Here is a 56,181-nt window from a genome sequence, read left to right as displayed (position 1 = left end):
AATTTCACCAAGCAGCGCGAAAATCACTTCACCGGATTGAGTGGCTTCAACAGCTGCGAGTTTTTGCGGATTGTCTCTTACCATATCAGTGGCCCAGAAAAATAAAACCGTCGCAATGATGCCTGAGCTGACGGCAACGATAAAGGATTGAACGGTTTGACTTGCTGTTGGAAGGCCATCTGACCACCAGCCGTAAGCTGCTAATATAAGCCAGAATGGAAGGCTTGCCAATGTCATTCCAAGCACGCGCTGAAATGTATCAAGCCGGCCTCCGTATTCTTCGAGCATTCTCCTGTTTCCTAACGGATAGGCAAAAGCCGCAATGACAACCGGCAGCACACTGAAAAGCAGCATCCTCCCAGAAAGCGATTCTGCATGCTGAAGCTGAATCAGAGCCGCTCCAATCAGGATGATCACGGAAGTGCCAAGTGAAACCAGGGGAATCTTTTGGCGAACGAGCTGCGGACCGCCCGGCATATCTTGTTTGACATAAAACAAAGGAGATAAGAGCACCCCGGCTACAATTGTAATTTGCCAGGTTCCGGCTATGAGCCACCCCGGACCGTATGCAGCCGCAAATGTAATCGGCGCGTAAAAAAGCACGAAACCGACGAAGCTCCATTTGATCCAATAAAACGGCTTTTTCCTCATCTCTAGTAAGAGAGGCGTGAATGTCCCTCTCATGATGACAATCAAACATAAAAATGGCACCATAAAAATAAAGCGCAGCGAAGAGCTCCAAAGCCAGCTGCCTCCTGATAACTCCATCGCTCTGTTTAATATAAAGGTAACGGCGAAAAAGAGTGAAGCCAATATTCCGATAACGATAGCTTTCATGATATCCCTCATTCTGGCATTATTTTTTTATACTATACTATTCGGTATCATGCAGATCAATGGAATCATGAGAAAAACATCATGTTTGGCGAACTGCTATGTGTGGAAGACAAAAAAGGGAGGTGAAATTGATGGAAAAAGAGACACAGACATACTTCTTTCCGGATGACGGCAGGATTCCGAATCACCCTGATTTTCCGCTCGTGGTGTATCAAAACGCGCTTAAGGACACCGGACTGGCAGAGCGGATCGTCATCCGGCATGGCTGGTCAAACAGCTGGTCAGGGAGTGTTTTTCCATACCATCATTATCACAGCAATACGCATGAAGTCCTGATTGCCCTTAGGGGAGAGGCTGTGATTCAGTTTGGGGGAGAAAAAGGGGCTGCCATCCCTTTCAAATCAGGCGACGCAGTCGTGATTCCAGCCGGAGTCGGACATAAAAAGCTCAGCTCAAGCCCCGATTTTACTGTCCTTGGCGCCTATCCCGGAGGCGTTCAGTATGATATGAAGACGGGGAAGCCCAATGAGCGAGAGGAAGCGGTCAAACAGATTAAGCAGGCGGCGTTGCCGGCGAATGATCCGATCACAGGAAAAAGAGAGCCTCTATTGGAAATATGGGTAAAGTGAAGGGGAGAAATTGCTGGATTGTCAATAACTAGTGCCGCAGAAACGATATGACATGTGCTCCATATAAATTAATTTCATAATCGAAGCAATTCACGTTCAAATTTTGTTCAAAAAGTGTTATCATATAGAAGGTAATCGAATTGGAGTTTTTTGTGTTTGCTATTTTCAGAGAGAGTAAAGGATTTTGACTTATTCAATTGTTTATTTTTAGATAAAAATAATACTGAATATGGCAAGATGAAAAACTGGGTAGTAAACATTTATTTTTGTAAATGATTGTGCACGAATTCACAATCCTTATTCTTATGCCTTAAAAGCGTGAGACAGGGAGAGGCACTACCCTTTCCAAAAAAATCAGCAAACTGCTTATAGTAAAGGAGAATTGGATATGCCAGAAACAATCGATCAAACAAATGCGTCTGTCAGCCAAAGCCAGCAAGATCTTATTGATCAGCTATTAAAGCCAGAAGTTCAAGAATCATTGACTGTTTTAGTTGACCAGCTTCCGAAGCTGACTGAGTTAGTCAATATTTTAACGAAGTCTTATGATTTCGCTCAGTCTGTAGCGACTGACGAAGTGTTAAAAAACGACACAGTCGGTGCGATCACTGAAATTCTTGAGCCTGTAAAAGAAACAGCGAAAGAAGTAGCTGCGACTGCGATCGAAGCAAAAGACCGCGCGGAAGCAAGCAACGAAACAATTGGTCTTTTCGGCCTGCTGCGTATGCTGAAAGATCCTCAAGCTCAAAAGTTGTTCCGTTTTGCTAACAGCTACCTTGAAGTCATGAACGAACGCGAAAACCAAAAATAATCTCAGATTCAAATTGATATAAAGGACGGAGGATATACGATGTCAAAACATATTGTCATTCTAGGCGCTGGTTATGGCGGAGTTCTTTCTGCTCTAACAGTTCGCAAACATTACACAAAAGAACAAGCACGCGTGACAGTGGTAAACAAATACCCAACTCACCAAATCATTACGGAATTACACCGCCTTGCTGCAGGCAACGTGTCTGAAAAAGCGGTTGCAATGCCATTAGAAAAACTTTTCAAAGGCAAAGACATTGATCTTAAAATTGCGGAAGTAAGCTCTTTCTCTGTTGATAAAAAAGAAGTTGCGCTTGCTGACGGTTCTACATTAACTTACGATGCGCTTGTTGTAGGTCTTGGTTCTGTAACGGCTTACTTCGGCATCCCAGGTCTTGAAGAAAACAGCATGGTATTGAAATCTGCTGCCGATGCGAACAAAGTCTTTCAACATGTTGAAGATCGTGTGCGCGAGTACTCTAAAACGAAAAACGAAGCAGATGCAACAATCCTTATCGGCGGCGGCGGCTTAACAGGTGTTGAGCTTGTTGGTGAGCTTGCTGACATCATGCCGAACCTTGCGAAAAAATACGGCGTAGACCATAAAGAAATCAAATTAAAACTTGTTGAAGCAGGTCCGAAGATCCTTCCTGTTCTTCCGGATGATCTTATCGAGCGTGCGACTGCAAGCCTTGAAAAACGCGGCGTTGAGTTCTTAACAGGTCTTCCTGTTACAAATGTAGAAGGAAACGTAATCGATCTGAAAGACGGATCTAAAGTTGTTGCCAACACATTTGTTTGGACTGGCGGCGTACAGGGTAACCCATTAGTCGGTGAATCAGGTCTAGAAGTGAACCGCGGACGCGCGACTGTAAATGACTTCCTGCAATCTACATCTCATGAAGATGTATTCGTTGCTGGAGACAGCGCAGTTTACTTCGGTCCAGACGGCCGTCCATACCCGCCAACTGCACAAATCGCATGGCAAATGGGTGAGCTGATCGGTTACAACCTATTCGCTTACCTGGAAGGCAAAACGCTTGAAACATTCAAGCCAGTAAACTCTGGTACACTTGCAAGCCTTGGACGCAAAGACGCAGTTGCCATCATTGGTGCTAATTCTACACCGCTTAAAGGTCTTCCTGCTTCCTTGATGAAAGAAGCAAGTAACGTACGTTACTTAACACACATTAAAGGACTTTTCAGCCTGGCTTACTAATCCTTTTAATGAATCTGACATTGCCAAAAGCGTTCCTTACCGAGTGCTTTCTGGCAATGTCTTTTTTATGTTTATGACAGCGTTAACATTTCATTTTCAAAAAAGAGATTGATCCCAGAGGAATATAAAGGTAAAATAAAAACAAATCAAAATGTTAACGTTAACATTTTGAAATAGAATGAAAGACGGTGAGGACATGGAACCCTTCATGGGCGAAAACTTTTTATTGAAAAATGAAACCGCTGTCAGCCTCTATCATAATTTTGCGAAAGACATGCCAATTATTGATTACCACTGCCACTTAAGTCCGAAAGAAATCTATGAAAATAAGACATTTCAAAACATCACGGAAGCCTGGCTGTATGGTGACCATTATAAATGGCGCATCATGAGAGCCAATGGAATTGAGGAGACATACATCACCGGAGATGCGCCTGATGAGGAGAAATTTATGGCTTGGGCGAAAACCGTGCCGATGGCGATCGGCAATCCGCTCTATAACTGGACTCACTTAGAATTGCAGCGTTTTTTTGGCATTTATGAGATTTTAAACGAGAAGTCTGGGCCGGCTATATGGAAACGGACAAATGAACTGCTCAAAGGGGAAGGCTTCGGGGCAAGGGATTTAATCGTGAAATCAAATGTAAAGGTCGTGTGCACCACAGATGACCCTGTTGATTCTCTTGAATACCATCTATTATTAAGAGAAGACAAAGACTTTCCTGTCAGCGTGCTGCCTGGATTTCGGCCGGATAAAGGACTTGAGATCAATCGTGAAGGCTTTCCTGAGTGGGTGCAGGCGCTTGAAGATGCCGCCGCCATATCGATTACAACCTATGATGAGTTTTTAAATGCGTTGGAAAAACGAGTGCGATTCTTCCACTCAGCCGGCGGCAGAGTTTCTGATCACGCGATAGATTCAATGGTATTTGCCGAAACAACAAAAGAAGAAGCTGGACGGATTTTTTCTGACAGATTACAAGGAACAGAGGTTTCTTATGAAGATGAGAAGAAATTTAAGACACATACGCTTCAGTTTCTTTGCGGTTTGTATGCGGAGCTCGATTGGGCGATGCAGTTTCATATCAACGCTTTAAGAAACACGAATACAAAAATGATGAAAAGGCTCGGACCTGATACAGGCTATGATTCAATGAACGATGAAGAAATTGCTAAGCCTTTATACAAGCTGCTGAACTCAGTTGAGATGAAGAACCAGCTGCCGAAAACGATTTTATATTCACTGAATCCAAATGATAACTATGTCATCGCCAGCATGATCAACAGTTTTCAGGACGGTATTACCCCAGGAAAAATACAATTCGGCACAGCCTGGTGGTTTAACGATACTAAAGACGGGATGCTCGACCAAATGAAAGCGTTATCAAATGTTGGCCTTTTCAGCCGTTTTATCGGCATGCTCACCGATTCCAGAAGCTTTCTTTCGTATACGCGCCACGAATATTTCAGGCGGATCGTCTGCAATTTGATTGGAGAATGGGTGGAAAACGGCGAAGTGCCGCGCGATATGGAGCTTCTGGGAAGCATCGTTCAGGGGATTTGCTATGAAAATGCGAAACACTACTTTCAATTTCAAGAAGAGAAAGCAAACGTGTAACAAAGTATCCGCTCAGTATCGCTGAGCGGATCACTATCCGAAAATTCTTAAGACACAGAGGTGGAACATGCGAACTGAACTGGCAAATAAGGTTGTGTCGGTCGAAACGGAAAAAAGGCTCTCATTGAAAGAGAAAATGTCCTATGGTTTTGGTGATTTTGGCAACGGTTTTATGTTTGATCTCGGCCAGATTTATTTATTGAAGTATTTCACTGATGTAGCGGGAATCCCCGCTGCGATGGCCGGCGGCATTTTTTTAGTCAGTAAGCTGTTTGCGGCGATAACAGATCCAATTGTCGGCTCATCAATCGATTATCGCAAAAATATCGGCAAACGGGGGAAATTCAGGCCTTATCTATTAATCGGCAGCATCGTGCTTGCGGTGCTTACTGTTCTTATTTTTCTGTCTCCCAATGTATCAACGACCGGAAAACTGATTTATGCATATGCATCCTATATGATTTGGGGCATCGGCTATTCGTTTGTGAATATTCCGTACGGCTCATTAGGGGCAGCGATGACTCAAAATTCTGAGGACCGGACCTCCATTTCGACGTTCCGCCAAATCGGATCACTTGGCGCCTTGTTTATCACAAGTGTTGCCGTGATGCCGCTGCTCATCAAGTTTGATAATCCGAAGGTCGGCTACCCGGTGGTCATGGGCTTGTTCGCCGCACTCGGTGTGCTTTGGTTTTATATTTGCTACCGCAACTGCAAAGAACGCATTGTCATATCGGAAGCACCCAAAGAAAAATTAACACTCTCATCTGTCGTCAAAACATTTATTACAAATAAACCGCTGTTAACCCTTGTCCTGATGACGATTTTTTCAATTTCCGCATACAACATTAAATCCGCCATGCTAGTCTATTTCGCACAATATAACTTGGGCAATGTTGAATTAATGGCTTATATGAACTTCATCATTATCGGTTCTTCCTTTTTGGGCGTCGTATTCCTTCCAAAGCTCGTCAAGATGTTTGGAAAGAAACGAACGGCAATGATCGGCTTCGGCATCAGTGTGGCCGCGGATCTGATCAACTTTATGCTTCCATCTAACGTTTATGTGTTTACAATTCTCGCCAGTATCGCCTTTATCGGAATCAGTATCCCAAATGGCATCACGTGGGCTCTTGTCTCCGATATTATCGACTATGGTGAATGGAAATCCGGTGAACGGAAGGAAGCAACGACATATTCACTTTTCAATTTCTCAAGAAAGCTTGCTCAATCTTTGTCTGGCTTTCTCTCGGGGATCGGTTTGGGGATTATCGGCTATGTGCCGAATGCAGTCCAGACAGCACAGGCGCTGATTGGCATCAAAGCGCTGCTTCTTCTGTATCCGGCCATTGCGTTGGCATTAGCGATGATCATTATCGGCTTTCTTTATAAACTCACAGACCAGCAGCATGCTCAGATCGTTCAGGATCTTCATCAAAAGAACTGACAATATAATATAAAGAATATTTAAAATAATTTGTAAATAAAATGTGTTTGTAGGGGTTTCACTAGGGGAGTGCCCAAAAAACTGAAAAGGAAGGAGGCACTTGTTTGAAAACGATAACAATTGCAGCTGAAGAAGCAAAGGGACTCGTTCGGCAAAAGCTGGCCGGTGCCGGTTTGAATGAACGAGATGCTGAAAAAGTAGCAGATGTTCTCGTGCACGCTGATTTGCGCAATGTACATTCGCATGGCGTGCTGCGCACAGAACACTATGTGAACAGGCTTTTAGCGGGAGGGATCAATCCTGGGGCACAGCCTGTTTTTAAAGAAACGGGGCCTGTGACCGGGGTGCTTGACGGAGACGATGGTTTCGGTCATGTGAATTGCGACATGGCGATGGACCATGCAATTGACATGGCGAAGAAAAAAGGAGTCGGCATGGTCACGGCCGTAAACAGCAGCCATTGCGGAGCGCTAAGCTATTTTGTGCAAAAAGCGGCTGACGAAAAGCTGATCGGAATGGCAATGACGCATACAGACAGTATCGTTGTCCCGTTTGGGGGGAGGACTCCTTTTTTAGGGACAAATCCGATTGCTTACGGTGTTCCGGCTAAGCATAAAAAACCGTTTATCCTAGATATGGCGACATCCAAAGTGGCTTTTGGGAAGATTCTGCAGGCCCGTGAAGAGGGCAATGAAATTCCTGAAGGATGGGGAGTCGATGAAAACGGAGAAGCAGTAACTGATCCTGACAAGGTCGTCTCACTTTCAACATTCGGCGGCCCGAAAGGCTATGGACTATCGATTGTAGTGGATGTGTTTTCCGGATTGCTGGCGGGCGCGGCTTTTGGCCCTCATATTGCCAAAATGTACAGCGGCCTTGATCAAAAAAGAAAGCTGGGGCATTACGTTTGCGCGATCAATCCAGCCTTTTTTACTGACTGGGATACGTTTTTAGAGCAGATGGATGACATGATTGATGAACTGCAGCAATCACCGCCGGCTGTTGGATTCGAAAGAGTGTATGTGCCCGGCGAGATCGAGCAGCTGCATGAAGAAAGAAATAAGGAAAAAGGAATTTCTATCGCCCGGAGCGTGTATGAATTCTTAAAAAGCAGGTGAGAAAAATGAAAGCGGTTCAAGTGCGAAAAGCGTATGATCTGGTGACAGCGGTGGTGAAGAAGCCAGTTCTTTCAAAGGATGATGAAGTGCTCGTGAAAGTCAAGCGAGTCGGCATTTGCGGTTCAGACATGCACATTTATCATGGAACGAATCCGCTCGCTACCCTCCCGAGAGTCATCGGACACGAGGTAACGGGACAAGTGGAGGCAGTTGGCGCGAATGTACAGAGCCTAAAACCCGGTGATCATGTGGTGATTGAGCCGATTTCTTATTGCGGATCGTGCTATGCCTGCCGCAAAGGGCGGCCGAATGTTTGCGCCAAGCTTTCTGTATTTGGCGTACATGAGGACGGGGGCATGCGGGAATATATTGTGCTTCCGGAAAGGCAGCTTCACGCGGTCTCAAAGGACTTGCCTTGGGAGGAAGCAGTCATGGCCGAGCCTTATACGATAGGCGCCCAGGCAGTGTGGAGAGGCCAGGTGGAAAAAGGTGATACCGTTCTGATCCAGGGAGCGGGGCCCATCGGGATCTGTGTGTTGAAAATGGCAAAGCTGGCGGGCGCTGCTGTCATGATGACTGACTTGAACGACGAGCGGCTGGCATTTGCGAAAGAAAACGGCGCCGATGCTGTTGTAAATGTCCAAGCAGAACATGTTGCCGAGCAGGTCCTTGAATGGACTGGGAATGAAGGAGCAAACGTGGTCATTGATGCTGTTTGCCTGCCGGAGACTTTTGCACTTTCAATTGAGGCTGTGTCACCGGCGGGACATGTGGTTGTGCTTGGATTTGATGAAAGAGCGGCTCAGATTTCTCAGCTGCCAATTACAAAAAAAGAAGTCACGATAACCGGATCGCGATTGCAGACCAATCAGTTTCCAAAAGTGGTAGAGCTTTTGAATGGAGGCCGGTTAGTGCATAACGGGCTGGTGACCCATACATTTTCAGTTGATGACGTTCATCATGCATTTCAGTTTATTAAGGAGCATCCAGATCAGGTGCGAAAAGCCGTCATCACGTTTGATTAAATGACTGAATCCGGAGGTGCGAGCATGAATATGACATTCCGATGGTATGGAAGAGGCAACGATACAGTCACACTTGAACACGTGAAGCAAATTCCCGGTGTCAAAGGCATCGTTTGGGCTCTCCATCAAAAGCCTGTCGGCGACGTGTGGGAAAAAGAAGAAATCAGAGCCGAGACCGAATATATTCAATCCTATGGTTTTCATGCTGAAGTTGTAGAAAGCGTGAATGTTCACGAAGCGATTAAACTTGGGAACGAAGAACGCGGCCGGTATATTGAAAACTACAAGCAAACGATCCGCAACCTTGCCGGATTTGGCGTGAAAGTGATCTGCTATAATTTTATGCCGGTTTTTGATTGGACACGCACGGACATGTTCCGGCCGCTAGAAGATGGATCGACCGCTCTGTTTTTTGAAAAGGCCAAGGTGGAAAGCCTTGATCCTCAAGAGCTGATTCGGACGGTGGAGGATGCATCTGACATGACACTGCCGGGGTGGGAGCCCGAAAAATTAGCTCGGATCAAAGAGCTTTTTGCTGCCTACAGAACGGTCGATGAAGAAAAGCTATGGGACAATTTATCATTCTTTTTGCAGGAAATTCTTCCTGTTGCTGAGCCCTATGGTGTTCAAATGGCCATTCATCCGGATGACCCGCCGTGGCCGATTTTCGGACTGCCGCGCATTATCACAGGAGAGGCAAGCTATAAGAAACTGCGGGCGATATCAGATTCACCGTCTAATTGTATCACCCTTTGTACAGGTTCAATGGGAGCCAATCCCGCTAACGACATGGTGGAGATCGCTAAAACGTATGCCGGCATCGCTCCATTTTCACATATTCGCAATGTGAAAATTTATGAGAATGGCGATTTTATTGAAACATCTCATTTAACAAAGGATGGTTCGATCAACATTCAAGGCGTGATGGAAGAACTGCATAAGCAGGATTACGAAGGATATGTCAGACCGGATCATGGGCGCCATCTTTGGGGCGAGCAATGCCGCCCGGGATATGGCTTATACGATCGGGCACTTGGCATCATGTATTTGAACGGGCTGTGGGACGCCTATGAAGCAATGGCAAAAAAAGAGGTGGGCATATGATCCCGCTGCATGAGAACCTGGCTGGTAAAACGGCTGTCATCACTGGCGGCAGCGGCGTGCTTTGCTCTGCGATGGCCCGGGAGCTAGCCCGTCATGGCATGAAGGTGGCGATTTTGAATCGGACGGCTGAAAAAGGCCAAGCGGTCGAGAAGGAGATAACGGCGGCTGGCGGCACAGCGTGCGCTGTTGCTGCGGATGTGCTGGACAGGATGTCACTGGAACGGGCAAAGGAAGACATCCTTGGCCAATTTGGCGCTGTTGATCTGTTAATTAACGGGGCTGGCGGCAATCATCCTGACGCGATAACCGATGTGGAGACATATGAAGAAGCGGGAGAAGGCCAATCCTTTTTTGATATGGATGAGAGGGGCTTTCTAACTGTATTCTCCACCAATTTCACCGGTGCGTTTCTGGCCTCGCAAGTGTTTGGAAAAGAGCTGCTGAAAGCCGATTCACCGGCGATCATCAACCTTTCTTCCATGAGTGCTTATTCACCTATGACGAGGGTTCCGGCATACAGTGCCGCGAAAGCATCCATCAATAATTTTACGATGTGGATGGCTGTTCATTTTGCCGAAACCGGGCTGCGGGTCAATGCGATTGCCCCAGGCTTCTTTCTGACAAAACAAAATCATGATCTGCTGATCAACCAAGACGGAACGTTCACCAGCCGATCTCACAAAATTATTGCGGGAACACCGATGAAGCGCTTCGGAAAACCCGAGGATTTGCTCGGTACGCTTCTTTGGCTGGCGGATGAATCCTATTCCGGTTTTGTCACTGGGATCACCGTTCCTGTCGATGGAGGATTTATGGCTTATTCAGGTGTGTAACGAAAGCGGTGCAACAGAAACTGAACCAACATAGGGGTGAGGTTGAGATGTTTTCAAAAGATAAGCTTCCCGTTATCCTTTTTTTGTTCCTGGCAGGGGTGATTAATTACCTGGATCGCTCGGCGCTTTCCATTGCAGCTCCTTTTATTCAGGATGATCTCACATTGTCTGCCACGCAAATGGGCTTGATTTTCAGCAGTTTTTCGATTGGTTATGCGATTTTTAACTTTCTTGGGGGCGTGGCATCCGACCGCTATGGGGCAAAGCTGACCTTGTTTGTCGCGATGGTTGTTTGGTCGCTGTTTAGCGGAGCAGTCGCCCTCGCTTTTGGCTTTGTCAGCCTGCTGATTATACGCATTCTCTTCGGAATGGGAGAAGGCCCGCTTTCGGCGACCATCAACAAGATGGTGAACAACTGGTTCCCGCCGACCCAGCGGGCGTCTGTTATCGGTGTAACCAACAGCGGCACGCCGCTCGGGGGAGCCATTTCCGGCCCGATAGTCGGCATGATCGCAGTGGCGTTCAGCTGGAAGGTATCCTTCGTTCTCATTATGATTATTGGATTGATATGGGCAGTGCTCTGGTTCAAGTTTGTCAAAGAAAAGCCGCAAGAGACGATCAAGGAAGCACCGGCAATAAAAGCAGAAACGTCTCCCGGAGAAAAAATTCCGCTCACCTTTTACCTGAAGCAAAAAACGGTCCTGTTCACGGCGTTCGCTTTTTTCGCTTACAACTACATCCTCTTCTTCTTTTTGACGTGGTTTCCGAGCTATCTTGTCGACGAGCGGGGATTAAGTGTTGAATCGATGAGTGTCATCACGGTCATACCGTGGATTTTAGGATTTATCGGGCTGGCTGCGGGGGGATTTGTTTCTGACTATGTGTACAAAAAAACGGCCCGAAAAGGTGTGCTGTTTTCGCGCAAGGTTGTGCTTGTCACGTGTTTGTTTTCATCAGCTGTCCTGATTGGTTTTGCCGGGCTTGTGGCAACGACTGCGGGGGCTGTCACACTGGTCGCTTTGTCAGTATTTTTTCTATATTTAACAGGTGCTATCTATTGGGCTGTCATTCAAGATGTGGTTGATCAAAACAAAGTCGGTTCTGTTGGAGGCTTCATGCATTTCCTCGCCAACACGGCAGGAATTATCGGCCCGGCTTTAACCGGATTTATTGTTGACCAAACAGGCACGTTTTCTGGAGCATTTTTGCTTGCCGGAGGGCTGGCTGTCTTCGCTTCACTTGCTGTGATTCGTTTTGTCCGTCCAATCATCGGCAAGTCAGCGGGAACAGAAGCTGAGAATCCTGTGTCTTATTAATCTGGAAATATAGTGGGAGAGGCGGTATGTTTGATGATACAATATACAGTAAATAATCGCAGCCGGTATGAGAAGGAAGGGAATTAGATGGTAACCATAAAAGATATCGCAAAACTCGCAAACGTATCCCACACTACTGTTTCCAGAGCACTCAACAACAGCCCTTACATCAAAGAACATACGAAGAAAAAAATATTAGAGCTAGCAGAGCAGCTCAACTATACACCAAATGTAAATGCGAAAAGTCTGGCGATGCAAAAGTCGCATACGATCGGGCTTTTCTTTACAAGCATTACAAACGGAACCTCACACAGCTTCTTTGCAGACACAATTAAAGGCGTCAATCAAGCCATAAGTGAGGATTACAATCTGTATGTGCGCGGCATTGATGATCTGAAAAACTATGACTCCGTTACACCGATGAGATATGACGGCATCATTTTAATGAGCCAAAGTGACATTGATAATTCTTTTATTTACCATATTCGCGAAAAAAACATTCCGCTTGTCGTGCTGAATCGTGATATTGATGATCGCACCATCACGAATATTTTGTCCAATGACAAGGAAGGCTCTCAAGAAGCTGTAGAATACTTCATTCAGTCCGGACATCAAGACATCGCCATCATCGAGGGGATCGAAGGCTTTAAATCCTCCCAGCAGCGAAAGGAAGGCTACTTATCTGCACTGATTCAACATCATATTCCGATCAAGCATGAATACAGTGTCAAAGGACAGTACGATATGGAAAGCGGCTTTCAAGCGATGGAGCGGCTGCTGGCACTGCCGAATCCTCCAACCGCTGTTTTTTGTTCGAATGATGACATGGCAATCGGAGCGATGAATGCGATATTCGCAAAGGGCCTGCGCGTTCCTGATGATATTTCGGTGATCGGGTTTGATGATATTGGGTTTTCACAGTACATCACGCCAAGGCTTTCAACAGTAAAGCGCCCAGTGGAGAAAATCAGCGTGCTCGGTGCGCAAAAACTCTTGTCGCTGATCAGCGAGCCCGAAACAAAAGCAGAAAAAATCTTGGAAAACACAGAATTCATGGTGCGTGATTCAGTCAGACGATTGACGACGTGATGCCCCGTTTTTCAGCGGGCATTCTTTTATAAAGAAAAATGTTAACGTGTGCATAAAAAGAGGGAGGCAATAAGGATGCAGAAACTGAATAAAAATGTGTACGATCACTATACTCAGTATCCAGAAAAAATTCTCCAATTCGGAGAAGGAAACTTTCTTCGGGGATTTATCGATTGGCAGATTGATCAATTGAATCAACACACTGATTTTAATGGGAGCGTGGCAGTTGTCCAGCCAAGAGGCTCAGAAAAAATCAAACGATTAAATGAGCAAGATGGATTATATACACTTTTTTTACAAGGAATGAAAGACGGAGAAGCGGTAAACGAGCATATGATTATCAACTCAATCAGCCGGGGGATTGACCTGTTTTCTGATTATGAAGCATACAAAGAATTGGCATCAAGCGAAGGGCTTCGGTTTATCATCTCCAACACCACTGAGGCTGGGATTGTATGTGAGGAAAAAGATCGTTTAGAGGATAGACCGCAAAAAACATTCCCTGGGAAATTAACTGCATTTCTCTACTTCCGCTATCAGGCTTTTAAAGGAGATCAGACAAAAGGGTGTGTCCTAATCCCATGTGAACTGATTGAGAACAACGGCGAAAAGCTGAAGGAAACGGTTCTTCATTATGCAGGTCTGTGGAAGCTGGAGGAAGGATTTACACAGTGGATTCATGAGGCTAATACATTTTGTAATAGTTTAGTAGACCGGATTGTTCCGGGTTTTCCCGTCGACAGCATTGATGAGATCACGGCGGATCTTGGCTATCAGGATGATTTGATAGTTGTGGGAGAGCAATATTATTTATGGGTTATCGAGGGGCCTGATTGGATTGGAAAAGAACTTCCCTTTGCGGCTGCAGGGCTGCATACAAAGATTGTCAGCGACCTCACCCCATACCGGACTAAAAAAGTAAGAATTTTAAATGGCGCTCATACAGCAATGACGCCAGTGGCTTTATTATACGGCTTGAAGACTGTTAGGGATGCTGTCGAGCATCCGGAAGTGGGGCGATTTATAAGAGAGCTGATTGATGACGAAATTCTTCCTGTTTTAAAAATGGAAGGTCTTTCTCAGTATGCTGACGATGTGCTGAACCGTTTTAAAAACCCGTATATTAAGCATTACCTGGAAAGCATTGCATTGAACTCCGTTTCCAAATTCAAAACGAGAAACCTGCCGACTCTTAAGGAATATGCTGAACAAAAGGGACAGCTTCCTGAACGCTTGGTGTTTTCTTTCAGCGCTCTTCTGTATTTTTATCATGATAACGAGACATTGCAGGATGATCCGGCAGTTCTTCAATTTTTCAAAGAGGTTTGGTGTCAGGAGGATGGCGACATGCTTCGGATTGCATCAAGAGTGTTAGGCGAACAGCGGCTGTGGGGGGCAGATCTCAATGAGATACCGAAGCTGACTGATAGAGTCGCTGTTTACTTGAATCTTATTCATGAGCTGGGCATGCAGCGGGCTCTTGAACAATACTGCATACAAGGGGGAGAGGTACGTTGAAGTCGTTTATAAAGATTCATAAGCAAGATAATGTCCTTCTTGCTCTGCGGGATATCCAAAAGGGAGAGAGGCTGCATGCGGACGGCGTGTCGATTGAAGTAAAGGATGATATAAAAAGAGGCCATAAGATTGCATTGCAGCCTATTAAAGAAAACGACAGCATCATTAAATACGGGTTTCCAATTGGGCATGCATCACAAGATATCTCGATCGGAGAGCATATTCATGTCCATAATACGGAAACAAACCTGTCTGATATCCAATCATACAGCTATACACCGAGATTTGATGAAAATCCGTATTCTAATGAGAACCGGACGTTTAAAGGTTTTAGAAGAGAAAACGGAGATGCGGGTGTACGGAATGAATTGTGGATTGTCCCAACTGTCGGCTGTGTCAATGGAATAGCAGAAAAAATGCTGCAGCGTTTTGTCAGAGAAACAGGGGATATCGCTCCATTTGATAACGTACTGGTGTTAAAGCATCAATACGGATGCTCGCAGCTTGGCGACGATCATGAAAATACGAAGCAAATCCTGCTGAATGCCATTCGCCATCCAAATGCCGGCGGCGTCTTGGTGTTAGGGCTTGGCTGTGAAAACAATGAGCTGGCAAGAATGAAGGAAGCACTGCAAGATGTGAACTTGAAGCGGGTGAAGTTTCTGGAATCCCAGTCGGTGACCGACGAAATGGAGGCAGGCGTTGCTTTGCTGAAGGAAATTCATGAAGCGGCCAAAGGAGATAAGAGAGAAGACATTCCGCTGTCTGAACTGAAGATCGGGCTGAAATGCGGAGGTTCGGACGGTTTTTCCGGCATAACCGCAAACCCGCTGCTAGGCCGTTTTTCAGATTATCTCATTGCACAGGGAGGGAGCACGGTGCTGACGGAAGTACCGGAAATGTTCGGCGCAGAAACCATCCTGATGCAGCGGGCTGCCAATGAAGAAGTGTTTCATAAGATAGTCCAATTAATCAATGATTTTAAACAATATTTTATCAAACATGATCAGCCGGTGTACGAAAATCCTTCACCGGGCAACAAAGCGGGCGGCATTTCTACACTTGAGGATAAATCGCTGGGCTGTACGCAAAAAGCGGGGATTTCTCCTGTCACGGATGTCTTGAAATACGGGGAAGTGCTCAAGACAAGAGGGCTGACGCTTTTGAGCGCGCCAGGCAATGATTTGATCGCCTCCTCCGCATTGGCGGCGGCCGGCTGCCAAATTGTCCTCTTTACAACGGGGAGAGGCACGCCGTTTGGCACCTTTGTCCCGACGGTGAAAGTAGCGACAAACACCGAGCTGTATGAAGCGAAGCCGCATTGGATTGATTTTAACGCAGGCCTTTTAGCAGAGGATGATGTTCATGAGGAATATGTGCTGCGTGATTTTATCCACTATATGGTTGAGGTGGCAAGCGGCCAGCTTGTGAACCATGAAAAAAATGATTTCAGAGAACTCGCCATTTTTAAATCGGGTGTGACGCTATAATAAGAAAAGGCTATCCTTCAAGCGGATAGCCTTCTTCATTAAATCAATTTTAAACCGCTGACTAAAATAATGGACGCCATAATAAATTGCAGTGGACGCGGGGAGAATCGAGGCGAAAGATGGCTTCCGATCAGCACGCCGGGAATTGAACCAATGAGCAGATTAGCTGCCAGCATGTAATCCACGCTTCCGAAGCTAGCGTTCAAAATGCCTGCTGCCGTAACAAGAAGAAATGCATGCGCGATATCTGTTCCGACAATCTGTGACGCTTTCATGTTAAATAAGTAAATCATGGCGATTGCAAATAATGAGCCGGAACCGATTGATGTTAAGCCGACGATAAACCCAAACACAACACCAATAAGAATCGTCAGCGCCCGCTTATTTTCAAGCGGCATCAGCTGCCAGCGGTTGGGACGAAGTTTTCTATCCAAAAACAAACGAACGATGATTGAAATGGCAACCAGCGTTAACACATATCCTAGAGCGTGCTTAATAATTTCTTCCTGATGCTGGTGAAAGGCGGGGAACAAATGCAAGATGCCAATGGCTAGCGAAGCACTCGGAATACTGCCGATGGCTAAGTATTTTACCAATTTAAAATTAATCGTTTTCTGCCGCCAATGGGAGGCAACGCCAAACAGCTTTGTGATCGAGTTATATACAAGATCTGTACCGACCGCGATGGAAGGATTAATTCCAAGCACAATTAAAAGGGGAGTTAATAAGGCCGCTCCACCCACTCCCGTCAATCCGACTAAGGCTCCGACAAACAAACCCATCAATATGATGCTTACACTCATGATAAAGGCCTCCTGAAAACCCGACTATTTTTATCAGATTATATATGATTAGGACGCGTTAATCAATTAAATTTTTTGAATTTTTGTACGTTAGCTGCTTGAAATTTTGGTATGCTCAATATCTCTATTCATTTGCCCTATAATGAGTGTCTGGACGAAATCGAGAAGTACTAAAGGCGCAAAAAAAAGATACCTCTTAACAGGTATCTTTTTTTTTGTTTACGCTACATGCGCTGCTGATAGAAAGGAAGCTCAGTGTGACCCATTTCCCGCACATACACGAACAGGTTGCCTTTATGGTGAATTTCATGCTCCATTGCAAGCTGAAGCAGCGCGCGGCCTGTGACTTTTCTGCCGAAAGCGGATGTCAGATCAATTTCTCTGTCCAGCTGCTCTTCAGTCAGCTGTTCAAGGATAGCGGCCGTTTTTTCTGTATATGTTTTTGCCAGAACATTGAGATCTGTTTCTGTTTCTTCCTGCTTGTTTTGAAATGGTGAGGCATTGCCTTCCTTAATGACATTTGCGAACAAGTGGAAAGACGTAAGAATGTGTTTGACCAGCTCTTCTGCTGACATTGATGTTTCTGCCGGTTTGTAGCTGTAATGGTCTTTGCTGATTTTTTCGGCAAGCTCATTGGTCACGTTTCGATGGGATAAAAAATGGCTGACAATTTGATTGGATTGGCTCATTATGATCTCCTCCATATGTAAAAATAAATGGTGCAATGAAATCCTATATCAACGGTTACGAATTCACAAGTAATATGCTGTGGGATGAAACAAAATGCTATGTCAATCGTATATATAACGTTCACAAAACATGAAATGGAGTATAAACATGACTAACATACCTTTCATTTATCAGTACGAAGAAAAAGAGAATGAAAGAGCTGCGGCGGGCTACGGCACTTTCGGTTACCTTATCACACGGATTGAAGAAACGCTTTATGATCAATACGGTGTATTCTATGAGCTCTATGCCAGTGATGATCCAAATACGGAATACTGGGAGCTTCTTGTAGAAGATGTCCGCAGCGGTTCATTGGAGCCTGAGCATGTGGCATATATATTTGAAAAGCTTGAAAAGAAAACCTTTGCTTACGATGAAGATGAGAAAGAACCGGATTATACCGTCCATAAGTCTATAAGAAACAGTGTATACGCGTATCCCGAAAAGGGAGTTGCTTTTGCCAGAATTCCATATTTTCAAGATGGGAGCATTATGAGTTTTGATTGTCTGTTTGCGGTTAACGATGAAAGGATGCGTGCATTTCTGGAGGGAGTCAGACCGCGTCTTTGGGAAAAAAGCAAGCGGAAAGTGACCGTGTTTACGGATGGAGATGGAGGGACTTCAAGAGAGCAGGAAGCCATTGTCAGAGAGGTTCAGCGAAGTCAAGTCATCATGAATCCGCTATTGAAAAAGGAGATATACAGATCAATTGATCAGTTTTTTCATAGTGATAAATCGTTTTATCAAACATATGACATCCCTTACAAGCGCGGCATTCTGTTATATGGACCTCCTGGAAACGGAAAGACGACGTTAGTGAAGTCGATCGCAGGCAGTATCGATGCACCTGTTGCTTATTGGCAAATTACTGAATTTACGTCGAGCGAGACAATAGAAGAAGTCTTTCAGGCAGCGAGACGCCTCGCTCCTGCAGTTCTGGTTATCGAGGATATAGATTCGATGCCGGAAGATGTGCGGTCCTTTTTTCTCAATACGCTGGACGGCGCGACATCAAAAGAGGGGCTATTTCTCATCGGTACGACAAACTATCCCGAAGAGATCGATCCAGGTTTGATGAATCGTGCAGGGCGATTTGACCGTGCCTATGAAATCGGGCTTCCGGATGAAGAGCTGCGGCTGGAATATATGAAAATGAGAGGCTTTGGCATCTTTTTGAGTGAAGGAGAAATAAAAAACGCCGCAAAACTTACAGAAGGCTTTTCCTTTGCACAGCTGGGAGAATTATATGTATCTTCAGCCCTTCAATGGCACCAAGAAGGGAATCACCATATTGAAACCATGGTGAAAGACATGACAGGAGAGCAAAGAAAAAGCCAGCGGGGAAGCTGGATGGAAAGAAACAAAGTCGGTTTTCACTGAAAGAAAGCACGGGTGTTTGAAAAACCCGTGCTTTTTTGTTGCGGTTAGCCGAAATTCGACAATTGCGGTTATTTTGCGTTCTTCTTTTTCTTGTAAATATGATAAAATATGACATATCTCGGGTAATTCAAAAGGGGGGATTAATTGAGGATGAAGCAGACGATTCCGTCCTCTTATGTCGGGCTTAAAATTAATGAATGGTATACTCATATCCGGCAGTTCCACGTCGCTGAAGCCGAACGGGTCAAGCTCGAAGTAGAAAGAGAAATTGAGGATATGGAAGAAGACCAAGATTTGCTGCTGTATTATTCTTTAATGGAGTTCAGGCATCGTGTCATGCTGGATTACATTAAGCCTTTTGGAGAGGACACGTCGCAGCTAGAGTTTTCAGAATTATTAGAAGACATCGAAGGGAATCAGTACAAGCTGACAGGGCTTCTCGAATATTACTTTAATTTTTTTCGAGGAATGTATGAATTTAAGCAGAAGATGTTTGTCAGTGCCATGATGTATTATAAACGGGCAGAAAAGAATCTTGCCCTCGTCTCGGATGATATTGAGAAAGCCGAGTTTGCTTTTAAAATGGCTGAGATTTTTTACAATTTAAAACAAACCTATGTTTCGATGAGCTACGCCGTTCAGGCATTAGAAACATACCAAATGTATGAAACGTACACCGTCCGCAGAATCCAATGTGAATTCGTTATTGCAGGTAATTATGATGATATGCAGTATCCAGAAAGAGCATTGCCCCACTTAGAACTGGCTTTAGATCTTGCAAAGAAAGAAGGCAATCCCCGCCTGATCAGTTCCGCCCTATATAATCTCGGAAACTGCTATGAGAAAATGGGTGAACTGCAAAAGGCAGCCGAATACTTTGAGAAATCTGTTTCTATTTGCAAGTCGGAAAAGTTCGATAATCTTCCGCATTCTATCTACTCTTTAACACAAGTTCTGTATAAACAAAAAAATGACGCCGAAGCGCAAAAAAAGTATCGTGAAGGATTGGAAATCGCCCGTCAATACAGTGATGAATTATTCGTGGAGCTTTTTCAATTTTTACATGCGTTATACGGAAAAAACATAGACACAGAATCAGTCTCACACACCTTTCAATTTCTTGAAGAACATATGCTGTATCCTTATATTGAAGAGCTGGCGCATGATGCTGCCCAATTCTATATAGAAAACGGACAGCCCGAAAAAGCACTTTCATTTTATGAGAAAATGGTGCACGCACAAAAACAAATCCAGAGAGGAGATTGTTTATATGAAATCTAAATGGATGTCAGGTTTGTTGCTCGTTGCGGTCGGGTTCAGCTTTACTCAGGTGATGGTTCATGCAGGTGAAACAGCAAACACAGAAGGGAAAACATTTCATATTGCGGCACGCAATCAAACATGATGCATAAAAAAGACCCTTAGGGGTCTTTTTTATTTCTTCAGCTTCCATTCTTTTATCGTCAGCTCAGAAGATCCACTTGCCACCAGCGGATCCGCATGGCCGATTTCCGCTGCCTCTTCCAGTGAATCTGCTTCGATGACATACGCTCCGCCTGTGGCGTCGCTAAATGGCCCAAACATTTTTAAACGTTTTTCTGCTTGTAAACGATCCAGAAATTCATAGTGCCCAGCCACATGCTCCTGATTAAATTTCTCTGTTCTCATTGTCAGCATTAAATATGTATACATATTTAGACCCTCCGTGAACTTCAGTTTAACACATTTATCCATATTACGGTGATAGATGATATGAGCTTTTCGTCCTACGAATGCCACCTATTTATGAAAAAAGAAAAGGAGAGATGATAGGTGAGCATTCCAGTAAAGAAAAATTTGGTTTCTGAGGCGAAATACGCGTTGAAGTGTCCTAATGCAATGTCCGCTGAATACATTACCATTCACAACACGGCAAACGATGCATCAGCGGCCAATGAAATCAGCTATATGATCGGGAACACAAGCTCGACAAGCTTTCATTTTGCGGTCGATGATCAAGAGGTGATTCAAGGTCTGCCGCTTAACCGAAACGCTTGGCACACTGGTGACGGCACAAACGGTCCGGGAAACCGCAAATCAATCGGTGTTGAGATTTGCTACAGCAAATCGGGAGGACCGAAGTATGAGGCAGCTGAAGCCTTGGCGATTTCATTTGTTGCACAGCTTTTGAAGGAGCGCGGCTGGGGCATCGATCGTGTGAGAAAGCACCAGGACTGGAACGGAAAGTATTGCCCGCACCGCATTTTATCAGAGGGGCGCTGGGATCAAGTGAAGGCGGCAATTGAAAAGGAATTAAATGGGGGCTTATCAGCTAAAAAAGCTGCAGTCTCTTCTTCAGCGTCTGTATATCATGTGAAAAAAGGCGACACATTGTCAGGGATTGCCGCATCACACGGAGTCAGTGTGAAAACGCTGCAAAGCATCAATCATATTACTGACCCGAATTACATTAAAGTCGGACAAGTGATCAAACTGCCTCAGACGGCATCTGCTTCTAAAAGCCATGCCGCATTCTCATATCCGCTCCCATCCGGCGTGATCAAAGTGACAAGCCCGCTGACGAAAGGGACAAAAGTAAAGCAGGTGCAGACCGCTTTAGCCGCTCTTTATTTTTATCCTGATAAAGGAGCGAAAAATCACGGCGTTGACGGCGTTTATGGCCCGAAAACAGCAAATGCAGTGAAACGTTTTCAGTCTGTCAGCGGTTTAACGGCTGATGGGATTTACGGTCCGAAAACGAAAGCGAAGCTGGAGGAAAAGCTGTAAATGAAAAGACGGAAGCTGTGAAGCTTCCGTCTTTTTATCTTACATACAAACTGCGGCAAGCACCTTTTGAATATCATAAATGCTCTCATCTTTTTTAAACTGCTTTGAGACGGCAGGAAGTTCTGCGCCGGAAATCCAAATTTTCAGCTCTGAATCGAGGTCAAAGCGGCCGGCCGTTTCCACGCTGAATCTGGAAATGCTTTTGTACGGAATCGATTGAAACTCCGTTTTCTTGCCTGTGATTCCCTGCTTGTCCACAAGAATAAGCCGCTTGTCAGTGAAGACAATCAAATCGCGAACCAGCTTAAACGCGGCTTCAACCTTCTCACCCTCAAGTAAAATATGAGCAAGCTCTTCTTTTACAGCAGCCGTTGACAGTGTTGACGCATTGCCGAGTAATCCATCAATAAACCCCATCATATACCTCCTCTGCGTATTCTATCAAATCATACTATAAAAAAGGTTTTCATTCATGGATGAGTAGAGTAAACTGGTGCTGACTGGTAAAGGGGGGCGTTCAAAATGACAGATAGGTATGACAGCTTTGCGGCCCTTTCTGCTTCTGAGTCGGAGTACCGGATTATTTATGAAGAGAAAAACGGAAGTGAGCTTATCGTCCTCGGTCCCCACGGCGGCAGAATTGAGCCTGGCGTCAGTGAACTGGTGCGGGCATTTTCGGATCGATGTTCCATCTATTTGTTTGAGGGTCTAAAGCCGCGAAACAACCGTTCCTTGCATCTCACCAGCATTCGTTTTGATGAGCCGCTGGCTTTAGAAAAAGTGAATGCCCACCATTACGCATTAGCGTTTCACGGGTATTATGATCCGAAAATCCAGCATACTTTGGTCGGCGGGGCGGATCGTAAAAAAGCCAAGCTCATTTGTGAGCGTCTGAATGAAGCGGGTTTTAGCGCCGAGCTCACTAATGAGAAAGACCGCCTGGCAGGTGTACACCCAAACAATATTGTCAATCGGACGAAAAGAGAAATGGGGCTGCAATTGGAGGTGAGCACGGCACAAAGAAACGCGCTGTTCTGCAATTTTGGGTGCCGTGATAAAAGCTACATACAAAACGATTTGTTTGATCGATATGTGGAAGCCGTCAAGCTTGGCTTTTATACATAAAACGAAACGGGACCTGCACTGTCAGCCTATTCCTTCATACGCTGGGATTGTGCGAAAGTGTAGGGAGGAATGATTCATGTTTTATCATATAAAAGAGCTTCAATATCAAGCAAAGCCAGCTCATCCCGATCCGGTTTATGCGAAAAAACTTCAAGAGGTGCTCGGCGGCCAATTCGGTGAAATTAGCGTCATGATGCAGTATTTGTTTCAAGGGTTTAACTGCAGGGCGGTTGCTAAGTATAAAGATTTGTTATATGATGTGGGGACCGAAGAGATCGGGCACGTAGAAATGCTGGCAACGATGATTTCCAGGCTTCTGGACAATGCACCCGCGGATGTACAGGAGGATGCTTATAAAAGCAATCCAGCTATCGCAGCAGTCATGTCAGGGATGAATCCTCAGCACGCGATTGTGTCCGGATTGGGGGCGATGGCATCAGATAGTGAGGGCTATCCGTGGAATGCAAAATACATTATCTCAAGCGGAAACCTGCTGGCCGATTTTCGCGCTAACTTAAATGCGGAGGCCCAAGGACGCCTTCAGGTGACACGGCTTTATGCCATGACCGATGATCCAGGGGTAAGAGATATGCTGTCATTTTTGATTGCAAGGGATACCTATCATCAAAATATGTGGTACGCGGCCATTAAAGAGCTGGAGGAAAGAGAACGGGATATTGTCGTCCCGACGACGTTTCCGCGTGAGCTCGAAAAGCAAGAAGTCTCCTATGATTTGTTTAACTTTTCCAGGGGGGATGAAAGCTCGCAAGGAAGATGGGCACATGGGGAAGCCTTTGACGGCCGGGGTGAATTCAGGTATATCCCGGCTCCGATTGCGTTCGCATCTGCGCCTCACCTTAAACCGGCGCCCATGTGGCTGCATAATACAGTTCCCCCAATGTCGAAATGTTAGGTTCTCTTCTGGGCTGAGGAATATATCCTTAGCCCGTATTTGATCAGATTATTTGATCAGATGTTTTTGCCAATATGATATAACGCTTTTTCCTCAGCGACCTGCAAGTGCTGCTGATCGCCTTCCTCGTACGCATTTGGCCGCTTGTGAGATAATAAATAAGCGAGCCGCTTCTGAAATTGAATACCTGCTTTACGCCGTTCAAACATGTCAAGCCTTTTATCAGCAAATTCCTTTGTTACCCGGAATACCGCCGCAATTGTGGCGAGTGCCTGGCTTCTCCATTGCGGCAGTTCCATCTGCAACAGCATAAAGGTTGGCACACAGAAGTGGTACATAAATTGATTTGCCTGGAATTCTTGAAGCTCTCTGAAGAGCTTGTTCATCTGAAAATGATTGCCTGCATGCTTTAACACGTGGCACAGCTCATGGCCAAAATCCTCCCATTGCTCTTCCCGTGACTTTTTTTGGTTCAATACGATACTGTACATGCCGTCGTATTTCACCATCATGCTCCCCATATCCTCAAAATGCACCCAAATATCCAGATCCTTTGCGATTTTCAGCATGTCAATGTGATGAGGGGATGTGATGCCCAGCCGGCCGTATAAATTTTTAACGTATTCCTCCAGATGTGATAAGTAATCGCCCAATTGAATACTCCCTTTCGAACGTTTGTTCTGTTTTTAGCGAGAAAGAAAAGCCCGTATAGGACTGGAAAGTAGTGTAGAAATCTTTCCCTTTTCTTTAAAAAATAAACACTTTTTTCTTTATATCGGTCTACTTTTTATATGTTTTAGAGAACAGAGAACGATTTATTTATTTTTCGGTTTGCGGTTTTTCTCTTTTTCTTTTAAATAGTTGATAAATTCGATGGCCTGCTGTTTGCTTTCTGGGGAAAAATCCTGCATATCGCGGTATGCAAGCTGCAGGTCCGGATCTGAGAACATGTCGTCATCGGATTTTTTGTCTTTTCCCGTTAATAAGTAATCAGTCGTTACTTGAAAGTAATCAGCCAGCTTTTGGAGTGTGTCGTAATCAGGTTCGCTTCGCCCATTTTCATAGTGGGAATATCGTGCCCGTGACACACCGATGTGTGATGCGATTTCTTCCTGTGTCCTTTTCCCTCTGAGACTCTTCAATCTGCCGCCTATCATACTATGACCTCTCTTTTTTAAACTCCCTACGTTACTTATGATTATAGATACAATATGTATCAAAATAAAGTTATGATAAAAAAAGTATCAAAAATAACTTGATGATACAGTTCGTATCGTTTATACTTGGTAACAGTTGATACGAAATGTATCGAAAACAAACCAGGAGAGTGATCACATGTATCCAATCCAAATTGTTTTTAGTGAAAATCCCATAGATCAGCGCCATCTCGGACAATCCGGCGGCACCATTTCGTTTACGGCATGCGGCCTTCCGGTGTTCCACTTTGAAACGCAAGAGCAGTTTCAAGCATACATGATGTTAAAGGGAGAAGCGGCGTACAATGAAAAACGATAAAAGCTATCCTTTTCCGACGTATTCAGGGTTATTGAATTCAGAACATTATGACAAAATGGGCCCGGCGCTATGGTTGTTTCTCTGGTTTATCAGCTCAACAACAAAAGAAATCGAAAAAGACGGGGTAAGCTGGGGCATCGTACTCGGCCATAAGCCGTTAAAAGCGAGAGAAATGGCGGCAGTCTTCGGCGTAAGTGAAAAAACCGTCAGAAGATGGCTGGAGCTTCTCGAAAACCATGATTACATAAAGGCCGTCCGTGCGCCATACGGACTGATGATTTCGGTCAAGCATTCCAAAAAATTCAGCTTCAGATCGGACAATACTGTACACGGGAGTCTAAAAGAACGGCCATTTTCGCCGCAGACACCGGACACAAACGACCGTACAGATATAGATAAAACAAACAAATATACTGCTGCTGATGATGCAGTGGATCACATTGCGAAGCGGTTTACACAATTACGGTCGGCTCAAGAAGGACGCACCGTGTATCCTTCCTCAAGAGATTATCAAGCCATCGCCCGCATTGTTGCCATCGGCGTTCCTGTCATGCAAACAATCAAATGGCTTGAAGAATGCTTTCAGACTTTTGAAAACCGGCGGACCGCCGCTTCTGAAACAATCAAGGCTTTTCGCTACTGCTCGAAATTCATTGAAGACAGATTTTTCGCGCAGCAAGCCAAAAAGAATGCCGCAATTCAGCATGAGAGGATGAAAAAACATGACAAAACGAACAATCGAACAGATTTTGGACGAGCTGAGAAGAGGGAGACGTCCATTACTGGCGGACAAACCGGCCGAATCAGACACAAGCAGGTATGATTGCCTGCGCTGCAAGGATCAGGGCGGTTATCTCGTCAGGCAGAATGGCCTGGAAGTCTGGACGATGTGCAGCTGCATGGCAGAACGGAAAGTGAAGCGGCTGCTGGGTGCAAGTGAGATTACCCACGCTTTCAGACAGCTCGGCTTCAAGGAATTCCGCACGGAGGGAAAGCCGCAGGCCATAAAAGACGCATTTGAGTGTACAAAAGAGTATGTTGCCGATTATGAACAAATCAAGGATTGCCGAAAAAACAGCATTGCCCTTTTAGGACAGCCCGGATCAGGGAAAACACACCTTTTGACTGCCGCTGCCAACGAATTAATGAGAACATGCTATGTGCCTGTCATTTATTTTCCGTTCGTGGAAGGCTTTACTGATCTGAAAAATGATTTTGCCCTATTAGAAGCGAAGCTGAACCGGATGAAGCAGGCGGATGTGCTGTTCATAGATGACCTGTTTAAACCGGTTAACGGCAAACCCCGCGCTACAGATTGGCAATTAGAGCAAATGTATTCGGTACTCAATTATCGCTACTTAAATCATAAACCGATTTTGCTTTCGAGCGAGCTGACAATTGAAGGACTTGTACGGGTCGATGAAGCGCTCGGCACGAGAATCTATGAGATGTGCAGTGACTATTTAGTGATTATCAAAGGAGCAGCCTACGAGCTTAACCATAGATTGGAGGGCGTCAGATAATGTGTAAGCTTTGTCAAACAAAGAAAGTCATTGTGGAACATACCGGTATTGGAGTCGTTTTTCATCCATGTCCGAACTGCCGGTCCGGCACTGACTTAACGCCTGTCATTCAAAAGCTGGAGCAAATGCTGACAGCGGGAAAAACGAGGCTGAATATCTATGATTAAACAGCTGACTGCACTAATCGCTTTGCTGTTTCGGGCAAAGCGAACAGAAAAAAACATTGAACAATGGTATAAGGACGACGGGAAGTGAAAGTGTTGGCAAAGACAAAACAGGCAGAGAAAAGCCCTGCACCGTGGCGTGCTGTCCCGTGCGGGGATACGAAACCGATCTATATTTATTCAGCTTACAGTGAAGAAGAAAAAGAAAGATTTCCGTACTCAAACGGGCGGCTGATTGCAGCTGTATTTGACCTCAGCTCTTATTCGCAAAAAAGCAATGCCGCTTTGATGGCCGCTGCGCCTGAATTGCTGGAAGCGTCTAAAGCAGCACTTGATTTTCTGAAAGGGAATTCTGTTCATTCAAAGGAGCGCATCATTCAGCTATTAGAAAAAGCTGAAGCAAGCGCTGCACCGTAAAGGGGAGGAAATAAAACATGATTCATCCTAAAAAACTGCAGCATATTGATTCCGTCACGCTTAAGAGCCAGCTGGAGGAAGGGAAAATCCGTGTCATTATTGTGGATGGCATCAAGCAAGAAGCATGGATCACAGAAGCGCCGGAGCATGGAAAAACGCTCGTCGAAACAAGAAAGGGCGACCTTGCCCGTGTGGAATTTGAAATCGGCTACAAATTAAATTAAAGCGAAAACAGAATACGTCCAAGACGGAAAGCCTGCGGACACTGATCAACTGCACAGCATTTGTGCGTTGATTGGTGTCCGTTTTTTATTTGCCAAAAATGAGGAGGATCATAGAATGCAAGACTTACTATTTGAATATAAACGCACGCTCAAACAAACAAGAATACAATATAAACCGCTCGCTGAGGCAGATGAATCCGTGCTCTCAGCTGAAGAGCTGAAGGATAAAAAAATCATCAGAAATATGATTACTGATCTTGAATATGTAACAGAATGGCTTGAAAAAGGAAGGCAGCCCGGCATCAGACGGGCGATTGACCGGCGTGATGCCTACCAGCGGCTGATGATCAAGGACCCGAGAATCATCGAATCATTTTCCAGCGCTATGATGTTTGAGCCGGACGGACAGGTATCAGAAGAAGACAGAGAGAAAATTCGAGAAGCATTAGCCCTGTTAACGGACAGAGAAAAGGAAATGTTTTTGCTGCATAAGGTAGAATGTTTTTCTTATGAACGGATCGCCGATCTTCTCGGCGTGAAAAAATCGACAGTGCAAACGACGATTAAACGGGCGAGTTTAAAGATGCAAAGACAGCAGGAAGAAATGAATCGATCACTTGCCTGAAAGCTTGTCATACGTTTGCCACCTATAAGTGAATAGAGCATGACACATAAGCGGCTGGCATGATCAGCCGCTTTTATGAATAAATAACCATGCTGGAGGTGGCGGTGATGCCGTAGCATGAAAACACAACAGCGCGAACAAGCATTAGCAATCTATCAACAACATCAAGGAAAGATCACAAATCGGGCGATTGCGGACACAATCGGTGTTTCCGCGAAAACAATCGGCATCTGGAAAAAACAAGACAAATGGAAAGAGGCCCTGTTTTCTGCGTCCAAAAACGAACAAAAACAGCGCCCTATAGACAACGATGAATTAAATGAACGCCAGCGGCTGTTTTGCCTGTATTACGTCAAAAGCTTCAATGCCACACAGTCAGCAATCAAAGCGGGCTATTCTCCGGACAGCGCTCATGTGACGGGCAGCCGGCTCTTAAAAAACGAAAAGGTTGCTGCTGAAATCAAACGCATTAAAAAAGAAATGGTCAATGAGATGTTTATTGAAGCGATGGATGTGCTGCAGGTTTATATCAAGATCGCGTTTGCGGATATTACGGACTATGTGACCTTTGGAAAAAAAGAGGTCCAGGCTGTCGGGAAATCGGGTCCGCTGTTTGATGAAGATGATAACCCGATTATGAAGGAAGTCAGCTTTGTCGATGTCAAAGACTCGGGGCTCGTTGACGGCACCATTGTAACGGAAGCAAAGCTTGGCAAAGAAGGCATTGCCATCAAGCTTGCAGATAAAATGAAGGCGCTTGAGAAGCTGTCCTTATATTTTGATTTGTTTCCAGATCAATTTAAACAAAAAATTGAAAATGAGAAATTGAAGCTTGCCAAACAAAAAGCGGAGAAAACAGATGACAGCCAGGAGCCGATTGAAATTATGATCAAACGAAAAGAGGGCAAGTCATGATTGTAAAAGAAATCAATCCTCATTTCGAAGATTACGTGTTCAATTGGGAGCAGACGTACCAATTTCTCGTCGGCGGCTACGGCTCCTCCAAAAGCTATCATACCGCATTGAAAATCGTGCTAAAGCTGCTGAAGGAAAAACGGACGGCCCTTGTGATCCGGGAGGTGTTCGATACCCATCGGGATTCGACCTTCGCCTTGTTTCAAGAGGTGATCGAAGAGCTCGGTCTCACAAAGGCTGTGGCATCTCTTTCTTCCCCGCTGCAGCTGCGATTTCACAATGGCAGCCGGATCATGTTCAAAGGAATGGACAATCCGGCAAAATTAAAATCGGTTCATAACATTTCATTAATATGGATTGAAGAGTGCTCAGAGGTGAAGTATGAGGGGTTCAAGGAATTAATCGGACGTCTTCGCCATCCTGAGCTGAAGCTTCATATGATCTGTACCACCAATCCCGTCGGCACCTCCAATTGGACGTATAGGCATTTTTTTCGGGATGAACGCAAGAAACGGTTTGTGCTGGATGACAGCGAACTTTACGAAAAGCGGACGATTGTGAAGGGAGATACGTATTACCATCATTCCACCGCTAACGACAATCTTTTTCTCCCGGAAAGCTATCTGAAACAGCTTGACGGACTCAAAGAGTATGATCCCGACCTGTACCGGATTGCCCGCAAAGGACGATTCGGCGTCAATGGGATCAGGGTGCTGCCGCAGTTCGAGGTACTCCCGCATAATCAAATGAAAAAATGTATCGCAGCCATCAGCAAGCCAATCTTTCGTACAGGCATGGATTTTGGATTCGAGGAATCCTATAATGCCGTCGTCCGGCTTGCTGTAGATCCTGAAAAAAAATACCTCTACATTTATTGGGAGTATTATCAAAACAAAATGACAGATGACAGGACGGCTGAGGAGCTGCGTGAGTTTATTGAGACACAGGAATTGATCAAAGCCGACTCGGCTGAGCCGAAAAGCATTCAATATTTCCGCCAGCAGGGCTTTCGGATGGTTGGAGCCAGAAAGTTTCCCGGCTCCAGGCTTCAATATACCAAAAAGGTAAAACGGTTCAAAAAAATCTTCTGTTCGGATCGCTGTGAAAATGTCATCTATGAGCTCAAGACACTTACGTATGCCAAAGATAAAAACGGAGCTCTGATTGAGGATGAATTCACGATTGACCCGCATACGCTTTCTGCCATTTGGTATGCGCTTGATGATTATGAGGTTGCTGATATGAAAGAGACAGCACACAAACGAATCCGGCCGAACCGAGAAAGGAGGAGGTCATAAATCATGCACAATCAAACAGTCAGAGCAACTGTATTTAAAGCCAATGCCGCGGCTCCTCAGACAAAGCAAATCTATGAAGATGACTTTTCTGAGCTGTACGGAGAGGACATTATCGCTCCGCCCTACAATATCATCGAGCTCAAAACCATTGCCGAATACTCGACTATTCTTCAGCAATGCATTGATGCGTACAGAGTGAATATTACAGGCTTTGGATTCGATGTTGAGTACACATTTGATGTCAACGCAAGTGATGTCGATCAGGCAAAAAAGAAAAGAGCGGAAAAAGACTGGGCCAGACTCGAAGCCTTTTATAAATGTCTTCACTTTGATGAATCAGCTGAAATGATTTTAGGCTATGCCATCGAAGACAGAGAAAAAACAGGCAACGGATTTATGGAAGTGCTTCGCGACGGGGCGGGAAAACCTGCCGGCATCGAATATTTAGATGTGAAATATATGCGTGTATGCGGAGCCGGCGAGCCTGTAGAGGTTTCATTTGTATATGAAGAAAACGGGAAAATGAAAAGGATCAAAAGGCAAAAACGCTTCCGAAAATATGTGCAGATGATCAATGGAAAGAAAGTATTTTTTAAAGAATACGGCGATCCGCGAAAAATGGATATGCGCACAGGTGAATATGTAAACACATTGGCAGAGAAGTATCAAGCAAATGAAGCCATTCACCTCAAAATCGGAAGCGGCGTATACGGTGTACCCCGCTGGATCGGCAATATTGTCAATTTATACGGGGCCCGAAAAGCAGAAGAGCTCAATTTTATGTATTTTAAGCAGGGACGTCACGTCCCCGCTGCGATTACAGTGGAAAACGGGATGCTGTCTGAAGCTTCTTACCGGGAGCTGCAGGAATACATGAATGATCTTGAAGGTGTTGAAAACGCCCATAAATTTCTCCTGATCGAAGCGGAAGGAATCGCAAAAGAAAAGGATCTCCACGGAGGCGAGGATATTACGCCGGTTTCCGTGGAAATCAAATCCTTGGCTGAAATTCTCCAAAACGACGCCTTGTTTCTTGAATACGATGAAAAAAGCAGAAATAAGCTGCGTTCAGCGTTCCGCCTCCCGCCGCTGTATACAGGCGAGGCCCAGGAATACAACCGGGCGACAGCTGATACGGCTAGAAAAATTACGGAGGAGCAGGTTTTTCAGCCGGAGCGAAAAACGCTCGTGAATAAACTGAATACGCTGCTTTTGCCGGAGCTGAATATCCATGACGTCAGGCTGACATTAAAAGGACCGGACTTTCGTGATCCGCTTGAGATTGCGAAGGTGCTCGGTCCTTTTATTACAGCAGGAGCAGTCTCGCCGAATGATTTACGCGACCTTGCCGGACGGGTGCTTGGCAAAACACTGGAGGAGTGGCCTGAGGACATTTATAAACGGCCTGCAGGACAGGATGCGGAAAAGACAAACCTGACTGCGCTCATGCAGGAGTTGAAAGAAAGCATCGAAGATATCAAAACGTCCTGAAGGGAGGTGAATCAAGCAGGTGGCGCGAGAATTAAGAAATGCCAAAATCAGCTTTGTCAGTTATGTGGACAAGGCGGCTAACCAGACAGAATTTTTCTTTACGAAGTCAGCCAAACCTCCGTCATTTGAAAAAAAGGTTCGGCTGTTTACAAAAAGTGAGCAGGATGAACAAAAGCTCGTGTACGGAATCGTGTATGAGCCTGATGTTCCTGATGCCCACGGCGATTTTATGACCGCCGAGGAAATTGAAAAAGCGGCGCACGGTTTTCTCGCGGAGGCACGGGAGATTGATATCAATCACAGCTTTGAGGGCGGAACCGGCGTCGTGGTCGAGTCCTATGTGGCGCCCGATGATTTTATGATCGGATCAAAGCGGATTACAAAGGGCTCATGGGTACTCGTGACAAGAGCGTCTGACGAGGTGTGGGAACAGATTAAGGCTGGAATTATCACCGGCTACAGCATGGCTGGCACTGCAGATGTGTATGAAGAAGAACCGGTCGAAAAAGCAGGGTTCTTCAGTGTATTCAAGCAAATGCTTGCTGACAAAACAGGGAAGGAGACTGAAGAAATGAGAAAAGAAGACATGAAAGAATCATTCGAGCATGCGCTTTACCCTCTGCTCAAACGGCTTGAGCGGATTGAAAAAAACACAGACACGGAGGAAAAGCCGGAGCAGACGGGTGATGACGAGCGTCTGAAAAAGCTCGTTGAAGACATGCTTGCCCCGCTGATCGAACGCATCGAGGCTTTGGAAAAAGCGCGAGGCGCGTCTAAGCAGACAGCGGACGATACGGGCGGCAATACAGAGCAAGTCAAAAAATCAATCTGGAGCGGACTGCTGTAAAACCAGTCAAGGAGGAGGAAATCAATTGAGAAATCAAGAGATCATTCGGAAAGCGGAAATGTCGCTTTCTGCTTTAAAAAGCGGCGGGCTTATGAACCCTGCGCAAGCATCGGCTTTTATCCGCATGGTGCAAAACACGCCGACCATTTTCAGTGAATCCCGCGTGATTCAAATGGAAAATGACTCGCAAAAATTTGAGAAAATCGGCTTCGGCCAGCGTATTCTGCGGGCTGCGCAAGAAGGAAAAGCACTGTCAAACGACGAGCTGACAGTTCCAACGACAAGCACTGTCCAGCTGAACACGAAGGAAGTCATTGCGGAAATTAACATTACGTATGACACACTTGAAAACAATATTGAAAAAGACGGCCTGCAGCAGACAATCATGCAAATTTTAGCAGAGCGCGCAGCAGTTGATATTGAAGAGCTGATCGTTAACGGTGATACAGCATCAGCTGATCCGTATCTGGCACAGCTGGACGGCATCCGTAAACAGGCGGTTTCCCATATCGTTGACATGAACGGTGAAGAACTGTCCAGAGCGACATTCAAGAAAGGCTTAAAGGCAGTTCCGCCAAAATATTTGCGCATCCCTCAGGAATTCAGATTCTATACGTCTCACGGCTTAGAAGTTGAATGGAAGGACCGCGTGGCAGACCGCCAGACAAACCTTGGGGACCAGGCTGTTCAGGGCGGCTTGTCAACAGCATTCGGCGTACCGGTCAAAGGAGTATCCAATATTCAGCCGTACACAGTCGGTGAGGGAGACGCGCAATATGACGCTTCTGATATCATTCTCACACATCCGAAAAATATCATTCTCGGCTTCTCCCGCAATATCCGAATTGAAGTCGACAAAGACATCCGCTCCCGTAAATTCATTATTGTCTTAACGGCCAAGCTGGACAGCAAGTTCGAGGAAGAGGATGCCTGCGCAAAATTAATTAACGTAAAAGAATAATAGAAACGAGGTGGTCAGCTCATGCTCATTGAACCGACTGACGTAGCCTCCTATTCGGTCTATGATCGGGTGAAAAACAGGCCGGAAGAGCTGCTGGCGCAGGATATCATCGAGGCGGAAGCAGAAGCGGCTCTCATCACGGGCCACCGCTTTGAAGACAGCTTGTATGATCCGCTGCCCGGCAAGGTGAAGTTGGCTTTAGTAAAGCTTGCCCAGTATTTTGCGCTTGTCAACAGCGATGAATCTGCCTCATCAAGCTATCAGTCTGAGAAAATGGGGGATTATTCCTACACGGTTTCCGGAGAAGGCGGCATTCAGCGGCCAGAGGTATATCATTTGCTCGAGGAGTTTATCACGCCGGGCTACGCCCCTGAATCCTCCAGACTGAAGGTGAGGTCTTTATGAGCTACAGGCAGATGCTCATTCATCGCTGCGACATTTATCATGAAGCAGCGCAAGCGCCGTCTGCAGGCCGATTTGGGATTCCGGCAGACAGGCTGCAGCCGGTGATTTCATATCCGGATACACCCGATGAACAAGATGTCCCTTGTTATTTTACCGAAAAAACACAGCAGCTGATTCAGGAGGAGCCGGATCAAACTGTATATCATAGCTTTCTCGTCCATTTTCCGTTGTCAGCGGACATCCGCGTGAACGATAAAATCATTTGGGAGAATCATAAATATATACTAAAGCTGCCGAAAAGGATCAGACATCATCATTGGGAGGTCGTCGCAGTCAGGGATGAAAGCCTATGAAAATAGCGGGATTGAAACAGCTGAACACGGCATTAAAAGAAGCGGCTTCAGGCGGTTTTTCCAGACAGGCGTCCCGGTGGCTTGAGGAGTGCGGGCAAGATTTTCTGGAGATCGTCCAATCTGAACTCATCAGCACACAAACGATTGATACAGAAAAACTGCTCAGTTCCTTTGAGAAAGGCGCAGAGGACAATCTCTGGATTGTGCAAAGCGGCGGGCTTTCGCTTGAGGTGGGGACACAGCTTGATTACGCCTCATTTCTTAATGACGGCCATTGGACGTCAAAACAAGATGTGAGATGGGTGCCGGGGCGTTTTCAAGGCTCACGGTTTATTTATGATCCAGCGGCTTCAACGGGAATGGCGCTCAAGAGAAAATGGATACCGGGAACGGGCTACTGGGATCATGCACTGCTTTTATATGAACAGCTGTTTGAAAAATCGTTGGAAAGCAAACTGCGCCAGTGGCTGAAGAAGCTGTAAAGGAGGAGCAGGATGAACAGTGAAACAGGATCGATCATGGCGTTTTTGTACAGCCGGTGGTCTGTTCCCATTTATGAACGCGAGCTTCCTGATCACTTTCAGGTGCCGTCGTTATATGTCCCGCCACCATCTGTTTTCGAGGAAACAGATACGGTCTCCACATTTAAAAAAACCTACAGTCTCAATGTAAAACTGTTTCATCTGGACTCCGTTCAGGCGCTGGATGAAGCGGACAGACTCGCGGATGCCATCAGAGAAGCGAGAAATATGATTCCGCTGCTGAGTGAATCCGGCGAGAAGACGGGGGATACGGTTCGCATCTCCCAAATCGAGACAAGGGTAGGAGACAGGGGCGAGGCGGCCATGGTGATCAGGTGGAGCAGCCGATATTATTATCACAAAACAGAACAGCCTGTCTTACAGGATATCGACATGAACAGCGGGGTGAAATAAACGGTGTCAAAGGACAAACAACAGAAGAAGGCTGTACATACAAAGAGCCGGGAAGCTCTATTTGATACAGCGGATTTGATTAAGCACGCGAAGGAACTGTTCGGCGTTAAGCCGGATATTCTTCAGGGGGCTTTATTTGGCGTGGATCAACCACGTATGACGAAATCAGAAGCCAACCAATTGATTCAAACATTTCTAACCAAGGAGGTCATGTCATCATGAATGGCGGAACATTTACAACAGGCAAAGAAAAAGAACGTGCAGGTATTTATTTTAACTTTAAAACGACGGCACAGGAGCGGGTATCACTCAGTGAACGGGGAACAGTCGCACTTCCGGTCGCATCAAGCTGGGGCGAAGCGAAAACGTTCGTCTCCATTTCCAGCGTTGAAGACCTAAACAAAAAAGTGGGCCTCAGCATTGATGACCCGTCTTTATTGCTGCTGCGTGAAGCGAAGAAAAATGCGAAAACGGTATTGATGTACCGTCTAACCGAAGGTGTCCGAGCGTCTGCTGATATTGCTGAAGGCGTCAAAGCAACTGCAGTATATGGCGGAACAAAAGGAAATGACATTATCATCCGCATCAATCAAAATGTGCTGGATGCTAATTCTTTCGATGTGACAACATATATGGACGAATCAGAGGTTGATAAACAGACTGTCAAAAAGGCTGAAGAATTAACAGCTAACGGCTATGTCACTTTTACCGGAACAGGCGATCTTTCTTCAACGATTCCTCTCACTGGATCAGAAGGAGACACTGCAGCTGAGACGCTGAATGCATCCGCGGGAATCCGTTTATCTGGCGGTACGGATAAAGCCCCTGTCAACTCCGACTATACAGATTTCTTAGCCGCGGCTGAAACGGAGAGCTTTGATGTGATTGCGCTGCCTGTTGCAGAAGGTGACCAGTTGAAAGCGACGTTTGCTGCTTTCATTAAACGCCTGCGCGACGGCCAAGGACAAAAAGTGCAAGGCGTCACAGCCAATTATGCCGGTGATTATGAAGGCATCATCAACGTAACAGAGGGTGTGCTGCTTGAAGATGGCACGGAAGTTACACCCGACAAAGCAACAGCTTGGGTAGCTGGAGCGAGTGCAGGAGCAACCTTTAACCAATCACTTACATTTGTAGAGTACGAAGGCGCAGTTGATGTGTTACACCGCCTTGACCACGATACGATTGTTGAACGTCTGGGTAAAGGTGAATTTTTATTCACATTCGACGCCCGTGATAAATCCGTCAGCGTAGAAAAGGACATTAACTCACTCGTGACGTTCACAGCTGAGAAAAACAAGAAATTTGCGAAGAACAAAATCGTTCGTGTCCTGGATGCTGTGAATAATGATTTAACACGCGAGCTGAAAGCCTTAATTAAATCAAGAAAAGGCAGCGGAAGCGATATCCCGGCATCTGAAGACGGACTGCAGTATGTAAAAACGATGATCACACAATACATGACAACGCTTCAGGACGCAGGCGGCATCACTGGCTTTGATTCCGATGAAGATATCACAATTTCAATGAATGAAGATCGTGACGGCTTCTTGATTGACCTGGCTGTACAGCCTGTCGACGCAGCAGAAAAATTCTACTTTAATGTGGAGGTAAACTAATATGGCATTAAAAGCACAAAACACAATCTCAGGAAAAGAAGGCCGCTTATTTCTCGATGGTGAGGAAATGGCGCACATCAAAACATTTGAAGCAAACGTTGAGAAAAACAAATCCGAAGTCAACATTATGGGCCGCCGCATGACAGGCCATAAAACAACAGGGGCAAATGGAACAGGGACCGCAACGTTCTACAAAGTCACATCAAAATTCGTGCTATTGATGATGGACTATGTCAAAAAAGGCAGCGACCCTTATTTCACGCTCCAAGCTGTGCTGGATGATCAATCCTCAGGCCGGGGCACAGAGCGAGTTACGCTGTACGACGTCAACTTTGACTCTGCCAAAATCGCAAGCCTTGATGTCGATTCAGAAGCGTTAGAGGAAGAAGTTCCATTTACATTCGAAGACTTCGACGTCCCTGAAAAGCTATCTGACACGTTTTAATCAAAGCTGAATCAGCCCATACGTAGACCTTTCTCAGAAAGGTCTGTTTTTTAAAGATGAAACCAAACAATAGACAAGGGAGTTTTTTACATGAGCGAGAAGAACGAAAACGTATATGATCTTTCCTTTTTTATGCCGGGAAAAACAATTGAAGCTGAGGAAATCAAAGTGCCGATCTCAAAGCGTTTTGTTGATAAAAAAGGGAACATCGTGCCATTTATTTTTAAAGCGATCACGACGGAGCGCATTGATGAATTGGAGAAAGAAACAACAACGTATAAAAATGTCAAAGGCAGAGGCCGTGTAAAAGATTTAGACAGCCAACGCTTTTATGCCCGAATCGCAGTTGAATCAACCGTTTATCCGGACTTCCGTTCAAAAGAGCTTCGAGAAGCTTACAAAACGGCTGACCCGGTAGAAGTTGCGAAACGCGTGCTCTCAGTTGGAGGCGAGTATGCGAACTGGTTAAACAAAGCGATTGAGATTAATGGATTTGAAGATGAATTAGAGGATCTGGAAGAAGAAGCAAAAAACTAATCAAGGATGGGCATAAAGAAGCCGTGTATCTCTACTATGCGATGCACGAGCTTCATTATTCTCCATCAGATTTATTAGAACTGTATGAAGCGCCTAGAAACTTCAAGGCGCTGTTGTATGGACTGATTGGATATAAGCTCGATCTCCTTGAAAAACAAGCAAAGAAAGGAGGGGCATCGTAATTGGCAAAGCTGACAGCAAGGTTTGAAATGGAAGACCGTGTAAGTAAAAAGTTAAGAAAGATTCAGAATGGGTTTAGAGCACTTGAAAAATATAGAAAAATGGTGCAGCGAAAAAGCGCTATTGATGTACGAAAAGAAAGCAAAACTGTATTAAGGACAATTGATCGCATACAAAAATCATTAAAGAAAAAGCTTGGCGCCCAAATGATCTCCATTTCAACTGAGGATAAAGCCAGCAGTGTCATTCAGCAGGTTAATGTTCAATTGCAGGGATTGCCGTCATCTGTATCTATTAAAATAGATGCTAGTGACCAAGCAACCGAAAAGTTTGAACGATTAAGAGAGCTCGTGGCAGGTTTTAAAGGCTTTACGATTATGCTGAGTGCAGAAGATCAAGTGTTGCCGGCTGTGCAAAAAATACAGCGCTATATGGAAACTGCACTTAAAAATGGTTACTCTGTTACGATACGCGTGATTGATCACGTCATGAAAACAGTCGGTCGTATTTCTGCTGGTATTAATGCCTTAACAGGAAAAGACAACAAACTTGAGCTCGCTATTAATGACAAGGTGTCAAATAAGCTGGATTCATTGCAGAAAAGAATTGACAGCATGGGAAGTTCAGGTCCCTCCGAAAAAGGAGCGCCTTCAGCAGGAGGTACAGGAGATATTGCGAGCATGTTTGATCCAGAAACGATTTTGACAGCACTGGACAAATTTGCTGCTTCATTCATGGAAAAGGTGGATGAAATCGCTACAAAGTTCAGCCCGGAAACAATCTTAACAGAGCTGGATAAATTTACGACATCGTTCATGAATAAGGTGGATGAAGTCGCCACAAAGTTTAGTCCAGAGACAATTTTGTCGCAGCTGGATAAATTCACAACATCGTTCATGAATAAAGTGGACGCAATTGCAACGAAGTTCAGTCCAGAAACGATTCTGGCACAGCTGGATAAGTTTACAACATCGTTCATGAGTAAAGTGGACGCAATTGCGACAAAGTTCAGTCCAGAGACAATTTTGTCGCAGCTGGATAAGTTCACAACATCGTTCATGAATAAAGTGGACGCAATTGCAACGAAGTTCAGTCCAGAAACGATTCTGGCACAGTTGGATAAGTTTACAACATCGTTCATGAGTAAAGTGGACGGAATTGCGACGAAATTCAGTCCAGAAACGATTTTGTCGCAGCTGGATAAATTCACAACATCGTTCATGAATAAAGTGGACGCAATTGCAACGAAGTTCAGTCCAGAAACGATTCTGGCACAGTTGGATAAGTTTACAACATCGTTCATGAGTAAAGTGGACGGAATTGCGACGAAATTCAGTCCAGAAACGATTTTGTCGCAGCTGGATAAATTCACAACATCGTTCATGAATAAAGTGGACGCAATTGCAACGAAGTTCAGTCCAGAAACGATTCTGTCACAGCTGGATAAATTCACAACATCGTTTATGAGTAAAGTGGATGCAATCGCAAGTAAATTCAGTCCAGAAACGATTTTTAAGCAGCTTGACAAGTTTACAGATTCCTTTATGAAAAAAGTGGATGATATCGCAAGTAAATTCAGTCCAGAAGCGATTTTTAAGCAGCTTGACAAGTTTACAGATTCCTTTATGAAAAAAGTGGATGATATCGCAAGCAAATTCAGTCCAGAAGCGATTTTTAAGCAGCTTGATAAGTTTACAGATTCCTTCATGAAAAAAGTGGATGATATCGTAAGTAAATTCAGCCCGGAAACAATCTTTAATGAGCTTGACAAGTTTACAGATTCCTTCATGAAAAAAGTGGACGATGTCGTAAGTAAATTCAGCCCGGAAACCATTTTTAACGAGCTTGACAAGTTTACAGATTCCTTTATGAAAAAAGTAGATGATGTCGCCAGCAAATTCAGTCCAGACGCCATTATTACTAAAGCGGAAGACTTTGTAACAAATATTGTTGACAAAATTTCAGAGAAATTTAATTTCCTGAATCCGGATAAAATCGCTAATAAAGCAGAAAAGTTTGTTGATAACATTGTTTCAAAAATCGCCAAGAAATTCGAGAAATTCAGCCCTGATAAAATTATTGAAAAAGTGGGAGAGTTTTTTGAAAAAATTATAAAAGGCATTGCTGAGAAGCTGGGGAATCTGGATATTGGCGGGTTGCTTGGCGGCAAATCCAGCGGAAGCAAAGGCAAACAAAAAGCTTCAAAAGCCAATACAAAGAACTCAACTTCTAACAATTCAAACCGCACTAAAAAACCTTCTATGAACCAAAAATCTTCAGGTTCAAAATCGAAAAAGTCAGGCGGCAAATGGGGCGGGGCTTGTGGTTGCTGCTGTGCCGGAATCAGTACAGGCAAAAGCAAAAAAGTCAAAAATAGAAACGGTTCATCAACAAAAGGGAATAAAACAAATCCTGTGAATACACCTAAATCTGCTAAAGGAGCATCAGGCAAAGGTTTTTCAGGCCTTCTGAAAACATTGGGTGAATCAAAAGGCTTAAAAGGCGGACTGAAGGGCTTAAAAGGAGCGGCAAAAGGAATACCAGGATTAGGCGAAATACTGTCCCTTACTGACTTAGCCGGTATCAATAAGGATAATGCTGGTGAAAAAGTAGGTTCAGCCGGCGGAGGTTTAGCAGGAGCCGCTGCAGGAGCGGCTATTGGAAGCGTTGTGCCGGGAGTCGGGACCGCTATTGGCGGTGTTGTAGGAGGAATTGCCGGTACTTTCGGCGGTGAAAGTTTAGGCAAGGCAATTGATGCTGGCGCTCTAGAAGATACATGGAACAGCATTACAGAGGGTGCGCAAAATGCCTGGTCAGCCATTCAGGATACTTGGGGAACTGTATCAACATGGTTTATGGACAATGTCTGGACGCCAGTATCAACTGCAGTTGTGGGTGTAGCAACAAGCATATGGTCCAACATCGTAAATGCATGGACAACGATTCAAACGATATTCAGCACGGTGGCAACATGGTTTATGGACAATGTCTGGACGCCGGTTTCATCAGCAGTTGTGGGTGTAGCAACAGCAATATGGTCTAAAATCGTAAATGCATGGACGACGATTAAAAATGTGTTCAGTACAGTTGCTTCATGGTTTATGAGTAATGTGTGGGGGCCAGTCAAATCTGCTGTAATAGGAGCGGCAACTACAATCTGGGATAAAATGACCGGTGCTTGGAATAAGATTAAGAGTGTTTTCAGTACGGTATCGGGATGGTTCATGGATACAGTTTGGAACCCGGTCAAAAATACAGTCTCAGATGTAGGCAAGGGAATCTCAGATGCTTTCAAAAAAGCGATAGACACCGTTAAGAACATTTGGAAAGGCCTGAGCGGCTGGTTTAAAAAGAATATTCAAGAACCTCTTACAAAGGTGGGAGAAGCGATTTCAGATGCTTTTTCTAAAGCGTTCGGCTGGGTGAAGCAAATCTGGGATAAAGCTGGCGGCGTAGCTAGTAAAGTAATTAATTTTGTAACCGGCGGCGGTGATCCGAATAAAGGTAAGGATCCGGATAAAAATGCCACAGGCGGCTACATCACCAAACCAACCATCTCGTGGATCGGTGAAGCCGGCAAGGAATTCGTTATCCCGGTTGATAACAACCGAGGCCGGGGGAAGATGCTTCTTTCACAAGCGGCGTCTAAGCTGGGTATGCAAGTTGTAGACGACATGGGAGCAGCTTCGTCTTCTGGCGGAAGTCCAGCATCTGTTTCAGGAGGAGCAGCTGTCAGTCCTCTATCAGGCTCAGCCTCCCCAGCAATGAACACTGCAAATCTTACAGGCCAAGCGTCCACACTCGGACAGCAATTTTCAGAAGGCTTTGGTAAAGGCATCAGCGATCAGCCGGTCAAAATGGAAGACTGGAAAAAGAAAAACATCAATACGCCATTTACACAAATGATTTCTGCTTCACCAAATTACGGTAAACAAATGGTAAGCGGGTATGCCAAGGGCCAAAACGGTACAGCAACCGGAACGGACGGCTTTTTGCAATCAAAAGTTAAAACGCCGTATCAAGCCACTGTGAACAAATCGTCTTCATGGGGCACAGGAACGGTCAAAGGCTTTGCGCAAGGACAAAACTCAACCCAAACAGGGACTGCACAGTATGTGAGTACACATGTTGACAAACCGTTCCTGCGTTCAAAAGACACATCGAACAGCTGGGGCTCCGGTTTGATCGGAAACTTTGTGACAGGCATGAATTCTAAATCCAGTGAAGTAAAACAAGCAGCAAAGGATATGGCCAAGAGAGTGGAGCAGGCTTTCCGTGAGGAGCTAGATATTCATTCACCTTCCCGTGTCATGATGAGCTTGGGGCGTTTTGCTTCAATTGGTGTTGTCAAAGGCCTTGGCTCAGTAGATGTAAAGAAATTTGCTGAAAAACAAGCCGGATCACTGGCGGCTGCCTATTCCGGAATGGGAGCCATGGGCGGGAACGTAAAACAATGGATTATGGCTGCTCTCATGGCCACCAAGACACCGATGAGCTGGCTACCGGGACTCATGACGATTGCGCAGCATGAATCCGGAGGCAATCCGAATGCAATTAACTTGTGGGACAGCAACGCAAAAGCGGGGCATCCGTCACAAGGGCTGATGCAGACGATCCCAAGCACCTTTAATGACCATAAAGCACCGGGTATGGGTAACATTAAAAACCCGATTCACAACGCAGCTGCTGCGATCGGCTACATTAAAAGCAGATATGGATCAATCAACAATGTGCCGGGTATTAAAAGCCTGAATCATGGCGGACCGTATGTCGGTTACGCAAACGGCGGGCTGATTACAAAAGAACAAATCGCCCGTGTCGGTGAAGGAAACAAGCGGGAATGGATCATCCCAGAGGAACGGGGCATCCGAGGCCGCTACCTCCTTCAGAGAGCTGCGCAAGCTCTTGGTATGGAAGTGACAGATCCGTCTCAATCCCAGCAGACTGAGCTTTCTTCAGGACAAGTTTCAGCAGTTACATCCGGTACACGGCAAACGATACAAACAGCCGGAACGAAAGAAATAAAGATTGAGTTTAACGGCGATCAGCATTTCCATAATGGACAGGATGCTGATGGCCTGGTTGCGAAAATCAAGCAGGCATTACTTGATGAATTACAAAAAGACATTAACACCAGTACAAAGGGGGTCGTGGCTTTTGACTAAGTCTATCTATGAATTTTGGATATCACAGGGGAAAGAAAAGCTGCGATTCCCTGTTCTTCCTGAAGCGATTGATATAGCGAATAGTGTACAAAATGACTCAGTAAAGATAACGGGATTGGGTGAACTAACGTTTATTGAAGAACCCGGAGCAAAAGAAATTTCATTTTCTTCTTTTTTTCCAAAAAAGTATACGCCGATAGCTGAATATCAAAATCTCCCGTCTCCGGAAAATGCCATTGCGAAAATTGAAAAATGGATGAAGGCAAAAAAGCCTGTTCAATTTTTAATTACGGGAACAAAAATCAATATGACATGCAGTATTGAAAGCCTTAAATATAGTGAGGGAGATAATGAAATAGGAGATCGGGATTTTGATATTGTATTAAAAGAATACAAAACCGCTTCCCCGCGGAAAATCAAGCAGAAGAAAAAAACAAAGGCAAAACGTCCGTCGAAGGCTGCGCCGAAGACGTACACAGTGAAAAAGGGAGACACGCTATGGGACATTGCAGGCAGATTTTACGGGAACAGCACTCAATGGCGCAAAATTTGGAACACCAATAAAACAGCAATGATCAAACGAAGCAAACGGAACATCAGGCAGCCGGGCCACTGGATTTTTCCCGGCCAAAAATTAAAGATACCGCAATGAAACAGGTGATGTATGATGATAGAACTGTTCGTCATTAAAGACACAGAGTGGCTTGAGCTGGTTGCAGAAAGCGTATCGCTTGAAGGCCATCGTTATCAGGCGCCGCGTTCTATTGAAGCGACCATCGTCACCAAGCAGGGCGACCAGACGTATTACAGTGTCTCAGAAGGAGATACGGTTTTGTTTAAGTGGAAGGGAAAAGAGCTGTTTCGGGGCATTGTTTTTGCAAGAACCCCGGACGAGCATACGCTTGCCTTCAGCGCCTATGACATGCTTCAGTACCTGGTCAAAAACCAGGATATGTACGTGTTTTCCAATCAGCGGGCCGACCAGATCATCAGAAGGATTGCTAGTGACTTCCAGATACCGACAACCTCGATCGCAAACACAGGCCATACGATCAAAAGTCTTGTCATTAAAAATGATACGACATTGTATGACATCATATTAAAAGCGCTGAAACAGACGAAAAGCCAGACAGGACGACATTACCAGCTGTATTCGGAAAAAGGAAAGCTCGGTCTGCGCGCTTGGCCAGATCCGTCAGAGGTATGGGTGCTTGAAACGGGCGTCAATATCACGGGCTACCAATACAGCACTTCTATAAACGACACTGCTACTCGGGTGGTGCTTCGCCGGCAGAAGGACAATAAGACATATAAAGCCTCTGCCAAGGACAGATCAGGCTTAAATAAATACGGTGTGCTTCAATATACGGAAACGGTCACGGATGACATCAACCAGGCACAGCTTCAGCAGCGGGCAGATGTAAGCCTTGCTGAAAAAAAGGGCGTGAAAAAAGAACTGAAAAATATTCAGGCAGTGGGCATCCCGGAAGTGCAGAGCGGCTTGCCCGTCTATATTTCGATTCCAGAGGCCGGCATCAAGAAAACCTATTGGGTAGATACGGACCGGCATGAATTTAAAGGAACGAAACATACGATGACGATCGATGTTGTTGAAAAGAATACGATGCCGGAAGGAGTATCCTGATGAGATTAAGTGAGGCTATAAAACATTTGGCAGTCGGCGCAATTGACGCTGAGTCTCCGGTAGAACTGCTCCCGGCTGAAGTCGTTTCGGTTTCTCCTGTGGAAATCAAATTAAAAGAAAACAGCAAACTGATCATACCGGCTGACGCCATCATTATCCCAAAACGGATGCAGTCCGGAGGAGACGATGCACTCGAGCCGGGGGATCGCCTCATGACCGCGGCTCTGACTGGCGGGCAATCGTTTTTTATTTTAGATAAGGTATAGACAAAACCGCTTCAGTACGAAGGGGTTTTTATATTTAGCATGTAAAAGGAGTGGGCATCATGGCCCTGACACCAGAAGTAGAGTTTGAGGATTTTGAAGATGAGAGCGAAGTCATTGAAACCTCGCAAACGTATAAAATAGATTTTGAAAACGGAAGAATTACGAATGAGCTGATTACCGGGCTTGAAGCGATCAGGCAGTTCGTGTATATCGCCTTACAGACAGAACGCTATGCATATTCCATATACAGCCATAATGTCGGAAACGAGCTTCAGGACGTGCTGACAGATCATGAGACGACTGATGCGTATAAAAAGATGGAGATTCCGAGACTGATAGAAGAGGCGCTGGTTTATGATGACCGGATATCGGCTGTAACAGACTTTGAGATAGAAAAACAAGGCGATGCGTTTCATGTGTCTTTTGTGGTGGAGACGGATGAAGGGACGCTTGAGATTGAGGAGGTGATTGGCGAACATGTTTGAAGATCAGACCTTTGAAAATATTATGGAGCGAATGCTGAACAGCATTTCCGCAGATATTGACACAAGAGAAGGCAGCGTCATTTATAATGCGTTAGCCCCGGCGGCGGCCGAGCTTGCGAAGTCTTATATATGGCTGGATACTGTGCTTGAGCTAGTTTTTTCTGATACCGCACAAGGCGAATTTTTAGACAGGCGTGCAGCGGAAGCGGGAATTGAACGGACAGCCGCGACAAAGGCGGTCAGAGCGGGAGAGTTTACATCTGGAGTTACTATTCCTGTCGGCTCCCGCTTTTACGTGGATAATCTTTATTTTCAATATACGGCAGACGGGACGCTCATCTGTGAAACACCTGGTGAAGCGGGAAACGCCAATCTGACCGGACGCAATTTACTGTCATTGGATACCATTCCCGGTTTAGAAACGGCCATTGTCAAAGAAATCCTGATTCCGGGGCGCGAGGAAGAGGGAGATGACAGCTTGCGAGAACGGTATTTTACAAGGGTTCGGCGTGAGGCCGTCAGTGCCAATAAAATGCATTATAAAGAGTGGGCTGAGGAAGTGGACGGTGTGGGAAAGGCAAAGATCTTCCCGCTTTGGAACGGTGAAGGCACTGTCAAAATTGTCGTCACCAATGCGAATCTTGAGCCCGCTTCTCATATTTTAATTCAAAAAGTGAAAGATTATATCGACCCTGAACCAGGACAGGGAGAGGGACAGGCGCCAATCGGAGCCGTTGTCACAGTGGAGAGCGCGGTCTGGAAAGAAGTTGAGATTTCTGCCGAAGTGCTGCCTGAGATCAATCACTCAATTGATGAAGTGAAGTCAGAAATTGAGGAAGGCGTTTTAAATCTCTTTAAGAAAATGGCTTTTGAAGATAACGTCATCCGCCTTTCTCAAATTAACAATATCGTCTATAATTCACCATCAGTCAGTGACTACTCCAATATTCAAATCAACGGCACGTCTGAAAATCTGGTGCTGAGCGACGTGGAAATTCCTAAGCTTGGGCAGGTGAAGATCATTGAGCAAACAAGATGACATGACAGCGTATCTGCCGCCGTTTCTTACCAGCCTTAAAGAAATGGCTGAGCTGCTGAAAGCGGAAGCGCCTGAGTTTGATAAACAAAATGACAGCATATTTGATCTGACGGATCAGTTATTTGTACCGACGGCGACATGGGGGCTCAGCCGCTGGGAAAAGATTTTAAACGTACCGCGGGAATCAGGTGACACTGATGAGATCAGACGATTGAGGCTCATTTCCAAAATGTCGAACATCCCGCCAATCACATACAGGGCCATTGAGCAGGCGGTAAACCGTTTCTTGAAAAACCCGTCTGCACAGGTCCGCCTGCTTCCCGGCGAATACCGATTTAACGTCGATATCAATGTTGATGACCTCCAGCACATGAATGAGCTGATCGAAGCGATAGAAAACATGAAACCCGCTCATTTGGCGTATACGCTCAGAGGCGGATTGAATGAGACGCTGCAAATCAAAGATACAGTCATCCTGAATCACCGCAGATACCGAACAGCCAGTGAGCTCAAGGTCGGTTATTCTGTCACTCTTAACAACAATGAGGTGGTTTTAACTTGATTTCAACCATATACAGAGAACGCACAGCAGCTGATCTAAAAAGCAGAATCGATCACGTGCTGCTCAACGGCCAAAAAACAGAAATAGTAGAGCTTGCCATTGACGGTGCGACCGTCACCGTTCTGACAAAACGTGAGGAAGACATCAAGCATATCGAAACGGTACAAATTTTTGACGAGCTGGGCAACGTCATTACAGAGAGAAAGACTGACCTGGACGTTAGCGAAAACAGAACACTCGATTTCAGATTTACTTTTGAGGTGGTGTAAACATGGCATACGAAGAAAAAACAGACTGGCTTCCGGATGATCCCATCAACGAAGATGACGTCAATCGCTGGGAAAAAGGCATAAAAGACGCCCACACAGACCTGGCCGCCCACAAAAACGACATGAACAACCCCCACAACACAACAAAGGCGCAAATCGGGCTGGGGAACGTGGATAATGTGCAGCAGGCGGCGAAGAAGGATTTTGACAAGCATGAGCAAGATCAGGTGCGGCATGTTACTGAGGAAGAACGAGAGAAATGGAACGGCAGTCAGTTATCTAAGATTACGAAAGATGATGGTTCAGTCTTTATCACTATTGGTAATGGACAAGACTTTAACGAGGTAGCTGCTCAACAAAAGAGATCATTTACTTTTTATACAGCAAAAACAGGTCTGAATACACCTCCGCAACCTACTAAAGGCATTTACTTGTACTCTTCTGAAAAAGAAGGGGAAGCAGTTGCTATGACAAATGATGGGGGCATCTGGAGAAAGACTCTAACGGGGGGAGAATGGTCGGAGTGGAATGCTTTCGAGACAGAAAGTGGATCTAAACTGAAGGCTGATCAAGCTGAAACAAATGCTAAATCTTATACGGACAATCATACTACTAACAGTAGCATACACATAACAAATACTGAACGTACGAAATGGAACGGGGCTCAACTGACAAAGTTAACGAAAGATAACGGCAGAAGAACTTGGGTACCTGATGGGACGGATATTCTATCATTATCAACGGGGTATTATTATGGTGTAGGTAAGAATTTAGTAAACAATCCAGTTGATGATGATAATGCTTGGTATAACTACGATGTGATAGAGGGTGAGAGCGGCAGAAAAACAATTGTTGCTTACCAAAGCTTTGAAGTCACCATGTGGATTGGGATGGTGCATACCGATGGAGAATTCAGAGGATGGAAACGTCTGATCACATCAGAAGAATTGAATAGTGAAAATATCAATAAAATTGGCGATGAGTCACTTTATCAGGACGCATCATACTCTGGAAACAACTATCCTATTGGTATTACCACAGTCGGAATTCTTCAAGGGTCTACAGGATATCCTCATGAATACGGTGAAGTGCTGAATATAAAATCTAGTAAATACCGTTTTGCTCAGTTTTTCTTTTATGCTGGAAATACAGGCCAAAAGAAAATATTTATTCGTCATTGGTATGATAGTGTAGGCTGGACTGAGTTTATTACCATTCCTTCATCAGATGAACTAGAATCTGTTTTAAATACAGCAAGGCTTTATACTGACAGTCATGCGAATAACACGGAAATCCATGTTACGGAGAACGATAAAACAAAATGGAATAACAGCCAGATTTTCAAATTGACTCAAGATGACGGAACGTTGGGAAAATTCTACAATGAAGATTTAAATAATATTATTAAAACAGGATTTTATTATATTTATTCTTCTACGACTGAATTAAATGCTCCTATTAATAGAAATGGGTATTTGCTTGTATATAATGTTGGTACCTATCCGTATCAAGAATTTACTACTTATTCGGGAGAAACAGCTTCTATTCCAGACAATAGAAGAAAATTTATCCGAAATAAAAAGCAAGATTCAGAAGAATGGACTCCGTGGATGGAGATTGAAAATTCACAAGGAGCACAGGCAAAAGCAGACAAAGCTTTAGCTGATGCTAAAACCTATGTAGATACAAATTATACAAATCAAAAATTAACCAAACTTTCAGGTTCTGATGCAATAACAGATGCTAGAACTGGAGGGGATGAGTATCCTCAGGGATTAACTTTAATAGATATTGGTCAAGGAAATAATACCGGTTATCCGCTTCGTTACGGCTTCGTGAAAAATGAGAAACACAGTGATTTTAGATTTGTTCAATATTTTTATGGCACTGGAAATGAATCTGGCAGTTACATTGATAGTACTGGTACATGGATACGGCACTGGTGGAGTGGGTCAGGCTGGACAGCTTGGCATAAAATTTCTGGATTTGCTCACGCAAATATAGGAACTACAGGCATACAGTATTTGGATAAAAAAGCCCACACAAAAATTCAATTTAATCGCAAAAGAAAAGATAGTCACAATGCATTTGATACAAAAAATAGTAGATTCGTTGCTCCTAATGATGGAATGTTTTTAGTAGGAGTGGGGCTGTATATGATAAATACACCGGCTTACATCAATTTTCATCTGAAACTCTATCTAAATGGATCATTGTATAAACCAATTGACCATTTGAGGGGGGACTTTAATGATAAGGAAAGTGAAATGAACCTTGACTTAAATGGTACTGTAACCGTTCCTATGAACAAAGGTGATTATATAGAAATCTATTGCTATTGCAATTATAGCGGTGATGATAGAAGAGGTGTATCCGATTATAACGAGGCATACAACTATATAGACATTCAAGAACTTGGAGGGCTTAACTATCCTACAGTATAAGTATAGGAGGAAAAACGATGATCGCAGAAGCAATCATGTATAAATACCCCAATGCAGATCCAACAAAAGATTTTATCGTTCAGAATGACGGGGAAGGGTCTTATATAGCCGAGTGGAACCTGCGCGCCCCCATCCCAACCCAAAAAGAACTCGAAACCTGGTGGGAGGAGCTGCAAAAAAACCCGCCGTACGAGCCGCCCGATCAGGTAGAGCTTCTCGCTCAGGAGTTGTCGCAGGAAAAGTTGGCACGCAAGCAGCTTGATGAGCTGAACAAAACTTTGGGAAGCGAGCTGGCAGGTATTAAGCTTTCACTACTTTCTTTGAAAGGAGATTACTCTGAATGAATTATTGGGTGCTTGCCCTCTATTATGAGTGGGCGACAGCAGATATGGTAAAGCAAGCATTAGCATATAAAGACTGTTCAATTGAGGATCTGGCAGAGGGTGTGAACAAAAAGCTGATCACAGCTGACCAGTATAAAGAAATTACCGGTAAAGCCATGTAGTAAGGCTTTTTTATTTTGCCTGTTTTTAGATCAAAGGAGGATGAAGATGGTGAAGTATCAATATGAATTTCCTCTCGATAGGACTGGAAAAGCCGGCGCTGTAAAGCCCTATCGAGGAGGAAAAAATGATTTTTTGACACCTGTTTCGAATTTGTCAGGCGTAGCGGAGATTTTAACAAATGCTTCCTTAAAGGCGACTGAGGCATATAGTCAGCTCGGGCAGGACAGGCTTAGCGCAGTTCTGATTTCGAAAGTGAAGGGCTGGGCGTATGCAGATCGTGAAGGTACGCTCTTTATAGAAGAAAGCGACAACAACAATGTTTGGACAACGACAGCAGCAGTTAATGTCGCAGCAGGTGTCCTGACAGCGACGGACTGGGTATATCTTTCTAAACGCTATTACCGCTTCCGCTATGTGAACGGGAATCTTCAGCAATCCGAGTTTGTATTATACCAATCAGTCGGTGCGGGTGAGATGGATGTGCGTGTCAATGGAAAAACGCCTTTACAGATTGACTTTGCGGAGAATCAAACACACGATGGACGGCTGAAAGTCGAGGCTCGCAAAACATTTGACTTTGTCTTTCATGAAAATGCAGAGTCCGCCGGCGAGGGGACTGCCTTACCTGTTGACGGTGCCGCGCATTTACTCGTTGAAGTCTACGGCACAGCAGAAATGAGCGAAGTCAAATTTTGGGGCAAATCGGTGTCAGGACAGAAACTGCCTATCAGAGGCGTGAAAACTGATGATGCTACCACTGCCTCCAGTACATTAGGAAAAGCCGAGGCATGGGCCTTTGATATTAAAGGGTTTAAGGAGATTATCATGGAGATTATCAGTATCACCGGCGGTACTCTTTCGGTAAAAGGGACCGCGGTTTCATAACAGTCTCGGCCCTCGGAAGGGAGGTGATCTGCATGTGAAGGAGGAGTGAGAGATGCAGCAAGAGGCAGATGTGAATGTGTTTCAGCAAGATTTAGCAGACATGAAAGGCGAGCACAAAGCACTTGAGCAGAGGGTTTCTGCATTAGAACGCGTGTCTGACCGGCAAGACCAGCAAATCATGACGCTGAACGAAAAATTAAACAAAATTGAAGAAAACACCACGTGGATTAAACGCACCATCACAGGTGCCATCATTACAGCAGTGTCTACAGGCATCATTGGCGGAGCCATCGCCATTATGTACAGCCTGCTGCAACATTAAAGGGGGATTTTCATGAACACGTTTGACAAGGGCACGGTCATCAGGACGGTGCTTCTTTTAATTGCTTTAATCAACCAGACCATGCTGATGCTCGGCAAATCACCATTGGACATTCAGGAGGAGCAGGTCAATCAGCTCGCTGACGCCCTTTATTCAGCCGGTTCCATTGCATTTACAATTGGAACGACACTTGCCGCTTGGTTTAAAAACAACTATATAACAGAAAAAGGAAAAAAACAGCGCGACTTGTTAAGGGACAATAATCTGACGAAATAAGGAGAGATGAAAATGGTTAACATTATTCAAGACTTTATTCCGGTTGGCGCAAATAACCGTCCAGGCTACGCAATGACGCCGCTCTACATTACGGTGCACAATACAGCGAATACCGCAGTAGGGGCAGATGCTGCAGCCCATGCCCGCTATTTGAAAAATCCTGATACGACGACAAGCTGGCATTTTACAGTTGATGATACAGAAATTTATCAGCATCTGCCTTTGAATGAAAACGGCTGGCATGCGGGAGACGGAAATGGCAGCGGCAACCGGGCTTCTATCGGAATTGAAATTTGCGAAAATGCCGATGGCGATTTTGAAAAAGCAACAGCAAATGCCCAGTGGCTCATCAAAACATTAATGGCTGAACAAAATATCAGTCTCGCCAATGTCGTCCCTCATAAGTATTGGTCAGGGAAGGAATGTCCGCGAAAATTGTTAGATACGTGGGATTCGTTCAAAGCAGGAATTGGGGGAGGCGGCAGCCAAACTTACGTCGTGAAACAGGGCGACACGCTCACATCCATAGCGAGAGCATTTGGTGTTACGGTTGCTCAGCTGCAAGAGTGGAACAATATCGAAGACCCGAATCTTATTCGCGTTGGTCAAGTATTAATTGTAAGTGCTCCATCGTCCACTGAAGAACCCGAGCTCTATCCGCTCCCTGATGGTATCATTCAATTGACAACACCTTATACCTCAGGAGAACACGTCTTTCAGGTGCAACGAGCACTTGCGGCTCTGTATTTTTACCCTGATAAAGGCGCTGTCAACAACGGAATTGACGGCATTTACGGCCCGAAAACAGCTGACGCAGTCGCGCGTTTTCAGTCTGTTAACGGCCTGACTGCCGACGGTATTTACGGACCTGCGACGAAAGCGAAGATCGCAGCGCAATTAAGCTGATCACAGACCACAAAAATCCCGGAGCTGGTTCCGGGATTTATTTTTTCTTCTTCAACTTTTTAATAATTCCAGCACTGCGCTCCCTCACCCGAAGCGAGTACCCGGAAAGCCCAAACCTTCCGTAATCAACAAACTTCACACGCCTCACCAATTTTTTCATCACTGTATCACCTGACATTATCCTCTGTTTGTATTTATTATATGTAACCCTTTAAGAAAAGGAATAAGGACAAGAGCTGTTTTCCCTTGTCCTTTTAGTGTGATCATGCTCTTTTTCGTTTATACTCGTCAATCAGCCGTTCGTTTTCTTTGAAGATTCTTGCTGTATGCGGACTGACTTGATAGCTTGCGACACTGGTGGTTGAACGTTTTTTCAGGATTTTAAACGGCTTCGCCGCTCTGGGCTCGCATCTGTTTTGAAACGCACGTTCCATTATCCTTCACCTTCCTCCTCAATTGGCAGCACCAAATCATATATGCTCGTTAATGACGTAAATAGCAAATAATCAAATTCCGTGACAATGCTGTCAGACGTCAGCTTGATGACATAGTTCTGTGTCTCGATGGTAAAGGGGATGAGAACCACTTTTCCGTATTGGTCGTAATAAACATCCTTTCGATCGAGCCGTGTTTGTACATCTGCCGGATCATCCATATGCTCGGTTAACCGGTCTTTATCAGCCTGTGTCGAATAGTGGCAAAGAGAAGCCGTTAAGTTCATTTTATCAGCATAGGTTTTCAGCAGCTTATCAATACCTTCAGCATAAGCATCTATACTTCCATAATAAACATGGATCGGTTCGTTTTTCAATAGGTATTGGTATGTTTTCAGCCGATTGAGGTATATGTGGAGCATTTCGTTGTTTTCTTCAAGAATTTCTCTTGTGTCTGTTTCAAGCTCGCTGCCGGCCAGTTTTTTGACGTATGCACTTAAGAAGATAAAAGCATCAATCAAAGCAAAACTGACTGCGACAATGAGATACCGTTCCCAGTGGGTAAATAGGGAAGTGGGCTCATATGTCCAGTATACCATAGCGCCCAGAACAAACAGCAAATACCAAGTTTTCCGGATGGCGGACATTTTTTCTTTGACCTTCGCTTCGAAACGCCACGTGGCATACACGTATAACCCCAGTCCGGCCACGATGCACCAGACCATGATCTGAAAGAATAAAACCATATTCGAATCCCTCACATCTGAAATAGGTTCTGCTTATTGTATTCGAGAGATCCGGATGGTTTTCCTGTTCCATCAAAAAAACCGCTCCTTTGACAGAAGCGGTGTGACATTAAAATATCATATTACATTAAAATATCATATTTAAAATAAAGTAGGCGATGGCACCTAGTGTCGCTGAAATCGGAAGCGTGATGACCCATGTAATGAGCATTCGCTTGGCCGTACCCCAGTTTACGCCTTTTACCCGGTGTGACGCACCGACGCCAAGAATTGATGAAGAAATGACGTGGGTTGTACTGACCGGCAAATGAATAAACGTGGCGCCGAAAATAATGGCTGCTCCGGTTAAGTCAGCGGAAACACCGTTTACCGGACGGATTTTCATGATCTTTCCGCCAACGGTTTTGATGATTTTCCAGCCGCCGATTGATGTTCCGAGACCCATGGCTGTCGCGCAGGCGAATTGCACCCAGGTAGGAATATCATTAGCAGAAGTATGTAAATTCGCTGTGATGAGAGCCATTGTGATAATTCCCATTGCTTTTTGTGCATCGTTTGTTCCGTGTGTATACGATTGCAGGGCAGCTGTTACAATCTGCACTCTGCGGAATTGCTTATTCGTTTTCGCCAAGTTGCTGTCTTTGAAAATCAGCTTAACGATGCTATAAAGAATAAAACCAAGGACAAAGGCAATAATTGGTGATAGGATCAGTGCTTCAATGATTTTAATGAAGCCCTTATAGTTTAACGCTGCAAATCCGGCTGCCGCAATGGCTGCACCGGCAATAGCGCCGATGATGGCATGGGATGAGCTGCTTGGGATACCGTAGTACCATGTGATAAGGTTCCAGGCAATTGCAGCGAGTAGCGCAGCCAAAATGACAACAGAGCCATTTTCCAGCGTATAAGGATCTACGATGTCTTTCGTAATGGTTTTGGCAACACCTGTAAACGTCATTGCTCCGATAAAATTCATCACAGCAGCCAATATAATGGCATGGCGCGGTTTCAACGCTTTTGTCGATACCGAAGTCGCAATTGCGTTTGCCGTATCATGAAACCCGTTGATGAAATCAAACGCCAGAGCACAAATGACTATTAGTATCGTTAATATTAATAGAATATCCATTTTTACCCCTCGTTACGCGTTTTTCATAATGATGGTTTCAAGATTATTGGCAACACTTTGACAAGAGTCGGCGATTTCTTCAAGCGTTTCGTAAATTTCACGATATTGAATGACTTTGATTGGGTCTGTTTCATTTCCGAAAAGATTCTTTAATGATTTTCTGTGCAAGTTGTCACAGCTGTGCTCATACTCTTTTATTTTGATTGCGTGAGGCTGAATATCCTTTAAGCGATTTTCTGCCAGCAGCTCGATCGTAATCAAAATCTCTTTCGCACATTCTCTGATGTATCCGCTGAATTTATCGATATGCTCGTCTGATGAAGTAATTGAGAAAATTTCCATCATGGCAGAGAAATGTTCGATTCCGTCAAGCACATCATCCAAGCTGTTTGTCAGCTGAAGGATATCTTCGCGCTCAATAGGAGTGATGAACGCTTTGTTAAGCTCTTTAATCATGACATGAACATGATTGTCACCTTTTGTTTCATATTCCTTTAACGTATCTGCAAATTCTTTAAGAGTCGTTTGGTTAGTGACCTTAAAATTCACAAAATATTCTGCAGTTTCGTCTATGTTCTTTGCAATTTCTGTTAAAAGGAGTGAGAACTTATCTTTTTTTCTTCTTATCATTAAAAACCCTCCATAGTTTGAATGAACAATGCACACATCAAATTATTATATAGCCTTTTGTCGAAAAAAAACAGGTAAAGTCGAAAAAAACGTATCTTGACTTTTTTGATAAATCGTGTCTCCTTATTTTGACCTACTTCGCTTTAAAAAAACGACCCAAGTTTGCAAAAACTTTCTGCTTAACGTAAAAAGTATATCAAAAGTTGTGTTTTTCCTGTCAACTTTTATCTTCTGTTTCACCAAAAAACG

Annotated in this window: 67 protein-coding genes (1 of these 67 only partly in view); 55 read left to right on the top strand and 12 right to left on the bottom strand. The window is 44.8% G+C overall.

Annotated elements, in window-relative coordinates; translation table 11 throughout:
* Positions 1-837, bottom strand: the 5' portion of a protein-coding gene (locus SB658_RS08685) for a DMT family transporter (RefSeq protein ID WP_033884360.1). The gene continues 138 nt to the left of window position 1, outside the view; only the first 837 of its 975 coding nucleotides appear in the window; the start codon lies at positions 835-837; its stop codon lies off the left edge, out of view.
* Between the two features lie 131 nt (positions 838-968).
* On the opposite strand from SB658_RS08685, the gene SB658_RS08680 reads away from it, so the two are divergent.
* The 13 genes from SB658_RS08680 to SB658_RS08620 all read left to right on the top strand — a co-directional run bounded on the left by SB658_RS08680 (position 969) and on the right by SB658_RS08620 (position 16,053).
* On the top strand, positions 969-1,466 hold the full coding sequence (locus SB658_RS08680) for a cupin domain-containing protein (RefSeq protein ID WP_029317652.1): 498 nt from the start codon (positions 969-971) through the stop codon (positions 1,464-1,466).
* Positions 1,467-1,854: 388 nt separating this feature from the next.
* Entirely contained in the window at positions 1,855-2,277 is a 423-nt protein-coding gene (locus SB658_RS08675; protein ID WP_014663610.1) for a DUF1641 domain-containing protein, read from the top strand.
* A 39-nt stretch (positions 2,278-2,316) separates the two neighbouring features.
* Positions 2,317-3,495, top strand: a complete 1,179-nt coding sequence (locus SB658_RS08670) for an NAD(P)/FAD-dependent oxidoreductase (protein ID WP_003232765.1) — start codon at positions 2,317-2,319, stop codon at positions 3,493-3,495.
* A gap of 196 nt (positions 3,496-3,691) precedes the next feature.
* On the top strand, positions 3,692-5,113 hold the full coding sequence (gene uxaC, locus SB658_RS08665) for a glucuronate isomerase (protein WP_144500832.1): 1,422 nt from the start codon (positions 3,692-3,694) through the stop codon (positions 5,111-5,113).
* A 67-nt stretch (positions 5,114-5,180) separates the two neighbouring features.
* Complete coding sequence (locus tag SB658_RS08660; protein ID WP_038428817.1) at positions 5,181-6,560, top strand: MFS transporter; 1,380 nt, start codon at positions 5,181-5,183, stop codon at positions 6,558-6,560.
* A gap of 104 nt (positions 6,561-6,664) precedes the next feature.
* Positions 6,665-7,678: an ureidoglycolate dehydrogenase gene (gene allD, locus SB658_RS08655; RefSeq protein WP_144500833.1), complete on the top strand. Its 1,014-nt coding sequence runs from the start codon at positions 6,665-6,667 to the stop codon at positions 7,676-7,678.
* A gap of 5 nt (positions 7,679-7,683) precedes the next feature.
* Positions 7,684-8,703: a zinc-binding alcohol dehydrogenase family protein gene (locus SB658_RS08650; protein ID WP_144500834.1), complete on the top strand. Its 1,020-nt coding sequence runs from the start codon at positions 7,684-7,686 to the stop codon at positions 8,701-8,703.
* Between the two features lie 24 nt (positions 8,704-8,727).
* Positions 8,728-9,807: a mannonate dehydratase gene (gene uxuA, locus SB658_RS08645; protein ID WP_144500835.1), complete on the top strand. Its 1,080-nt coding sequence runs from the start codon at positions 8,728-8,730 to the stop codon at positions 9,805-9,807.
* Positions 9,804-10,640 (top strand): SDR family oxidoreductase, encoded by an 837-nt coding sequence (locus tag SB658_RS08640; RefSeq protein ID WP_144500836.1) that lies wholly within the window; start codon positions 9,804-9,806, stop codon positions 10,638-10,640. Before uxuA ends, SB658_RS08640 begins: the two co-directional genes overlap by 4 nt.
* Before the next feature lie 47 nt (positions 10,641-10,687).
* The gene (locus SB658_RS08635; protein WP_144500837.1) at positions 10,688-11,956 is read left to right on the top strand and encodes an MFS transporter; all 1,269 of its coding nucleotides are present in this window, start codon (positions 10,688-10,690) and stop codon (positions 11,954-11,956) included.
* 87 nt (positions 11,957-12,043) lie between these two features.
* Positions 12,044-13,045: a LacI family DNA-binding transcriptional regulator gene (locus tag SB658_RS08630; RefSeq protein ID WP_003244946.1), complete on the top strand. Its 1,002-nt coding sequence runs from the start codon at positions 12,044-12,046 to the stop codon at positions 13,043-13,045.
* 75 nt (positions 13,046-13,120) lie between these two features.
* The gene (locus SB658_RS08625; protein WP_144500838.1) at positions 13,121-14,563 is read left to right on the top strand and encodes a tagaturonate reductase; all 1,443 of its coding nucleotides are present in this window, start codon (positions 13,121-13,123) and stop codon (positions 14,561-14,563) included.
* Positions 14,560-16,053: a UxaA family hydrolase gene (locus tag SB658_RS08620; RefSeq protein WP_003232744.1), complete on the top strand. Its 1,494-nt coding sequence runs from the start codon at positions 14,560-14,562 to the stop codon at positions 16,051-16,053. Before SB658_RS08625 ends, SB658_RS08620 begins: the two co-directional genes overlap by 4 nt.
* 38 nt (positions 16,054-16,091) lie before the next feature.
* On the opposite strand, the gene SB658_RS08615 is transcribed toward SB658_RS08620, so the two are convergent.
* Positions 16,092-16,856, bottom strand: a complete 765-nt coding sequence (locus SB658_RS08615) for a sulfite exporter TauE/SafE family protein (protein WP_014476525.1) — start codon at positions 16,854-16,856, stop codon at positions 16,092-16,094.
* Between the two features lie 224 nt (positions 16,857-17,080).
* Positions 17,081-17,545 carry a DinB family protein gene (locus tag SB658_RS08610; RefSeq protein WP_014479541.1) on the bottom strand — a complete coding sequence of 155 codons (465 nt, stop codon included), beginning with the start codon at positions 17,543-17,545 and terminating at the stop codon, positions 17,081-17,083.
* Between the two features lie 148 nt (positions 17,546-17,693).
* On the opposite strand from SB658_RS08610, the gene yjoB reads away from it, so the two are divergent.
* From yjoB to phrA, 3 genes are all read left to right on the top strand, one after another.
* Positions 17,694-18,965: an ATPase YjoB gene (gene yjoB, locus SB658_RS08605; protein WP_003232739.1), complete on the top strand. Its 1,272-nt coding sequence runs from the start codon at positions 17,694-17,696 to the stop codon at positions 18,963-18,965.
* Between the two features lie 144 nt (positions 18,966-19,109).
* Positions 19,110-20,246, top strand: a complete 1,137-nt coding sequence (gene rapA / locus SB658_RS08600) for a response regulator aspartate phosphatase RapA (RefSeq protein ID WP_015252291.1) — start codon at positions 19,110-19,112, stop codon at positions 20,244-20,246.
* Complete coding sequence (gene phrA, locus SB658_RS08595; protein WP_003245487.1) at positions 20,236-20,370, top strand: phosphatase RapA inhibitor PhrA; 135 nt, start codon at positions 20,236-20,238, stop codon at positions 20,368-20,370. Before rapA ends, phrA begins: the two co-directional genes overlap by 11 nt.
* 29 nt (positions 20,371-20,399) lie before the next feature.
* Here the strand turns inward: phrA and SB658_RS08590 are convergent, their stop codons facing one another.
* The gene (locus SB658_RS08590; RefSeq protein ID WP_003232731.1) at positions 20,400-20,657 is read right to left on the bottom strand and encodes a YciI family protein; all 258 of its coding nucleotides are present in this window, start codon (positions 20,655-20,657) and stop codon (positions 20,400-20,402) included.
* A gap of 120 nt (positions 20,658-20,777) precedes the next feature.
* On the opposite strand from SB658_RS08590, the gene SB658_RS08585 reads away from it, so the two are divergent.
* On the top strand, positions 20,778-21,731 hold the full coding sequence (locus SB658_RS08585) for an N-acetylmuramoyl-L-alanine amidase (RefSeq protein WP_032677396.1): 954 nt from the start codon (positions 20,778-20,780) through the stop codon (positions 21,729-21,731).
* 39 nt (positions 21,732-21,770) lie between these two features.
* Here SB658_RS08585 and SB658_RS08580 read toward each other — a convergent pair whose 3' ends face one another.
* Entirely contained in the window at positions 21,771-22,148 is a 378-nt protein-coding gene (locus SB658_RS08580; protein ID WP_014479546.1) for a PH domain-containing protein, read from the bottom strand.
* A gap of 105 nt (positions 22,149-22,253) precedes the next feature.
* Between SB658_RS08580 and SB658_RS08575 the strand changes: the two genes are divergently transcribed.
* Positions 22,254-22,856 (top strand): poly-gamma-glutamate hydrolase family protein, encoded by a 603-nt coding sequence (locus tag SB658_RS08575; RefSeq protein ID WP_003232725.1) that lies wholly within the window; start codon positions 22,254-22,256, stop codon positions 22,854-22,856.
* Positions 22,857-22,932: 76 nt separating this feature from the next.
* Positions 22,933-23,769 carry a manganese catalase gene (locus SB658_RS08570; RefSeq protein ID WP_003232722.1) on the top strand — a complete coding sequence of 279 codons (837 nt, stop codon included), beginning with the start codon at positions 22,933-22,935 and terminating at the stop codon, positions 23,767-23,769.
* 56 nt (positions 23,770-23,825) lie between these two features.
* On the opposite strand, the gene SB658_RS08565 is transcribed toward SB658_RS08570, so the two are convergent.
* A complete protein-coding gene (locus SB658_RS08565) occupies positions 23,826-24,422 on the bottom strand; it encodes an ImmA/IrrE family metallo-endopeptidase (protein ID WP_003232721.1) in 597 nt (198 codons plus the stop codon).
* Between the two features lie 162 nt (positions 24,423-24,584).
* Complete coding sequence (gene xre / locus SB658_RS08560) at positions 24,585-24,926, bottom strand: HTH-type transcriptional regulator Xre (protein WP_003232719.1); 342 nt, start codon at positions 24,924-24,926, stop codon at positions 24,585-24,587.
* 178 nt (positions 24,927-25,104) lie between these two features.
* Between xre and SB658_RS08555 the strand changes: the two genes are divergently transcribed.
* The 36 genes from SB658_RS08555 (at position 25,105) to SB658_RS08380 (ending at position 52,993) form a co-directional block, all read left to right on the top strand.
* Positions 25,105-25,284, top strand: coding sequence for a hypothetical protein (locus SB658_RS08555; RefSeq protein ID WP_003232712.1), 180 nt, complete (start codon positions 25,105-25,107; stop codon positions 25,282-25,284).
* Positions 25,271-26,107, top strand: coding sequence for a phage portal protein (locus tag SB658_RS08550; protein WP_410601475.1), 837 nt, complete (start codon positions 25,271-25,273; stop codon positions 26,105-26,107). Before SB658_RS08555 ends, SB658_RS08550 begins: the two co-directional genes overlap by 14 nt.
* The gene (locus SB658_RS08545; RefSeq protein WP_410601473.1) at positions 26,007-26,807 is read left to right on the top strand and encodes an ATP-binding protein; all 801 of its coding nucleotides are present in this window, start codon (positions 26,007-26,009) and stop codon (positions 26,805-26,807) included. Before SB658_RS08550 ends, SB658_RS08545 begins: the two co-directional genes overlap by 101 nt.
* The gene (locus tag SB658_RS08540) at positions 26,807-26,974 is read left to right on the top strand and encodes a hypothetical protein (RefSeq protein ID WP_032677395.1); all 168 of its coding nucleotides are present in this window, start codon (positions 26,807-26,809) and stop codon (positions 26,972-26,974) included. Before SB658_RS08545 ends, SB658_RS08540 begins: the two co-directional genes overlap by 1 nt.
* Before the next feature lie 84 nt (positions 26,975-27,058).
* Positions 27,059-27,388 carry a phage-like element PBSX protein XkdD gene (gene xkdD / locus SB658_RS08535; RefSeq protein ID WP_032677394.1) on the top strand — a complete coding sequence of 110 codons (330 nt, stop codon included), beginning with the start codon at positions 27,059-27,061 and terminating at the stop codon, positions 27,386-27,388.
* Between the two features lie 17 nt (positions 27,389-27,405).
* The gene (gene xtrA, locus SB658_RS08530) at positions 27,406-27,612 is read left to right on the top strand and encodes a phage-like element PBSX protein XtrA (protein ID WP_003232703.1); all 207 of its coding nucleotides are present in this window, start codon (positions 27,406-27,408) and stop codon (positions 27,610-27,612) included.
* Positions 27,613-27,727: 115 nt separating this feature from the next.
* Complete coding sequence (locus SB658_RS08525; RefSeq protein ID WP_032677393.1) at positions 27,728-28,237, top strand: sigma-70 family RNA polymerase sigma factor; 510 nt, start codon at positions 27,728-27,730, stop codon at positions 28,235-28,237.
* Between the two features lie 117 nt (positions 28,238-28,354).
* Positions 28,355-29,152 carry a phage terminase small subunit gene (xtmA, locus tag SB658_RS08520; protein WP_003232699.1) on the top strand — a complete coding sequence of 266 codons (798 nt, stop codon included), beginning with the start codon at positions 28,355-28,357 and terminating at the stop codon, positions 29,150-29,152.
* The gene (locus SB658_RS08515) at positions 29,149-30,450 is read left to right on the top strand and encodes a PBSX family phage terminase large subunit (protein WP_003232697.1); all 1,302 of its coding nucleotides are present in this window, start codon (positions 29,149-29,151) and stop codon (positions 30,448-30,450) included. The genes xtmA and SB658_RS08515 overlap by 4 nt, the downstream gene beginning before the upstream one ends.
* Positions 30,451-30,453: 3 nt before the next feature.
* On the top strand, positions 30,454-31,941 hold the full coding sequence (locus SB658_RS08510; RefSeq protein ID WP_003232695.1) for a phage portal protein: 1,488 nt from the start codon (positions 30,454-30,456) through the stop codon (positions 31,939-31,941).
* 19 nt (positions 31,942-31,960) lie between these two features.
* Entirely contained in the window at positions 31,961-32,788 is an 828-nt protein-coding gene (locus SB658_RS08505) for an XkdF-like putative serine protease domain-containing protein (RefSeq protein ID WP_003232691.1), read from the top strand.
* 25 nt (positions 32,789-32,813) lie between these two features.
* A complete protein-coding gene (locus SB658_RS08500) occupies positions 32,814-33,749 on the top strand; it encodes a phage major capsid protein (RefSeq protein ID WP_003232690.1) in 936 nt (311 codons plus the stop codon).
* Positions 33,750-33,770: 21 nt separating this feature from the next.
* Complete coding sequence (gene yqbG, locus SB658_RS08495) at positions 33,771-34,154, top strand: protein YqbG (RefSeq protein ID WP_014479552.1); 384 nt, start codon at positions 33,771-33,773, stop codon at positions 34,152-34,154.
* Positions 34,151-34,507 carry a YqbH/XkdH family protein gene (locus SB658_RS08490; RefSeq protein ID WP_009967053.1) on the top strand — a complete coding sequence of 119 codons (357 nt, stop codon included), beginning with the start codon at positions 34,151-34,153 and terminating at the stop codon, positions 34,505-34,507. The genes yqbG and SB658_RS08490 overlap by 4 nt, the downstream gene beginning before the upstream one ends.
* Positions 34,504-34,989, top strand: a complete 486-nt coding sequence (locus SB658_RS08485) for an HK97 gp10 family phage protein (RefSeq protein ID WP_003245226.1) — start codon at positions 34,504-34,506, stop codon at positions 34,987-34,989. Before SB658_RS08490 ends, SB658_RS08485 begins: the two co-directional genes overlap by 4 nt.
* 12 nt (positions 34,990-35,001) lie before the next feature.
* Positions 35,002-35,442 (top strand): phage tail terminator family protein, encoded by a 441-nt coding sequence (locus SB658_RS08480; protein ID WP_029726235.1) that lies wholly within the window; start codon positions 35,002-35,004, stop codon positions 35,440-35,442.
* 3 nt (positions 35,443-35,445) lie between these two features.
* Positions 35,446-35,664 (top strand): YqzN/YkzM domain-containing protein, encoded by a 219-nt coding sequence (locus tag SB658_RS08475; RefSeq protein WP_003232679.1) that lies wholly within the window; start codon positions 35,446-35,448, stop codon positions 35,662-35,664.
* Positions 35,661-37,061: a phage tail sheath family protein gene (locus tag SB658_RS08470; protein ID WP_003245369.1), complete on the top strand. Its 1,401-nt coding sequence runs from the start codon at positions 35,661-35,663 to the stop codon at positions 37,059-37,061. Before SB658_RS08475 ends, SB658_RS08470 begins: the two co-directional genes overlap by 4 nt.
* 1 nt (position 37,062) lies before the next feature.
* Positions 37,063-37,506 carry a phage tail tube protein gene (locus tag SB658_RS08465; RefSeq protein ID WP_003232677.1) on the top strand — a complete coding sequence of 148 codons (444 nt, stop codon included), beginning with the start codon at positions 37,063-37,065 and terminating at the stop codon, positions 37,504-37,506.
* Between the two features lie 90 nt (positions 37,507-37,596).
* The gene (locus SB658_RS08460; RefSeq protein WP_015715734.1) at positions 37,597-38,043 is read left to right on the top strand and encodes a phage tail assembly chaperone; all 447 of its coding nucleotides are present in this window, start codon (positions 37,597-37,599) and stop codon (positions 38,041-38,043) included.
* A gap of 41 nt (positions 38,044-38,084) precedes the next feature.
* On the top strand, positions 38,085-38,225 hold the full coding sequence (locus SB658_RS08455; protein ID WP_072692631.1) for a hypothetical protein: 141 nt from the start codon (positions 38,085-38,087) through the stop codon (positions 38,223-38,225).
* An 894-nt stretch (positions 38,226-39,119) separates the two neighbouring features.
* Positions 39,120-43,388, top strand: a complete 4,269-nt coding sequence (locus SB658_RS08450) for a transglycosylase SLT domain-containing protein (protein ID WP_486308196.1) — start codon at positions 39,120-39,122, stop codon at positions 43,386-43,388.
* The gene (locus tag SB658_RS08445; protein WP_049139754.1) at positions 43,381-44,040 is read left to right on the top strand and encodes a LysM peptidoglycan-binding domain-containing protein; all 660 of its coding nucleotides are present in this window, start codon (positions 43,381-43,383) and stop codon (positions 44,038-44,040) included. The genes SB658_RS08450 and SB658_RS08445 overlap by 8 nt, the downstream gene beginning before the upstream one ends.
* 15 nt (positions 44,041-44,055) lie before the next feature.
* Positions 44,056-45,033 (top strand): XkdQ/YqbQ family protein, encoded by a 978-nt coding sequence (locus tag SB658_RS08440; RefSeq protein WP_069703542.1) that lies wholly within the window; start codon positions 44,056-44,058, stop codon positions 45,031-45,033.
* Positions 45,033-45,299, top strand: a complete 267-nt coding sequence (locus tag SB658_RS08435) for a DUF2577 family protein (protein WP_069703541.1) — start codon at positions 45,033-45,035, stop codon at positions 45,297-45,299. Before SB658_RS08440 ends, SB658_RS08435 begins: the two co-directional genes overlap by 1 nt.
* Before the next feature lie 59 nt (positions 45,300-45,358).
* Positions 45,359-45,784 carry a DUF2634 domain-containing protein gene (locus SB658_RS08430; protein ID WP_069703540.1) on the top strand — a complete coding sequence of 142 codons (426 nt, stop codon included), beginning with the start codon at positions 45,359-45,361 and terminating at the stop codon, positions 45,782-45,784.
* Complete coding sequence (locus tag SB658_RS08425; RefSeq protein ID WP_021479465.1) at positions 45,777-46,823, top strand: baseplate J/gp47 family protein; 1,047 nt, start codon at positions 45,777-45,779, stop codon at positions 46,821-46,823. The genes SB658_RS08430 and SB658_RS08425 overlap by 8 nt, the downstream gene beginning before the upstream one ends.
* Positions 46,807-47,385 carry a YmfQ family protein gene (locus SB658_RS08420; RefSeq protein WP_015483131.1) on the top strand — a complete coding sequence of 193 codons (579 nt, stop codon included), beginning with the start codon at positions 46,807-46,809 and terminating at the stop codon, positions 47,383-47,385. The genes SB658_RS08425 and SB658_RS08420 overlap by 17 nt, the downstream gene beginning before the upstream one ends.
* Positions 47,382-47,654 (top strand): hypothetical protein, encoded by a 273-nt coding sequence (locus tag SB658_RS08415; protein ID WP_003232665.1) that lies wholly within the window; start codon positions 47,382-47,384, stop codon positions 47,652-47,654. The genes SB658_RS08420 and SB658_RS08415 overlap by 4 nt, the downstream gene beginning before the upstream one ends.
* 2 nt (positions 47,655-47,656) lie before the next feature.
* Entirely contained in the window at positions 47,657-50,098 is a 2,442-nt protein-coding gene (locus SB658_RS08410; protein ID WP_069703539.1) for a pyocin knob domain-containing protein, read from the top strand.
* Positions 50,099-50,115: 17 nt separating this feature from the next.
* Entirely contained in the window at positions 50,116-50,442 is a 327-nt protein-coding gene (locus tag SB658_RS08405; protein WP_144500803.1) for an XkdW family protein, read from the top strand.
* Entirely contained in the window at positions 50,439-50,603 is a 165-nt protein-coding gene (locus SB658_RS08400; RefSeq protein WP_014479563.1) for an XkdX family protein, read from the top strand. The genes SB658_RS08405 and SB658_RS08400 overlap by 4 nt, the downstream gene beginning before the upstream one ends.
* Before the next feature lie 46 nt (positions 50,604-50,649).
* Complete coding sequence (xepA, locus tag SB658_RS08395; RefSeq protein ID WP_144500802.1) at positions 50,650-51,489, top strand: phage-like element PBSX protein XepA; 840 nt, start codon at positions 50,650-50,652, stop codon at positions 51,487-51,489.
* Positions 51,490-51,541: 52 nt separating this feature from the next.
* A complete protein-coding gene (locus SB658_RS08390; RefSeq protein ID WP_003232655.1) occupies positions 51,542-51,811 on the top strand; it encodes a hemolysin XhlA family protein in 270 nt (89 codons plus the stop codon).
* A gap of 12 nt (positions 51,812-51,823) precedes the next feature.
* On the top strand, positions 51,824-52,087 hold the full coding sequence (locus SB658_RS08385; RefSeq protein WP_014479566.1) for a phage holin: 264 nt from the start codon (positions 51,824-51,826) through the stop codon (positions 52,085-52,087).
* Between the two features lie 12 nt (positions 52,088-52,099).
* Entirely contained in the window at positions 52,100-52,993 is an 894-nt protein-coding gene (locus SB658_RS08380; RefSeq protein ID WP_015715742.1) for an N-acetylmuramoyl-L-alanine amidase, read from the top strand.
* A gap of 37 nt (positions 52,994-53,030) precedes the next feature.
* Here the strand turns inward: SB658_RS08380 and spoIISC are convergent, their stop codons facing one another.
* From spoIISC to SB658_RS08355, 5 genes are all read right to left on the bottom strand, one after another.
* Positions 53,031-53,171: a three component toxin-antitoxin-antitoxin system antitoxin SpoIISC gene (gene spoIISC, locus SB658_RS08375; RefSeq protein WP_144460135.1), complete on the bottom strand. Its 141-nt coding sequence runs from the start codon at positions 53,169-53,171 to the stop codon at positions 53,031-53,033.
* Between the two features lie 85 nt (positions 53,172-53,256).
* The gene (spoIISB, locus tag SB658_RS08370) at positions 53,257-53,427 is read right to left on the bottom strand and encodes a three component toxin-antitoxin-antitoxin system antitoxin SpoIISB (RefSeq protein WP_015715743.1); all 171 of its coding nucleotides are present in this window, start codon (positions 53,425-53,427) and stop codon (positions 53,257-53,259) included.
* Positions 53,427-54,173 (bottom strand): toxin-antitoxin-antitoxin system toxin SpoIISA, encoded by a 747-nt coding sequence (gene spoIISA, locus SB658_RS08365; RefSeq protein WP_015715744.1) that lies wholly within the window; start codon positions 54,171-54,173, stop codon positions 53,427-53,429. The genes spoIISB and spoIISA overlap by 1 nt, the downstream gene beginning before the upstream one ends.
* A gap of 127 nt (positions 54,174-54,300) precedes the next feature.
* Positions 54,301-55,302 carry an inorganic phosphate transporter gene (locus tag SB658_RS08360; RefSeq protein WP_014479569.1) on the bottom strand — a complete coding sequence of 334 codons (1,002 nt, stop codon included), beginning with the start codon at positions 55,300-55,302 and terminating at the stop codon, positions 54,301-54,303.
* 12 nt (positions 55,303-55,314) lie between these two features.
* A complete protein-coding gene (locus SB658_RS08355) occupies positions 55,315-55,932 on the bottom strand; it encodes a DUF47 domain-containing protein (RefSeq protein ID WP_003218470.1) in 618 nt (205 codons plus the stop codon).
* Between the last annotated feature and the right edge of the window lie 249 nt (positions 55,933-56,181).

The sequence above is a fragment of the Bacillus sp. SIMBA_008 genome, assembly GCF_046535495.1.
Taxonomy (GTDB): domain Bacteria; phylum Bacillota; class Bacilli; order Bacillales; family Bacillaceae; genus Bacillus; species Bacillus subtilis.
This window is presented reverse-complemented; position numbering and strand designations above follow the sequence as displayed.

Coding starts and splice junctions, on each gene's coding strand:
- SB658_RS08680 (WP_029317652.1), top strand. CDS start 969: ATGGAAAAAGAGACACAGACATACTTCTTTCCGGATGACGGCAGGATT.
- SB658_RS08675 (WP_014663610.1), top strand. CDS start 1,855: ATGCCAGAAACAATCGATCAAACAAATGCGTCTGTCAGCCAAAGCCAG.
- SB658_RS08670 (WP_003232765.1), top strand. CDS start 2,317: ATGTCAAAACATATTGTCATTCTAGGCGCTGGTTATGGCGGAGTTCTT.
- uxaC (WP_144500832.1), top strand. CDS start 3,692: ATGGAACCCTTCATGGGCGAAAACTTTTTATTGAAAAATGAAACCGCT.
- SB658_RS08660 (WP_038428817.1), top strand. CDS start 5,181: ATGCGAACTGAACTGGCAAATAAGGTTGTGTCGGTCGAAACGGAAAAA.
- SB658_RS08650 (WP_144500834.1), top strand. CDS start 7,684: ATGAAAGCGGTTCAAGTGCGAAAAGCGTATGATCTGGTGACAGCGGTG.
- uxuA (WP_144500835.1), top strand. CDS start 8,728: ATGAATATGACATTCCGATGGTATGGAAGAGGCAACGATACAGTCACA.
- SB658_RS08640 (WP_144500836.1), top strand. CDS start 9,804: ATGATCCCGCTGCATGAGAACCTGGCTGGTAAAACGGCTGTCATCACT.
- SB658_RS08635 (WP_144500837.1), top strand. CDS start 10,688: ATGTTTTCAAAAGATAAGCTTCCCGTTATCCTTTTTTTGTTCCTGGCA.
- SB658_RS08630 (WP_003244946.1), top strand. CDS start 12,044: ATGGTAACCATAAAAGATATCGCAAAACTCGCAAACGTATCCCACACT.
- SB658_RS08625 (WP_144500838.1), top strand. CDS start 13,121: ATGCAGAAACTGAATAAAAATGTGTACGATCACTATACTCAGTATCCA.
- SB658_RS08615 (WP_014476525.1), bottom strand. CDS start 16,856: ATGAGTGTAAGCATCATATTGATGGGTTTGTTTGTCGGAGCCTTAGTC.
- SB658_RS08610 (WP_014479541.1), bottom strand. CDS start 17,545: ATGAGCCAATCCAATCAAATTGTCAGCCATTTTTTATCCCATCGAAAC.
- yjoB (WP_003232739.1), top strand. CDS start 17,694: ATGACTAACATACCTTTCATTTATCAGTACGAAGAAAAAGAGAATGAA.
- phrA (WP_003245487.1), top strand. CDS start 20,236: ATGAAATCTAAATGGATGTCAGGTTTGTTGCTCGTTGCGGTCGGGTTC.
- SB658_RS08590 (WP_003232731.1), bottom strand. CDS start 20,657: ATGTATACATATTTAATGCTGACAATGAGAACAGAGAAATTTAATCAG.
- SB658_RS08580 (WP_014479546.1), bottom strand. CDS start 22,148: ATGGGGTTTATTGATGGATTACTCGGCAATGCGTCAACACTGTCAACG.
- SB658_RS08575 (WP_003232725.1), top strand. CDS start 22,254: ATGACAGATAGGTATGACAGCTTTGCGGCCCTTTCTGCTTCTGAGTCG.
- SB658_RS08570 (WP_003232722.1), top strand. CDS start 22,933: ATGTTTTATCATATAAAAGAGCTTCAATATCAAGCAAAGCCAGCTCAT.
- xre (WP_003232719.1), bottom strand. CDS start 24,926: ATGATAGGCGGCAGATTGAAGAGTCTCAGAGGGAAAAGGACACAGGAA.
- SB658_RS08555 (WP_003232712.1), top strand. CDS start 25,105: ATGTATCCAATCCAAATTGTTTTTAGTGAAAATCCCATAGATCAGCGC.
- SB658_RS08550 (WP_410601475.1), top strand. CDS start 25,271: ATGAAAAACGATAAAAGCTATCCTTTTCCGACGTATTCAGGGTTATTG.
- SB658_RS08545 (WP_410601473.1), top strand. CDS start 26,007: ATGACAAAACGAACAATCGAACAGATTTTGGACGAGCTGAGAAGAGGG.
- SB658_RS08540 (WP_032677395.1), top strand. CDS start 26,807: ATGTGTAAGCTTTGTCAAACAAAGAAAGTCATTGTGGAACATACCGGT.
- xtrA (WP_003232703.1), top strand. CDS start 27,406: ATGATTCATCCTAAAAAACTGCAGCATATTGATTCCGTCACGCTTAAG.
- SB658_RS08525 (WP_032677393.1), top strand. CDS start 27,728: ATGCAAGACTTACTATTTGAATATAAACGCACGCTCAAACAAACAAGA.
- xtmA (WP_003232699.1), top strand. CDS start 28,355: ATGAAAACACAACAGCGCGAACAAGCATTAGCAATCTATCAACAACAT.
- SB658_RS08515 (WP_003232697.1), top strand. CDS start 29,149: ATGATTGTAAAAGAAATCAATCCTCATTTCGAAGATTACGTGTTCAAT.
- SB658_RS08510 (WP_003232695.1), top strand. CDS start 30,454: ATGCACAATCAAACAGTCAGAGCAACTGTATTTAAAGCCAATGCCGCG.
- yqbG (WP_014479552.1), top strand. CDS start 33,771: ATGCTCATTGAACCGACTGACGTAGCCTCCTATTCGGTCTATGATCGG.
- SB658_RS08490 (WP_009967053.1), top strand. CDS start 34,151: ATGAGCTACAGGCAGATGCTCATTCATCGCTGCGACATTTATCATGAA.
- SB658_RS08485 (WP_003245226.1), top strand. CDS start 34,504: ATGAAAATAGCGGGATTGAAACAGCTGAACACGGCATTAAAAGAAGCG.
- SB658_RS08480 (WP_029726235.1), top strand. CDS start 35,002: ATGAACAGTGAAACAGGATCGATCATGGCGTTTTTGTACAGCCGGTGG.
- SB658_RS08470 (WP_003245369.1), top strand. CDS start 35,661: ATGAATGGCGGAACATTTACAACAGGCAAAGAAAAAGAACGTGCAGGT.
- SB658_RS08465 (WP_003232677.1), top strand. CDS start 37,063: ATGGCATTAAAAGCACAAAACACAATCTCAGGAAAAGAAGGCCGCTTA.
- SB658_RS08460 (WP_015715734.1), top strand. CDS start 37,597: ATGAGCGAGAAGAACGAAAACGTATATGATCTTTCCTTTTTTATGCCG.
- SB658_RS08455 (WP_072692631.1), top strand. CDS start 38,085: ATGCACGAGCTTCATTATTCTCCATCAGATTTATTAGAACTGTATGAA.
- SB658_RS08450 (WP_486308196.1), top strand. CDS start 39,120: ATGAATAAAGTGGACGCAATTGCAACGAAGTTCAGTCCAGAAACGATT.
- SB658_RS08440 (WP_069703542.1), top strand. CDS start 44,056: ATGATAGAACTGTTCGTCATTAAAGACACAGAGTGGCTTGAGCTGGTT.
- SB658_RS08435 (WP_069703541.1), top strand. CDS start 45,033: ATGAGATTAAGTGAGGCTATAAAACATTTGGCAGTCGGCGCAATTGAC.
- SB658_RS08430 (WP_069703540.1), top strand. CDS start 45,359: ATGGCCCTGACACCAGAAGTAGAGTTTGAGGATTTTGAAGATGAGAGC.
- SB658_RS08425 (WP_021479465.1), top strand. CDS start 45,777: ATGTTTGAAGATCAGACCTTTGAAAATATTATGGAGCGAATGCTGAAC.
- SB658_RS08410 (WP_069703539.1), top strand. CDS start 47,657: ATGGCATACGAAGAAAAAACAGACTGGCTTCCGGATGATCCCATCAAC.
- SB658_RS08405 (WP_144500803.1), top strand. CDS start 50,116: ATGATCGCAGAAGCAATCATGTATAAATACCCCAATGCAGATCCAACA.
- SB658_RS08400 (WP_014479563.1), top strand. CDS start 50,439: ATGAATTATTGGGTGCTTGCCCTCTATTATGAGTGGGCGACAGCAGAT.
- xepA (WP_144500802.1), top strand. CDS start 50,650: ATGGTGAAGTATCAATATGAATTTCCTCTCGATAGGACTGGAAAAGCC.
- SB658_RS08390 (WP_003232655.1), top strand. CDS start 51,542: ATGCAGCAAGAGGCAGATGTGAATGTGTTTCAGCAAGATTTAGCAGAC.
- SB658_RS08385 (WP_014479566.1), top strand. CDS start 51,824: ATGAACACGTTTGACAAGGGCACGGTCATCAGGACGGTGCTTCTTTTA.
- SB658_RS08380 (WP_015715742.1), top strand. CDS start 52,100: ATGGTTAACATTATTCAAGACTTTATTCCGGTTGGCGCAAATAACCGT.
- spoIISC (WP_144460135.1), bottom strand. CDS start 53,171: ATGTCAGGTGATACAGTGATGAAAAAATTGGTGAGGCGTGTGAAGTTT.
- spoIISB (WP_015715743.1), bottom strand. CDS start 53,427: ATGGAACGTGCGTTTCAAAACAGATGCGAGCCCAGAGCGGCGAAGCCG.
- spoIISA (WP_015715744.1), bottom strand. CDS start 54,173: ATGGTTTTATTCTTTCAGATCATGGTCTGGTGCATCGTGGCCGGACTG.
- SB658_RS08360 (WP_014479569.1), bottom strand. CDS start 55,302: ATGGATATTCTATTAATATTAACGATACTAATAGTCATTTGTGCTCTG.
- SB658_RS08355 (WP_003218470.1), bottom strand. CDS start 55,932: ATGATAAGAAGAAAAAAAGATAAGTTCTCACTCCTTTTAACAGAAATT.